This window comes from Nonomuraea endophytica, assembly GCF_014203235.1.
GTDB classification, from domain to species: domain Bacteria; phylum Actinomycetota; class Actinomycetes; order Streptosporangiales; family Streptosporangiaceae; genus Nonomuraea; species Nonomuraea endophytica.
In genome coordinates this window covers 1-56953 of the sequence record NZ_JACHIN010000004.1, presented here as the reverse complement: position 1 = coordinate 56953, position 56953 = coordinate 1, and the positions used below count along the sequence as shown (strand labels likewise).

Here is a 56953-nt window from a genome sequence, read left to right as displayed (position 1 = left end):
TGCTGGCCTCGGCCTGGGCCGGCGCCAGGTCGGTGCCCTTGAGCCGCTGCTCCAGCAGCTGCACCTGCCCGGCCAGCTCGTCGTACTTGCGATGGAAGTAGGCCAGCGCTTCCTCGGGTTCACCGGCCTGCCAGGAGCCGACGGCCCGCTCTCCCTCAGCCGTACGCACGTAGACGGTGCCGTCGTCGTCTACCCGGCCCCACGGGTCGGTGCTCACCGTGTCCTCCCGCACTTTCCATCAGACCCTTCGGGACTACCCGTCCCTAGTTGTATTACGTCAGCTCTTGCCAGAGATTGTCACGTCTTTGAGTTGGAGGGTTTCCTTGGGCGCTCCCGTTCCGTCCGGACCCGGCGTGATAACGCCCGCCTTGTTCACCTTGTCGAGAATGTCGAGCCCCTTGGTGATCGTACCGACTGGCGTGTAATCCGGGGTGAGTCCGATGTCGCCGTATACCAGGAAGAACTGGCTTCCGGTGGACCCGGGCGCGTTCGTCTTGGCCATGGCCATCACACCGCGCTTGTACGTGGCGCCCTTGAGGTTCTCCTCGGCCATCACGTAGCCGGGGCCGCCCATGCCGTCGGTCTGGCTCTTGCCGTCGGCCTTGGCCGTCGGGTCGCCGCACTGCAGCATCGGGAACTTCTCGTTGCCCAGCCGGTGGCACTTGCTGCCGTCGTAGTAGTTCTTCTTCGCCAGGAACTCCAGCGAGTTGACGGTGCACGGCGCGCTCGCGTTGTTCAGCTCCACCTGGATGTCGCCCTGGTTCGTGGCGAACGTCAGCGTCTTGGTCGCCGGCTTCACGCTCGCCTTGGCCGGAGGCATGCCGACATCCTTCACGGTCCCGTTCTTGTCGGCCACATAGCCGCACTTGCCGGTCTTCGGGTCGAACGGCGCTGCCGCCGCGACCTGACTCGGCGACGTGCTCGGCTGGGCCGAGTCCGAAGCCGCCGGCGTGGGCGATGCCGCCGCCTCCGTGCCGGGCTCCCCGTTGAACAGGGCCACGGCGGCGACGATGCCGCCGACCACTACGACGACGCCTATGCTGGAGCCGATGATCGCAGTGCGCTTGTTACGCTGCTCGCGCTCGATGCGGCGCTGCATCTGCCGCTCGTAGTGCTCACGAGCCAGCTGCTTCTGCCGGTCCTTCCCCGTGGCCACCGCTTTGCCTCCCATAGTCAATCAACTGAGGTGGGCGAATCGTATCGGCCAAAGGGCAATGGTTCGCAGCCCGGCGACCCGCACCGGTACCCTTCGGTTACATTCCCATTGGCTTTTTCAACGAGATCAGCTGAGGCAGATGCTCATCGCAGGGTTCCCCGCAGGGGCCTTCCAGACCAACTGTTACGTCGTCGCGCCCGCCGCCGGCGAGGAATGTGTGATCGTCGACCCTGGTCAGGACGCCGTGGACGGCGTAGACGAGTTGCTGCGCGAGCACCGGCTGAAGCCGGTCGCCGTCGTGCTGACCCACGGGCACCTCGACCACGTCTGGTCCGTGGCCCCGGTGTGCGGCGCGCGTGACATCCCCGCGTGGATCCACCCGGACGACCGTGATCTGCTGAGCGATCCCGCCAAAGGCTGGTCCGACACCTCGGCGCAGCTGTTCGGCGGCATCACGCTGAGCGAGCCGGACGACGTGAAGGAGCTGTCCGACGGCGCCGTGCTGAAGCTGGCCGGACTGGAGCTCGTCGTGGACCACACCCCCGGCCATACCAGGGGGTCGGTGAGCTTCCGGCTGCCCGAGGACGAGATCATGTTCTCCGGTGACCTGCTGTTCGCCGGCTCCATCGGCCGCACCGACCTGCCGGGCGGCGACTATCCGACGATCCTGCGCAGCCTGGCAGCCAAGTGCCTGCCGCTGCCTGATGAGACGATCGTCCTGCCGGGCCACGGACCACAGACCACGATCGGCCGCGAGCGCGCCACCAATCCTTACCTGAAGGCTTTCTCTGATGACCTCGCCTCCGGCGAGGGTGCGCCGCACGCCGGTCCCACACGAGGGATCTAATGAGCTTCCAAGCACCAAAGGGCGTCAAGGAATACGTTCCTCCGCAGGCCGCGACGTTCTACGCCATCCGCCAGGCGTTCGCCGAGACCGCCAGGCGCGCCGGCTACTCCTACCTGGAGACCGCGGTCTTCGAGGACACCCAGCTGTTCGCCCGCGGCGTCGGCGAGTCCACCGACGTCGTCAGCAAGGAGATGTACACCTTCACCGACCGCGGCGGCCGCTCGCTCACGCTGCGCCCGGAGTTCACCGCCGGCGTGCTGCGCGCGGTCCTGGAGTACGGCCTGCACCGCGGACAGCTCCCGGTCAAGGTCTGGACCGGTGGCCCGGTCTTCCGCGCCGAGGCGCCCCAGGAGGGCCGCTACCGGCAGTTCTACCAGCTCGACCTGGAGGCCGTCGGCAGCGAGGACCCGGCCGTCGACGCCGAGACCATCGCGCTGGCCTGGCAGTGGTATTCCGCGCTCGGCCTGACCCAGGTGCGCCTGCTGCTCAACTCGCTGGGCTGCTCCGAGTGCCGCCCCCTCTACCGCACCCGCCTGCAGGACTTCCTGCGCGGCCTCGACCTCGACGAGGCCACCCGGGCCCGGATCGAGATCAACCCGCTGCGCGTGCTCGACGACCGGCGGCCCGAGGTGCGCGAGCAGCTCGAGGACGCGCCGCTCATCGGCGACCACCTGTGCGGCGACTGCAAGGCCTACCACGACCGCGTCAAGCAGCACCTGGCCGACCTGGACATCCCGTGGCAGGACGACCCCAGGATGGTGCGCGGCCTCGACTACTACACCCGCACCACCTTCGAGTTCGACCACCCGCTGCTGGGCGCCCAGTCCGGCATCGGCGGCGGCGGCCGCTACGACGGCCTGTCCGAGGCCATCGGCGGGCCGCGGCTGCCCGGCATCGGCTTCGGGCTCGGCCTGGACCGCACCGTCATCGCCCTCGGCCGTGAGGGCATCGAGCTCGCCACCCCGCCGCGCTGCGAGGTGTACGGTGTGGCGCTGGGTGAGGAGGCCGCCCGGACCATGTTCAAGCTCCTCGGCGACCTGCGCGCGGCAGGTGTCGCCGCCGACATGTCGTTCGGCGGCAAGGGACTCAAGGGTGCGATGAAGGGCGCGGACCGCTCCGGCGCCCGTTTCGCGCTGATCCTGGGCGAGCGTGACCTGGCGGCGCAAGCCGTACAACTGAAAGACCTGACCACCGCTGAGCAGACCGAGGTGCCCTTGGCCCAGGTCGTGGACGTTCTGAAGGGGAAAGTGCAGTGATCCGCACGCATAAGGCCGGGGAGCTCCGCAAGGAGCACGCCGGGCAGCAGGTGACGCTCGCAGGATGGGTGGCCCGGCGCCGCGACCACGGCGGCGTGGTCTTCATCGACCTGCGTGACGCCTCCGGCTCGGCCCAGGTGGTCTTCCGCGAGGAGGACCACGCCCACGACCTGCGCGCCGAGTACTGCGTGAAGGTGATCGGCGAGGTACGCGTGCGGCCCGAGGGCAACGCCAACCCCGAGCTGCCCACCGGCGAGATCGAGGTCGTCGCCACCCGGGTCGAGGTGCTCAGCGAGTCGGCGCCGCTGCCGTTCCCCATCGAGGGCAACACGGGTGTGTCGGAGGAGGCGCGGCTGAAGTACCGCTACCTCGACATCCGCCGCCAGCAGGTCGGCAACGCCATGCGGGTGCGCTCCAAGGCCACCTTCCTGGCCAACCAGGTCATGGACGAGCTCGGCTTCGTCTACGTCGAGACGCCCACGCTGACCCGCTCCACCCCCGAGGGCGCCCGCGACTTCCTGGTGCCGGTGCGCCTGCAGCCGGGCAACTGGTACGCGCTGCCGCAGTCGCCCCAGCTGTTCAAGCAGCTCCTGCAGGTGGCCGGGCTCGAGCGCTACTACCAGCTGGCCAAGTGTTACCGCGACGAGGACCTGCGCGCCGACCGGCAGCCGGAGTTCACCCAGATCGACATCGAGATGTCCTTCGTCGACCAGGAGGACGTCATCGCCGTCGGCGAGGCGCTGATCGGCCGCGTGTGGAAGGAGATCCTCGGCTACGAGATCCCCACCCCGCTGCCCAGGATGACCTACGCCGACGCGATGGCCCGCTACGGCTCCGACAAGCCCGACCTGCGCTTCGGCCAGGAGCTCGTGGACGTCACCGAGTACTTCAAGGACACCACGTTCCGCGTCTTCCAGGCCGACTACGTGGGCGCGGTCGTCATGCCCGGCGGCGCCTCCCAGACCCGCAAGGAGCTCGACGGCTGGCAGGACTGGGCCAAGGCGCGCGGCGCCAGGGGCCTGGCGTACGTGCTGGTCCAGGAGGACGGCACGCTCGGCGGCCCGGTGGCCAAGAACCTGTCCCAGCAGGAGCAGGACGGGCTCGCCGCCTTCGTCAAGGCTGCACCCGGCGACGCGATCTTCTTCGCCGCCGGAGCCCGCAACTCCTCGCGCGACCTGCTCGGCGCCGCCCGCCTGGAGATCGGCCGCCGCTGCGACCTCGTCGACCAGTCGCTGTGGGCCTTCCTCTGGGTCGTCGACGCCCCCATGTTCGAGGAGGACGGCGAGGGCGGCTGGACCGCGGTCCACCACCCCTTCACCGGCCCCAAGCCGGAGTACGCGGCCGACTTCCAGGACAAGCCGGGCGAAGCCCTGGCCTACGCCTACGACATGGTCTGCAACGGCATGGAGATCGGCGGCGGCTCGATCCGTATCCACCGCGCCGAGATGCAGCAGCGCGTCTTCGACGTGCTCGGCATCTCCAAGGAGGAGGCCGAGAGCAAGTTCGGCTTCCTGCTCGACGCCTTCCAGTACGGCCCGCCCCCGCACGGCGGCATCGCCTACGGCTGGGACCGCATCTGCATGCTGCTGGCCGGCGGCGAGTCGATCCGCGACGTGATCGCCTTCCCCAAGACGGCCTCCGGCTTCGACCCGCTGACCGCCGCCCCGACCGCCATCACGGCCGAGCAGCGCAAGGAAGCCGGCGTCGACGCCAAGCCCAAGGAGTAGCCACGAGCGTGAGGTCCGCATGAGATATGCCGATCTCGCCGCCCCCAAGCCGCTACGCCGCCACCAGCGACAGGCCCTGGACGAGCTGGAGGCGGCGTTCGCGGCCGGACGGCGCCGGGCCTGGGTCGTGTTACCACCCGGCACCGGCAAGACGCTCACGGGCCTGGAGGCGGCCAGAAGGCTGGGCGCCCCGATCGTGGCCTTCGGCCCCAACACCGCCATCCAGGGCCAGTGGCTGGCCGAATGGCGCGCCTTCGGCGAGAAGGCCGGCGCTGGCACCTCGCGCCTGCTCGGCGAGGACGTCACCGTCCTGACCTATCAGGCGCTGGCCAGCTTCGACCCCGACGCCGAGATCGACGAGGAGGGCGGCAGCCGGACCTCCCACCTCGACCGGCTGCGCCCGGCGGGCCGCGAGCTGGTGGAGCGCCTGGCCGCGCTCGGCCGGGTGACGCTGCTGCTCGACGAGTGCCACCACCTGCTCGACACCTGGGGCGAGCTGCTGGCCGAGGTCCTGCGGCAGCTGCCCGAGGCCACCGTGATCGGGCTGACCGCCACCCCGCCCGACCGGCTCACCCCGGCGCAGGCGGAGCTGGTCGGGGAGTTGTTCGGGCCGGTGGTGCGCGGTCCTTCGATCCCGGCCGTGGTCCGCGAGGGCCATCTGGCCCCGTACGCGGAGCTGGCGTGGCTGACCTGCCCGACCGCGCACGAGCAGGCGTGGCTGGCCGCCGAGGCCGAGCGCTTCGCCGAGCTCACCACCGACCTGCTCGACCCCGGCTTCGCCACCGTGGGCTTCCTGGAGTGGCTCGACACCCGCCTCGTCCACCGCGGCGACGACGTGCTGACCTGGCAGCGGCTCGAACGCCGTGAGCCCGCGCTGGCCGCGGCCGCGCTGCGCCTGCACCACGCCGGGCTGCTGCCGCCGCCGGAGGGCGCCCGCGTTCGCGAGGAGCACCGCCACCGGCCGACGGCCGCCGACTGGGTCTGCCTGCTCGACGACTACGTGCGCCGCTGCCTGCGGCGTAGTGGCGAGCCCGCGGACCTGGCCGCCGTCGAGGCGATCCGGCTGGCGCTGCCGTCGATCGGCTACCAGCTGACCGCGCGTGGCGTGCGGGCCGGCCGTACTCCCGTGGACCGGGTGGTGGCGCGCAGCGAGGCCAAGACGGGCGCGGTGGCCGAGATCCTGGCCGCCGAGCACGCCGCGCTGGGGGAGCGGCTGCGCGCGCTGGTGCTGTGCGACCACGAGCGGGCCACCGCCACGCTGCCCGCGCGCCTGTCGGGCGTGCTGGACGAGCAGGCCGGGTCGGCCAGGCTGGTGCTGGAGACGCTGGCCGCCGACCCGCGTACCGTCCGGCTGGACCCCATGCTCGTCACCGGCCGCACGGTCGCCGCCCCCGCCGCGACGGCCGCGGCCTTCGCCGAGTTCTGCGCGGGTACGGCGCGCCTCGACCCGATCCCACCCGGCGCGCGGGGCGTGGTCGAGGTGACCGGCTCCTGGAACAGCCGCCTCTGGGTCGCCCTCGCCACCCGCTTCCTGGAGTCCGGCGGCTGCTCGGTCCTGGTCGGCACCCGGGCGATGCTCGGCGAGGGCTGGGACGCCAAGGGCGTCAACACGGTCGTCGACCTCACCGAGGCCACGACGGCCGGCGCGGTCGTGCAGATGCGCGGGCGCGGGCTGCGCGCGGACCCGGCGTGGCCGGAGAAGGTGGCCAACACCTGGTCCGTGGTGTGCGTCAGCGCCGAGCACCCCAAGGGGTCGGCCGACTGGGAGCGGTTCGTCCGCAAACACGATGGATACTTCGGGCTGACCGACTCCGGGACGATCGCCGCCGGAGTCGCGCACGTGCATCCCGAGCTGTCGCCTTACGTGCCGCCTCCGGTGTCCGGCTTCGACCGGTTCAACGCGTCGATGCTGGAGCGGGCGGCCGATCGGGCTCGGGTGCGGGAGTTGTGGCGGGTGGGCTCGCCGTACGAGGACCTGCCGGTGCACAGCCTGCGCGTCGAGCCCGCCCGTGCCGCGGCCCGCCCGGCGGTGAGCCGTGCCGAGCCGCCGCGCGCGGTGCCAGCCGAGCACGGCATCAGCCCGCGCCCGCGCCTGGCCCGCCGCCCGCACCTGCTGGCCGGCGCCGCCGGGTGGGTCGCCGGCGTCGCCGCCTGGCTGGCCGCCGTTCCCGCCGCCGTGCCGGTGGACGGCCTTCCGCTGGCCGTCCCCGGCGGTCTGCCCCTCGCCGCCGCCTCCTTCCTTCTGGTACGGCGTGCCCGTCGCGGCACCGCTGGACAGGCGGCGTTGCGTGAGGTGGCGGAGCAGTTCGACCTGTCCGCGATCGCCTGCGCCGTGGCCGACGCCCTGCACGCGGCGGGGCATGTGCCCGAGGGCGCGCGGGCGGTGCACGTGGAGCCGGACGGCGCGGGCGCCTACTGGATCGAGCTGCGCGGTGTGCCGGAGGCGGCCTCGCGGCGCTTCAGCCTCGCGCTGGACGAGGTGCTGACCGCGCCCGTCGGGCCGCGCTACCTGGTGCCCAGGTACTTGGTCGAGCCGGGACGCCGGCAGGGGCGGGCGCTCATGGCCGGCCGCCCCGAGCCGAACGCGGTGGTCCACCACGCGGTGCCCGAGGCCCTCGGCGAGCGCAGGAAGGACGCTCAGGCGTTCGCGAAGGCGTGGAACCGCTGGGTCAGCCTCGGCGAGCCGGTCTACACACGCTCGCCGGAAGGGGCGGGGATCCTGGCCGCGCAGGCGGGCGGCTCGCCACTGGACGTCGCCACCGCCCTCCGCCTCACCTGGCGCTGAGCACCCGACCGGTCAAGCCTCGTCCGATCAGGCCCCCGCCCGCCGCGCCCCGATCGGCGGGCGGTAGCCGTACCGGCGATCAGAAGCGGACGGGAAGCCGCGCCAGGCCGCGCACCACCGAGCCCGGCGGCCGCCACGCCAGCTCCTCCTCCGCGCAGTCCAGCGCGAGGCCGGGCAGGCGGGCGAGCAGCGTGCCGATGGCGATCCGCCCCTCCATCCGGGCCAGCGGCGCGCCCAGGCAGAAGTGGATGCCGTGCCCGAAGGCGAGGTGACGGTTGTCGCGGCGGGTGATGTCGAGCTCCTGCGGCGAGGAGACGGCGGCGGGGTCGTGTCCGGCGGCGCCCAGCGAGATGTGCACCATCGCGCCGCGCGGCACCGCCACCCCGGCGATCTCCACGTCCTCGGCGGCGAAGCGGGGAGTGGAGCGCTCGACCGGCCCGTCGAAGCGCAGGAACTCCTCGATCGCGTCCGGCAGCAGCTCCGGCTCGCCGCGCAGCAGTGCGAGCTGGTCGGGGTTGCGCAGCAGGGCCAGCATGCCGTTGCCGATGAGGTTGACGGTCGTCTCGTGCCCGGCGATCAGCAGCAGCGTGAGCGTGGACAGCAGCTCGCGGTCGTCCAGGTCGCCGCCGTTGGCCAGCGCGCTGACCAGGTCCTCGCGCGGATCGGCGCGCCGCTCGGCGACCAGGCGGGCGAAGTAGGCCTGCGTGTCGCGGGCCGCCTGCTGCCGCACCCTGGTGCCCTCGGGGTCGAAGCTGGGGTTGATCAGCAGCCCCGACCATTCGCGGAACCGCTCGCGGTCCTCCGCGGGCACGCCGAGCAGCTCGCAGATGACGATGATCGGCAGCGGGAAGGCGAACTCGTCGATCAGCTCCGCGCTGCCGTTCATCTCCATGGCGTCGATGAGCTCGTCGGTGATCTCCTGGACGCGCGGGCGCAGCGCCTCGACCCGCCGCGGCGTGAAGTCCTTGGAGACCACGCGGCGCAGCCGGGTGTGCTCGGGCGGGTCGACCTGGAGCATGTTCGACTGGAACAGCAGGTCGTCGGAGTCGGCGAGCTTGCGGAAGTAGTCGCCGAAGACCGTGATGTCCTTCGACAGCCTGGGGTCGTTGAGCGCGGCCCGCCCGACTTCGTGGTCGATGATCAGGAACGCGTCCATCCCGGGCGGGAAGTCGATCGGATACACGGGACCCCCGGCGCGCAGGCCGTCGTAGGCGGTGTAGGGGTCGCGGTTGAAGTCGGGAGTGACAAGGAACTCGAACGGTAGTTTCTCCGGCACGGAGATCACCCTAGAACGCCACGGGCAGGGCGGAAAGCGAGCGCACGATCGAACCGCTCAGCCGCCACGAGAGCTCGTCCTCGCGGCAGTCGAGCCGCAGGTCCGGCAGGCGCTCCAGCAGCATGGCGAAGGCGATCTGAGCCTCCAGCCGGGCCAGCGGCGCGCCCAGGCAGAAGTGGATGCCGTGGCCGAAGGAGACGTGCCGGGTGTCCTGGCGGGCCACGTCCAGCCCGTCGGGGTGCGCGTTGGCCCGGGGGTCGCGGCCGGCGGCGCCGATGGAGACGTGGACGAACGCGCCCTTGCCGACCGGTATCCCGGCGATCTCCATGTCCTCGACCGCGATCCTGAACGTGCCGCGCTCCACGGGCGCGTCGAAGCGCAGGAACTCCTCCACGGCGTTCGGCACCAGCTCGGGACGGCTCTTGAGCAGTGCGAACTGCTCCGGGTCGAGCAGCAGGGCCAGCATGCCGTTGCCGATGAGGTTGACGGTCGTCTCGTGCCCGGCGATCAGCAGCAGCGCCAGCGTGGACACCAGCTCCCTGTCATCCAGCTCGTCGCTGGTGACCAGCACGCTGACCAGGTCCTCGCCAGGGTCGGCGCGGCGCTCGGCGATCAGGTCGGTGAAGTAGACGCGCAGCGACTCGGTGGCCCGCACCTTCCTGGCCTGCTGCTTCTCGTCGATCGGGGGATCGATCAGCGCCCCCGACCACTCACGGAACAGCTCGCGGTCCTCGACCGGCACGCCCATCAGCTCGCAGATGACGACGATCGGCAGCGGGAAGGCGAAGTCGGCGATGAGCTCGGCCCGGCCCCGGCCCGCGATCCCGTCCAGGAGCTCGGCGGTGATCTGCTCGATCCTGGGCCTCAGCAGCTCGATGCGGCGCGGGGTGAAGGCCCGCTGGACGACCTTGCGCAGCCGCGTGTGGTCGGGAGGATCCGCCATGAGCATGTTGTCGGCGAGGATCGGGTCGCCGTCGCGGACCGCCTCGCGGAACCATTCCGGGCCGCTGTTGATGTCCTTGGACAGCCGAGGGTCGGCCAGCGCCGCGCGGCCGTGCTCATAGTCGACCACCACGTACGCCTCGGCGCCCGGCGGGAAGTCCACCCGGTGCACCGGGCCCTTGGCGCGCAGCTCCGCGTACATCGGGTACGGGTTCGCGCTGAACTCGGGAGAGAAGAAGAACTCGAAAGGCAGGTTTTCCGGCATGTCTTTCGGCATATGGCCACTCCTTTGGGTCCAGATCCACTCTGGCCCCGCGGAAGTGGCCGATCAGCCGCTTGTGACGGGAATCACCATCACTTGGTGGACATCTTCACGTCCTTGATGATGAACGGGTTCTTCGGCGCCGTGGAGCCGCCGTCGCCCGTGACGTCGTCAGGGTTGACGATGAAGCCCTCCTTGGCGGCCTTGTCGATGATCTCCAGGCCGCTGGTCACCATGCCGAGGATCGAGTAGGCCGGGTCGAGCTGCGTGTTCTCGTTCGACATCGAGATGGCGAACTGGCTGGAGTTCTGCCCCTGCGCGTCGGTCGGCTGGGTCAGGAAGACCACGCCGCGGGTGTACGGCATGGCCCCGGCGGCCTCGTCGCCGTAGACGTAGCCGGCGGTGCCCTGGCCGTCGGTGGGGTTCTTGCCGTCGGCCTTGGCCAGCGCGTCGCCGCACTGCAGCAGGAACAGGCCCGAGTTCTCCGGCACCACCAGGCGGTGGCACTTGGTGTTGTCGTAGAAGTTCTTCTTGGCCAGGAAGTTCATGGAGTTGACCGTGCACGGGGTGAACTTCGGGTCCACCTGGATCACGATGTCGCCGCGGTTCGTGACCACGGTCATCGTCTTGATCTTCAAGGAGTCGCCCGGCTTCTTGGGCGGGAAGCCGACGAACTTCTTCGGCACGTCCTGGGTGTCCTTGTTGTACGTGCAGCTGATCGGGCCGGTCTTCGGCGTCATCGAAGGCTCGGGCTCCGAGGAGACGCTGGAGGACGGGGACGGCGAGGACGTCGCCGCGACCTTCTTGGCGTCGTCGCCGCCGCCGAGGAGGGTGGTGGCGGCCACGATGCCGCCGGCGACCAGGACGAGGGCCACACCGCCGCCGATGAAGGCGTTACGCCTGCCCTTGGCGTTGTCCCCAGCAGCACGCCGCTCCTGCCGCTCCTTGTGCTCTCGCGCCAGTTCGCTCTGGCGGTCGTCGCCGCTCACGGATATGTCCTCCATCTTTGCCGACACATGACCAAACAACTTCGCGAATGCTACCGGCCTCCCTTATGTGGTGTACGTAAGTGGCGGAAGGGACGGGAACCAGGTCCTTGCCTCATACGTAGTTGAAATGAGAACGGAGTGCTGCCATGTTCAACGAGATCCTCGGGCTGCCCGCCCATCCCCTGATCATCCATTTCGCCGTGGTGCTGACACCGCTGCTCGTGGCCGTTTCCGTGGTCTACGCGGCGGTCTCGCGCTGGCGGCCGCAACTGGCCTGGGCGGTGGTGGCCCTGTCGGTGCTGGCGCCCGTCGCGGTCTTCGCGGCCAGGCAGAGCGGCATGGCGCTGAAGGAGGCCAGGTTCGCCACCGCCGACGGCGACCTGGGTCAGCGCATCGCCACCCACGAGAGCTTCGCCACCCCGCTGCTGCTGTCCACGCTGGCACTCGGCGCCCTGTCGTTGCTGCTGGTCTTCGCCGCCCGCAACAAGACCGTGGGGCTGGTCCTCTCCGTGCTCACGGTCGTGGCGGCGCTCGTGGCCGCGTACTACGTGTTCCGCGCCGGTGACTCGGGAGCGCGAGCGGTGTGGACCCTGTAGTCTCGATTTGTGGATAGCCTGTTCGATTCGGCGGCTGAGGAGGCCACTCCGCAGCCGCTCGCCGTGCGGATGCGCCCCCGCACCCTCGACGAGGTGATCGGCCAGCGGCACCTGCTCGGTCCCGGCACGCCGCTGCGCCGGCTGGTCGAGAGCGAAGCGCCGATGTCGCTGTTCCTCTGGGGGCCGCCCGGCACGGGCAAGACCACGCTCGCGTACGTGGTCTCCAACGTCACCAAGCGCCGCTTCGTCGAGATCTCCGCCGTCTCTGCGGGCGTCAAGGACGTGCGCGCCGCCATCGACAACGCCCGGCGCGAGCTCGGCATGACCGGCCGCCAGACCGTGCTGTTCGTCGACGAGGTCCACCGCTTCAACAAGGCCCAGCAGGACGCGCTGCTGCCCGCCGTCGAGAACCGCTGGGTCACCTTCATCGGCGCCACCACCGAAAACCCGTACTTCTCCGTCATCTCCCCGCTGCTGTCGCGCTCGCTGCTGCTGACGCTGGAGTCGCTGTCCGACGACGACATCCGCGCCGTCCTGGAGCGCGCCGTCGCCGAGGAGCGCGGCCTCGGCGGCCGCGCGAGCCTGGCCCCCGAGGCCCTCGACCATCTCGTACGGCTGGCGGGCGGCGACGCCCGGCGCTCCCTGACCTACCTGGAGGCGGCGGCGCTCCTGGCCGACGACATCACCGTCGAGGTGGTCGAGAAGGCCGTCGACAAGGCGGCCGTCCGCTACGACCGCCAGGGCGACCAGCACTACGACGTCATCAGCGCCTTCATCAAGTCGATGCGCGGCTCCGACGCCGACGCCGCGCTCCACTACCTGGCCCGCATGATCGAGGCGGGCGAGGACCCCCGCTTCATCGCCAGGCGCATCGTCATCTTCGCCTCCGAGGACGTCGGCATGGCCGACCCCACCTGCCTGCAGACCGCGGTGGCCGTGGCCCAGGCCGTCCAGCTCATCGGCCTGCCGGAGGGTCAGATCAACCTGGCGCACGCGGTCATCCACTGCGCGATGGCCCCGAAATCCAACGCCGTGGTGAAGGCCATCGGCGCCGCGGCGACCGACGTGCGCAAGGGCCTCATCGGCCAGGTGCCCGGCCATCTGCGCGACGCCCACTACGCGGGCGCGGCCAAGCTCGGCCACGGCGACGGCTACAAATACCCGCACGACTTCGACCACGGCGTCGTCCGCCAGGACTACGCGCCGGAGCAGGTGCGCGAGCGGCGTTATTACGAGCCGACCAAGCACGGCGCGGAAGCGCCGGTCGCCGAGCGGTGGGCCAAGATCCGCGCCTTCCTCCGGGGCGAGTGAGCGCCGTGCACGGCACGCTCCACCACGTCGAGCTCTGGGTCGACTCCCTGAGTGAGGTCCTGCCCGGCTTCGCCTGGCTGTTCGAGCGGCTGGGCTACACGGAGTTCCAGAGCTGGGAGGGCGGGCGGTCCTGGCTGCTCGGCGCCACGTACGTGGTGCTGGAGGAGTCGCCGGCCCGCGTGCCCGGCCGCCACGACCGGCTGCGCGCCGGGCTCAACCACCTCGCCTTCCACGTGGACGACCCCGACGCGCTGGCCGAGGAGGCGGGCGAGCACGGCTGGACGCTGATGTTCGCCGACCGCCACCCCCACGCGGGCGGTCCCGCCCACCACGCGGCCTACCTGGAGAACGCCGCGGGCTTCGAGATCGAACTGGTGCGCGCCACCGGCTGAGGGCGACCCGGGTCTTCTGCCCGGCCGAGCTTTGTCGTATGGTTTGAGCGTTCGATTAAAGCATTCGGTTAAGGGGTTCGCGATGGAGCGGAAAGCCGCCCGCATGACCTTGGCGGGCGTGGTGAGCGCGCTGTTCGCGGCGATGGTGGTCTACCGGCTGCTGCACGCCGGCGGGCTGGAGCAGACGGCGGTGTTCTACGTGGGCGTGCCCGCGATCATCGCGATCACCGTGGTTCTGGTCGCCAAGCCGCGCTCGGCCCTGGGGGTGGTGATGGCGGTCATCACCGTCGGGCTCGCGCTGGCCGGCCCGCTGCTGGGCGAGGGGATCGTCTGCCTGGTGTTCGCCGCGCCGCTGTTCTACCTGGTGGGGGCGCTGTTCGGGACTTTCGCCGACTACCTGAGCGCCGAGAGGCCCAAGGGCCCGCAGATCCTCGCCGCGCCGCTGCTCATGCTGGTCATGCTCGAAGGGACCGGCGAGGCCACGTCGATGCCGCGTGACGAGATGGTCAGCGCGTCCGTGGCCGCCGCCGGGGACGTGGCCGCCGCGCTGGCCGCGCCGCCCCGCTTCGCGCCCTTCACCTCGACCGTGCTCAAGCTCGGCTTCCCTCGGCCGCTGTCGGCGAGCGGCACCGGGCTCGAACCCGGCGCGACCCGCGAGATCGTCTTCAACCCGCGCCGCTCCCTGGGCATCGGGGCCAAGCCCGAGCCGCGCTCGATGACGCTGCGGGTGAAGGAGAGCGCCCCAGGCCGGGTGGTGTTCGAGGTGGCCCGCGACACCACGCTGGCCCGCTGGCTGGAGCTGCGCGAAGCCGCGTTCACCTGGAACGGCGTCCGCCTCACCGTCGCGCTCAGCTACCGCAGGACCTTCGACCCCTCCTGGTACTTCGGCCCGATCCAGAGTTACGCCGTCACCGAGGCCGCCGGTTACCTGGCCCAGACCTTCGCCGGTGCCCGGTGAGCGCGACCCTGATCAGGGGGCTCGGTCTGATGCTGCCCCTGGCCGCCGTCCTCGTGGCGGCCCTGCTGGCCGCGCGGGCCGACCGGCTCGGGCCGCCGCGTATCGCCGCCGCCATCCTGGCCACCGGCTGGAACGCCATGGTGCTCATGGCCGTCAACCAGAGCGGCTGGTGGACCTTCCACGCCGAGGGCGGCACGCTGGCCGGAGTGCCGCTCGACCTGCTGCTCGGCTGGGCGCTGCTGTGGGGCGCGCTGCCCGCGCTGGCCTTCCCCGAGGCGCCCCTGGCGCTCGGCGCCGCCGGGCTTGCCTGGTTCGACCTGGCGGTGATGCCGATGGCCGAACCGGTGGTGGTGCTCGGGCCTGACTGGCTGATCGGCGAGACGGTGGCGGTCGGGCTCGCGCTCGTGCCCGGACTGCTGCTGATCCGCTGGACCGTGCGGGGGACGCTGCCTCTGGCCCGCGCCGGGTTCCAGGTGGTGCTGGCCGTGGGGCTCGGGGTCGTCGCGCCCGTGCTGCTGCTCGGGGCTTGGCGGCAGCCCGCCTGGGTGCTGGCGCTGATGGCGCAGGTGCTGGCGGTGCCGTTCGTGATGGGGGCGTCGGCGGTGCGGGAGTTCGCGAGGACGGGCGGGGGCACGCCCTTTCCGTACGACCCGCCCCGCCGGCTGGTGACCGGCGGGCCCTACGCCTATGTGCGCAATCCCATGCAGGTGGCGATGACCGCCGGGTACGTGCTGCTGGCCGTACTCGACGTGCGCTTCCTCGCCGCCGCGGCGATCAGCTTCGCCTACGGCGCCGGGCTGGCGGCCTGGCACGAGGGCGAACAGCTCACGCGGCGCTTCGGCGCCGGCTGGGCCGCCTACCGGGCCGCCGTGCGGGCATGGCTGCCGCGCTGGCGGCCCGCCGCGGTGCCCGCGACCGTGTACGTGGCCGCCACGTGCGGGCAGTGCTCCCAGGTCGGCGCCTGGATCGAGCGCCGCGGTCCGGTCGCGCTGCGGGTCGTCGCCGCGGAGACCCACCCGGCCGGGCTGCGCCGCATCACCTACGAGCGCGCCGACGGCCTGCGGGCGCAGGGCGTCGCGGCCATCGCGCACGTGCTCACCCACGTCCACCTCGGCTGGGCGCTGGCCGGCTGGCTGCTCCAGCTGCCCTGCGTGAACGGCTTCGCCCAGCTCTGCGTGGACGCGTTCGGCGGCGGCCCCCGCGAACTCGTCTGAAAGCCCGCTTGGGTGAGCCCCACCGAGGCCGTCGCCCGCTTGGGTGAGCTCACCGAGGTCGGCGCGCGTTTCGGTGGGCGTGCTGCGGACACGGTGCTGTGGCAGGTGGCGGGTGGTGCCTGAGCGGCTGCCGGTGGGCCGCACACGCGCGCTGGGCCCTGCCGCCGACCTTTGATGCCCTCTTCTGTCGGGCGGACGCGATAGGGTCTTGGCGTTCCGGCCCAGCGTAAGAGGGAGATGAGCGGAGTGCTTACCGCTGGAGAGGTCGCCGGGCTGATCGCCGCCACGGGCTGGATAGTCCTGGTCTGCGTGCTGGCCATGGTGCTCGTCAAGCTCGCCCGGCTGCTCACCGAGACCACCAAGATGGTCTCCGACCTGAGCGCGCGGGTGGTGCCGTTGCTCGAAGACGTCACCGTCACGGTCAACGAGGCCAACCGCCAGCTCGTCGCGGTCGAGGCGATCACGAAGGACGTCAAGCAGGTCAGCTCGCACGCGGCCAAGCTCAGCGGGGTGACGCAGACGATCTTCACCGGCCCGCTGATCAAGGTCTCGGCGCTCAGCTACGGTGTGCGCAGGGCGATCCAGGCCCGCCGCCCGCACCGCAAAGTGAGGCGGCACGGATGATCCGCCGCCTGTTCTACCTGTCGCTCGGCGCGTTCACCGCCGTTTGGGTGATGCGCAGGCTGCAGGCCCTGCGTCCCGAGCATGTCGCCCGCCGTACCGTGAACAACGCGGCCGGGCTGCTTGAGCAGGTGAGAGACTTTACCTCGGACGCGCTCGGCGAGGCCGCCGAGCGCGAAACCATGTTGCGCGCCCGCTTCGGGCTCGACAACAGTGACAACCACCACTGATTGCAAAGGATGGCTGATATGGAGTCGGCAGAAATCGCTCGCCGCTTCCTGCGCTTCTTCGAGGAGCGTGGGCACAAAGTAGTGCCCTCGGCCAGCCTGATCGCCGAAGACCCCACGTTGCTGCTGGTGCCCGCGGGCATGGTCCCGTTCAAGCCGTACTTCCTGGGGCAGCGCAAGCCTCCGGCGGCCCGGCTGGCCAGTGTGCAGAAGTGCGTGCGCACGCCCGACATCGAAGAGGTCGGCAAGACCACGCGCCACGCGACGTTCTTCCAGATGCTCGGCAACTTCTCCTTCGGCGACTACTTCAAGGACCAGGCGATCCCCTTCGCCTGGGAGCTGCTGACCAACGCCGAGTCCGACGGCGGCTTCGGCTTCCCGGAGGAGAAGCTCTGGGTGACGGTCTTCCTCGACGACGACGAGGCGATCGACATCTGGCACAACAAGGTCGGCGTGCCCATGGAGCGCATCCAGCGCCGCGGCCTGGAGGACAACTACTGGCACATGGGCGTGCCCGGCCCCGGCGGCCCCTGCTCGGAGATCTACTACGACCGCGGCCAGGAATACGGCAGGGACGGCGGCCCGGTGGCCGACGAGGACCGTTATCTCGAGGTCTGGAACAACGTCTTCATGCAGTACCAGCTCAGCGCGGTGCGCTCGAAGGTCGACTTCGACGTCGCGGGCGAGCTGCCCGCCAAGAACATCGACACCGGCATGGGCCTGGAGCGCATGGCGACGATCCTGCAGGGCGTCGACAACCTCTACGAGATCGACACCACCTACAAGATCCTCGACAAGGCCGCCGAGCTCACCAAGACCCGCTACGGCCGCGACCCGCGCGCCGACATCAGCCTGCGGGTGATCGCCGACCACGTCCGCACCGGCACCATGCTGGTCGCCGACGGCGTCGCGCCCAGCAACGAGGGCCGCGGCTACGTGCTGCGCCGCATCCTGCGCCGCTCGATCCGCAACCTGCGCCTGCTGGGCTCCGGCGAAGAGCGCTACATGCACGAGCTCACCGACGTCACCATCGACGCGATGGGCGAGACCTACCCCGAGCTCAAGGCCGACGCCCCGCAGATCCACGCGGTCGTCGACGCCGAGGAGGCCTCCTTCCTCGGCACGCTGCGCACCGGCACCGCGATCTTCGACGTCGCGGTCGAGGAGACCAAGCGCAAGTCCGGCCGCACGCTCTCCGGCGACCAGGCCTTCCAGCTCCACGACACCTATGGCTTCCCCATCGACCTCACCCTGGAGATGGCGGCCGAGCAGGGCCTGCAGGTCGACGAGGACGGCTTCCGCCGCCTCATGAAGGAGCAGCGCGAGCGCGCCAAGGCCGACGCGAAGGCCAAGAAGACCGGCAATGCCGACATCTCCGTCTTCGGCACGCTGCTGGAGAAGGCGGGCAAGGTCGAGTTCCTCGGCTACGACGCCACCGAAGCCGACTCCACCATCCTGGGCATCCTCGTCGACGGCGCCACCGTGCCCGTCGCCGGCAAGGGCGCCACGGTCGAGATCGTGCTGGGCCGTACCCCCTTCTACGCCGAGGGCGGCGGCCAGCTCGCCGACCAGGGCGTCATCCGCACCAGCGGCGGCGAGGCCGAGATCCTCGACGTGCAGTCGCCCATCGGCGGCCTGGTCGTCCACCGCGGACGCGTGCGCGAGGGCGAGATCAGGGCCGGCGACGAGGCGCACGCCGAGATCGACATCGAGCGCCGCCGCGCGATCTCGCGCAGCCACAGCGCCACCCACCTCGTCCACCGCGGGTTCAAGAACGCGCTCGGCGAGACCGCGGCGCAGGCCGGCTCGGAGAACTCGCCCGGCCGCTTCCGCTTCGACTTCACCGCCGCCGGCGCCGTGCCGCAGAGCGTGCTGCGCGACGTCGAGGACGAGGTCAACGCCATCCTCATCAACGACCTCCAGGTCAACGCCTTCTACACCACGCAGGCCGAGGCGCGCGCCATGGGCGCCCTGGCCATGTTCGGCGAGAAGTACGGCGACGAGGTCCGTGTCGTCGAGATCGGCGACTACTCCCGCGAGCTGTGCGGCGGCACCCACGTCCACAGCTCCGGCCAGCTCGGCCTGGTCAAGGTGCTCGGCGAGCAGTCCGTCGGCGCCGGCGTGCGCCGCGTCGAGGCGCTGGTCGGCATCGACGCCTTCCGCTTCCTGGCCCGTGAGAGCCTGCTCGTCGCCCAGCTCACCGAGCAGCTCAAGGCCCGCCGCGAGGAGCTGCCCGAGCGCATCGAGGGCATCGTGTCCCGGCTGCGCGTCGCCGAGAAGGACCTGGAGAAGCTGCGCTCGGCCCAGGTGCTCCAGATCGCCGGCGAGCTCGCGGCGCAGGCTCGTGACCTGCACGGAGTCTCCTTCGTCGCGCACCGCGCGCCTGATGGAACCGGTGCCGATGACCTGCGTAAGCTCGCGCTTGATGTGCGCGGCAGGTTCCCGGCCGACCGCCCGGCGGTCGTCGTGATCGCTGGGGCCCCCACCGAACGGCCCGTGGTGGTTGCCGCGGTCAACGAGGCGGGACGCGAGCGTGGTCTCAAGGCCGGGCGACTGGTCGGCGTCGCCGCCAAGGCACTTGGGGGTGGCGGTGGCGGCAAGGACGATGTCGCGCAGGGCGGTGGCACCGACGCGGGCGCCGTCGACCAGGCGCTGCAGGCTGTCGAGCGGTCCGTCGGTGAGCAGCTCACCTGACATGAGGTTCGGCACAAGGCTCGGCGTCGACGTCGGGTCCGTACGCATCGGCGTGGCCCGCAGCGACCCCTCGGGACTGCTGGCCACCCCGGTCGAAACGGTCAGGCGCGGCAAGGGCGACCAGACCAGGATCGCGGCGATCGCCGCCGAGCACGAGGCGATCGAGGTGATCGTGGGCCTGCCCACCTCGCTGTCCGGCCGCGAGGGGCAGGCCGCCGAGCTGGCCCGCGCCTTCGCCCGCTCTCTTTCGGTACGGCTGGCGCCCATCCCGGTCCGGCTCTACGACGAGCGGCTGACCACGGTCGCCGCCCAGCAGGGGCTGCGGGCCAGCGGGGTCAAGGCCAAGAAGCAGCGCGGGGTCGTCGACCAGGCGGCCGCCGTGGTGCTGCTGCAGGACGCCCTCGACCGGGAACGCGCCACAGGCGAGCCACCCGGCAGACCCGTCGATCCGCCCGCCGGGGCGGACGACGGGACGGCCCGGTGAGCGGAACCGAGCACCCGGCCGACTCTGCCCCGGACTCCCGTCCCGAAGACCCATCACCCGAAGACGCACCGTCTCCGGAGCCTTCGCCTGCGGAGAAGCCGGCCGGGGGTGCGTCGTCTTCGGCCGCCGCACCTGCGGAGCCGGCCGTGCCCGCGGAGCGGTCGTCGGCGGGAGCCGCGCCTACGGAGCGGTCGTCTGTGGGCGCCGCGCCCGCGGAGCCGTCGGCTGCGGGGGAGCGGGCCGGGCGGGGGGCCTTTGTGCCTGAGCAGGGGTCGCCGGGAGGCGAGGCGGGGTCCAGGGCTGGGCAGGATCGGGCCTGGGATGGGGCGGGGCTCGCCGCCGCCGTTCCGCCCCAGGGCGGGGCCAAGGACGACCCGGGCTCGCTGGCCGAGGAACTGCTGGCCGGTGGGGAGATCGACGTGGCCGAGGAGGTGGGCGCGGAGACCGTGCCCCTGCCCGCCCAGCGTGGTCTCACCCGGCGGACCAAGGGGTTGCTGGTGGCCGGGTTCGCCGCGTCGGTGGTGGCGGTGGGTGTGGGTGGTTATGTGGTGGCGAAGCCGTACCTGCTGCCCGATGACTTCGACGGGCAGGGGAGCGGCGCGGTCACGGTGCGCATCCAGCCCGGCTCCAGCGCGGGAGAGGTCGGCGCGGCGCTGACGGCGGCGGGGGTGGTGGCGAGCGCGCGTTCGTTCATCAACGCCACCGAGCAGAAGGCGGTCGCCGACCGGCTGCGGCCGGGGCACTACCGGCTGCGCAAGGGCATGGCGGCGGGGGCGGCCGTGGACATGCTGCTGCATCCCGGGTCGCGGGTCGTGAAGAAGGTGTCGGTGCCGGAGGGCATGCGGGCCGAGGAGGTGTTCCGGCGGGTGGCGGCCCAGGGCGGGCTGCCGCTGAACGAGCTGCGCTCGGTCGACACCGACCTGCTCGGGCTGCCGGAGTACGCGCGGGGCGTGGAGGGGTTCCTGTTCCCGGCGACGTACGAGATCGACCCGGACTCCTCCGCCACGGACGTGGTCGCGGCGATGGTGGAGCGGTTCACGACGGCGGCCAGGGAGGTGAAGCTGGCGCAGCGTGCTCCCGAGGTGAACCTGACGCCGCTGGAGGTCGTGACGGTGGCCAGCATCGTCCAGGCCGAGGGCGGCAGGGACGCCGACTATCCGAAGATCGCCAGGGTGATCTACAACCGGATGGGGCTGGGCATGCCGCTGCAGCTCGACACCACCGTGCTGTACGCCCAGAGCCGCCGCACGCTCAAGGTCTCGGAGAAGGACACCCGGGTGCGCTCGCCGTACAACACCTACCTCCGCGAGGGGCTGCCGCCGGGACCGATCTCCAACCCTGGAGAGAAGGCGCTGATGGCGGCTTTGAACCCTGCCGAGGGTGATTGGTACTGGTTTGTCACCACCGATCCGGAGCATAGAATCACGAAATTCACCGATAAAGAGAGTGAGTTTGTGAGATACCGGGAAGAGCTGAACGAATACCTCGGGACCAACTGATGCTCGTCGGGACACCCCCCGTCCCGCAGGGACTGTCCCTGCGCCGCCCCGCGGAAGGGGCGCACGCACTCTCAGCGTCCCCTAGCATGGCTACTCAGAGTGATCATCGCTGGTCATCCGCTTGTGACCGGCGGTTCCCCCCGTTCCGCTCGGTAACCCTCGCCGGTCTTGACGCCAGGCCGGTCATACCGGGAGATTGGCCATCGCAGCTATGAACGATCTCGACATGGACCTCCTCCTCGGCCCCGAGGACGACAACGGACGCTCGCGCCGCCAGAAGGGCAACGGCCGGCGCGGGCGACGCCGTCGCCGCCGTCGCAACCGCGGCGGTTTCCTGGCGCCGCTGCTCGCGCTCATCGTCTTGCTCGGCATCGTCGGCGGCGGTGGCTACTACGGCTACCTGTGGGTGAGCGACCGCCTCGTGCCCGGCGACTTCTCCGGCCCCGGCAGCGGCTCGGTCGCCCTGGAGATCAGGCAGGGCCAGAGCGCCACCGACGTCGCGGAGGAACTCGAGCGCCTCGGCGTCATCAAGGACTCCAGAGCCTTCATCAACGCCGTCACCAACTCCGGCAAGAGCGCCTCGCTCGTCCCCGGCCACTACACGCTGCGCAAGCAGATGCGCGCCGCCGACGCCGTCACCGAACTCGACTCGAACAACCGGCAGTACACCGAGGTGACGCTCAAGGAGGGCCTGCGCCTCAGCGACACGTTCACGCAGCTCGCCGAGAAGACGAAGGTCCCGGCCAAGGACTTCACCGCCGCCGCCAAGAAGGCCGGCGACCTCGGCCTGCCCGACTACGCCAAGGGCCGCCTGGAGGGTTACGCGTTCCCCGCGACCTACCAGTTCCCGCCGAAGTCGAGCGCGACCGCGATCCTCACCAAGATGGTCGACCGCTTCAAGGAGACCGCCGACCGGACCGGCCTGGAGGCGGGCGCCAAGGACCTCGGCCGCACACCGCACGAGATCATGATCATCGCGAGCATCATCCAGGCGGAGGCCGGGCGCCAGGAGGACATGGGCAAGATCTCCCGCGTCGTCTACAACCGGCTCGCCCACAAGCCGGAGATGCACCTGAAGATGGACAGCACGGTCATGTACGCGCTCGGCAAGTACAAGACGGCCGCCACCTTCGCCGAGACGAAGACGCCGTCGAAGTACAACACGTACCTGCACCTGGGCCTGCCGCCCGGCCCCATCGCCAACCCGGGCGACCACGCGATCGAGGCCGCGCTCAACCCGACGCCGGGCACATGGCTGTACTTCGTCGCCACCGACCCGAACAGCCAGGTCACCAAGTTCGCCACCACGGACGCGGAGTTCCAGGTTCTCCTGAACGAATACAAGAAGAACGGCGGCTGACCGGAGACGTTTCCCATGGCCCGTCCTCGGCGGGCCCTCTCTTAAGGCCACTTTCCGTTGCGGTGGGCCCTCTCTGAGGGCCACCTTTCCGTTACGGCAAGCCAGCGAGACGCCACCCGCCGTCGCGGGCGGGCGCAGGTCGGGGGGATCGCTTCTCACGTCGGACACACTCCCCGCCGCAACGGCCCGCCTCGGCCCGCCAAGTGGTGTTCCCCGGCCCCCTAAGTGGTGTCCCGGCCCGCCAAGTGGCGTTCTGGCCCACAGGTAGTTGTCCCTGGGGCGTCAAGTGGTGTTCCTGACCCGCCAAGTGGTGTTTTCCTGGGCCGTTGATTTTCGGCTGGATTGGTGGCGGGGGTAGGGTCCTCCCCTGGATAGGGAGGGGTTTCATGCGGGCAGCGGTTCTCGGTTCGCCGATCGCGCATTCGCTCTCGCCGTACCTGCACAGGGCGGCGTACCAGGCGATGGGCCTGGACGACTGGACCTACGACGCCTTCGAGTGTGATGAGGCGGGGCTGCCCGCGCGGATGGCGGGCCTGCGCGGTGAGGTCGGGGAGTGGGCGGGGCTGTCGCTGACGATGCCGCTCAAGCGGGCCGTGCTGCCCTTGCTGGACACCGTCTCCGAGCTGGCCGTTGATGTTGGCGGGGCCAACACGGTCGTGTTCCGGGACGGTTCCGCGCATGGTGAGAACACCGACGTGTACGGGATCGAGCGGGCGCTGGCCGAGGCGGGGGTGCCGCGGCCGGGTTCCGCGCTGGTGCTGGGCGGGGGAGCGACCGCCGGTTCGGCGCTGGCGGCTCTGCGGAACCTGGGGCTGGAGCGGGTGACGCTGGCCGTACGGGATGCCGGGCGGGCGGCCGAGACGGCCGGGGTGGCCGAGCGGCTGGGGGTGGCGCTGCGGGTGGCGCCGCTGGACGAGCTGGACGACCTGCTCGGCGTCGATCTCGTGGTCTCCACGCTGCCGGCCGGCGCGGCCGACGGTTACGCGGGGGCGCTGGCGGGTGTGCCGGCGTTGTTCGACGTGGTCTACGCGCCGTGGCCCACGAAGGCGGTGGCCAGCGTGCGGGAGGCGGGCGGGCGCGTGGTGGGCGGGTTCGCGATGCTGCTGCACCAGGCGGTGCGGCAGGTGGAGCTGATGACCGGCCGCGCGGACGTCCCGGTGGAGGCCATGCGCGCGGCCGGCGAGGCGGAGATCCTCAGACGGGCCAGTCGAATGGATTGACGATCCGCAGGTCGAGCCCGTTGAAGTCCTTGACGTTCCGGGTGACGAGCGTCCAGTTGCGGGTACGCGCGGTGGCGGCCATGAGCCCGTCGACGACGGGAATGGGGCGGATGGCGTTGAACCGGCCCCACTCCTCGGCCACCTCGGTGGTGACGGGCAGGATCCGCGTGGCGAACTCGGCCTGAAGCCTGGTGAGCCAGGCCTCGTGCGCGGCGGCCTGCACCGGGTCGTGGCGCCTGGAGAGCTCGATGCCCTTGCGGATCTCACCCATGACCAGGACGCTCAGGTAGAGCGTCGGCCCGTTGATCGTCTCCAGCCAGGCGGCCACCCCCGGATCCCGGTGGCGCTTGGTCATCTCCGAGACGACGTTGGTGTCCAGCAGGTAGGTCACCAGTCGGTCCCCAGGTCGACCTCGCGGGGCAGATCGCGGGACCGGGTGAGGTCGAGGTCGCTGAGGTCGGGCCCGGACATGAGGAACTCCTTGAAGTCGGGTTCTCCGCCCTTGAGGCGCCGGTACTCGGCCATGTCGATGATCACGGCGACGTCCTCGCCGTGCCGGGTGACGATCTGGGGGCCTTCGTCGTGTGCCCGCCGCACCACCTCGCTGAAGCGCTGCTTGGCCTCCTGGAGCTGCCATGAGGACATGGACCCGCCTCCTGTCTAGTCTGTCTAGATTAGCAAGTCGGCCCGGTAACACACAGTGATAGCAAGTCGACGCTCCCGGCTCGGGATGATTCGAGGAACTCGGTGTGTTGTGGTAACGTAACTCCCTGATCGGTCCGGCATGCCTTGCTGGACGCGCAAGCGGAGGTCTACCTCCCACCTGAGTCGCCGCCCGGCGGCCGGGTCCAGGATCACGCCGGACTACTCCGGGGAGCTTACGGCCACGAAGCCGACGAGCTCAGTGGCCCCGCATGCGCGACGTGCGGGGCTTTTCGCGTGTACAGGCATGTACGTGCGAAGCTCTCGGCACGACGAGCACGTAGGGACGCAAACCTAGGAGGCCCCATCAGCACTGAGCCCCGCATCAACGAGCGTATCCGAGTTCCCGAGGTTCGCCTCGTGGGCCCGAACGGCGAGCAGGTCGGCATCGTCTCCATTCACGACGCCCTCAAGCTCGCCCAGGAGGCCGACCTCGACCTCGTCGAGGTCGCGGCCACGGCTCGACCGCCCGTGTGCAAGCTCATGGACTACGGAAAATTCAAGTACGAGTCCGCGATGAAGGCGCGCGAAGCGCGCAAGAATCAGGCGCACACGATCATCAAGGAGATCAAGCTCCGGCCGAAGATCGACCCGCACGACTACGAGACCAAGAAGGGTCACGTGGTGCGGTTCCTCAAGGCGGGAGACAAGGTCAAAGTCACGATCATGTTCCGCGGACGTGAGCAGTCGCGTCCCGAGCTGGGCTTCCGGCTCCTGCAGAAGCTGGCGGAGGATGTCACGGAGCTCGGCTTCGTGGAGTCCCAGCCCAAGCAGGACGGCCGAAACATGATCATGGTGATCGGTCCGCACAAGAAGAAGGCCGAGGCCAAGGCCGAAAAGGCCGCAGCCAAGGCACAGCGTGGCGGCGAGGAGCCTTCTCCGGGCGAGGAAGCTTCCGCACCGAGTGAGGAAGTTTCCGCACAGGAAGCGTGACCCGCGGTTCGGGTTAGCCTTACACGGCAACCCCCGAACGACGCCACTGCCGTAACGAAGACGCCGCGACCGGGTCGGCCCTGCACCGACCCGGCCACCGGCACGGACGAATTGAGGGAGAGACGGCGAGATGCCGAAGATGAAGACGCACAGCGGTGCGAAGAAGCGGTTCCGGCTTACCGGCACCGGCAAGGTCAAGCGCCGTCGTGCCGCTCGCGCGCACTACAACGAGTGGAAGTCCTCCACGCTGACGCGCCGTCTCAAGGGCGAAGTGGTTGTGTCCGACAACGACGTCAAGAAGATCAAGAAGCTGCTCGCTAAGTAGCGCGAACCCCCGGGGAGATACAACATGGCACGCGTGAAGCGGGCGCTCAACGCCAAGAAGAAGCGCAAGGTCGTCCTCGAGCGGGCGGCGGGCTACCGCGGCCAGCGGTCGCGGCTCTACCGCAAGGCCAAGGAGCAGATGCTCCACTCGATGACGTACGCCTATCGGGACCGCAAGGACCGTAAGGGTGCGTTCCGCCGTCTGTGGATCCAGCGGATCAACGCCGCCGCCCGTCAGAACGGCATGACTTACAACCGCCTGATCCAGGGACTGCGTCTGGCCCACATCGAGGTCGACCGCAAGATCCTCGCCGACCTCGCGGTGAACGACAGCCAGACCTTCGCCACGCTCGTCGAGGCCGCCAAGAAGGCGCTGCCGGCGAACGTGAACGCGCCGGCCGCGAGCTGAGGTTTTACGGTCAAGGGGCCCACCTCCGGTGGGCCCTTTTTGCATGGCACTGGGGGACGACAACGTGGAGCTGACCAACATCAGGGCGCCGCGGGTGAAGGCGGCCAGGCGCCTGGCCAAGCGCTCCTTCCGCGACCAGGACCGCAGGTTCGTGGCCGAGGGCCCGCAGGCAGTGCGCGAGGCGCTCAAGCTCGACGGCGTGACGCTGGAGCTGTTCGCCACCGCCGAGGCCGAGCAGCGCCACCCCGACCTGGTCGACGAGGCGCTCGCGCGCGACCTGCCGGTGCACCGCGCCAGCGGCGAGGTGATGGCCGAGCTCTCGCAGACGGTCACCCCGCAGGGGCTGCTGGCCATCTGCCGCTTCGTGCACGTCCCGCTGGAGGAGGCCCTCGGCGGCGACCCCCGCCTGGTGGCGGTGCTCGCGCACGTGCGCGATCCGGGCAACGCCGGCACCGTGATGCGGGCGGCCGACGCGGCAGGGGCCGATTCCGTGGTTTTCACCGACGCTTCCGTGGACCCCTACAACGGCAAGTGCGTACGCGCCAGCGCCGGCAGCCTGTTCCACCTGCCGGTGGTGATCGGCAGCCCGGTGGCGGGAGCCGTACAGGCAATCAAGGACAAGGGGCTGCGGGTGCTGGCCGCGGACGGCGCGGGCGAGCGCACCCTCGACGACGTGGATCTGTCCGGGCCGACGGCGTGGATCTTCGGCAACGAGGCGTGGGGGCTGCCGGAAGAGGTGCGCGCGCTGGCCGACGACGTGGTGCGGGTGCCCATCTACGGGCAGGCCGAGAGCCTCAACCTGGCCACCGCGGCAGCAGTGTGTCTCTACGCGTCCGCACGCGCTCAGCGGGTGCCCTAGGGGCGCGGAAACCCGCTATTGTCGGCCATGTAGTCGAGGAGGCGGGGTCGTGCACGGCGAAGACAGCGAAGGTCGGGTGGTGGCCTCCGTGTGCACGATCGGCATCGACGACCTTCCTGACGGGGTCATCGTGACCGACAGGTTCGGCAGGGTGCTGGCGCTCAACAAGGCGGCCGCGAGGCTCACGGGAGTGCCCGTGGAGCGGGCGGTCGGCCGGCACATGAACGACGTCTTCCCGCTGCGCGACCACGACGGCCGCGAATGGTGGAAGGCGCTCGACCCGGAGGGCGGGCTGCGCACCCGCACCCGCGTCCCGGAACGCCCCCTGCACCTGCCCGGCGGCCAGGAGCTCCACGTGACCGCCCGGCTGGTGCGCGAGCCCGAGCGCCGCGGCGACGTCGAGCGGGTCACGATCGTCCTGCGCCACGGCGGCGCCCGCGCCCGGCTCGAACGCAGCCGCGCCGACCTGGTCTCGACCGTCGCCCACGAGCTGCGCTCGCCGCTGACCAGCGTCAAGGGCTTCACCGCGACGCTGCTGGCCAAGTGGAGCCGGTTCACCGACGAGCAGAAGCGCGTCATGCTCGACACCATCAACACCGACGCCGACCGCGTCACCCGGCTGATCACCGAGCTGCTCGACGTCTCGCGCATCGAGTCGGGCCGCATGGAGGTGCACCGCCAGGTCGTCGACGTGCCCGCGCGGGTGCGCCGGATCATCGCCGGGCGCGTGGCCGCCGGCGAGCCCGAGGACCGCTTCCGGCTCACCGCCGGCGACCAACTGCCCGAGACGTGGCTCGACCAGGACAAGATCGACCAGATTCTCGGTAACCTGGTGGAAAACGCTTTGCGGCACGGACGCGGAACCGTGAGCATTGACGTCCAAGCCGTCGACTATGGAGTAGCCGTGTCTGTGCGCGACCAGGGTGAGGGCATCCGCCCCGAGCTGGCCACGCGCGTCTTCCGGCAGTTCTGGCGCGGCAACAGCCGCCGGCGCGGCGGCACCGGTCTTGGCCTGTTCATCGTCAAGGGCCTGGTCGAGGCGCACGGCGGGACGATCACCGTGCAGCGTGCTCCCGAGGGCGGGGCCGAGTTCCGATTTATGTTGCCCACCGGCACGCCTGACTTCGCGTAGGTCATCGGCTCCGGTGGGCCAGCACTAGACTCAGTCTCGCTCAAGCCCTGGATACGGAGCTCTCTCTTGTCTGACTACGACCCTGTCGAGGTCACGCCCCTGCATGCCGACGAGCTGTCGCGCATGGAGGCCGACGCCGTAGCGGCGATCAAGGCGGCCGACAGCCTCGACGCACTCAAGCAGGTACGCCTCGCCCACGCCGGCGACCGTTCGCCCATCGCGCTGGCCAACCGCGAGATCGGCGCGCTGCCCCCGGCCGCCCGCGCCGAGGCGGGCAAGCGCATCGGCGCCGCCCGCAAGGCCGTGGGCGAGGCGCTGGCCGCCCGCCAGGCCGAGCTGGAGGCCGAGCGCGACGCCCGCGTCCTCGTCGAGGAGACCGTCGACGTCACCCTCCCGTGGGACCGCCGGCCGCAGGGGGCCCGCCACCCCCTGACCACGATGCAGGAGCGCATCGCCGACACCTTCGTCGCCATGGGCTACGAGGTCGCCGAGGGCCCCGAGCTCGAAGGCGAGTGGTTCAACTTCGACGCGCTCAACATCTCCAAGGACCACCCGGCCCGCTCCGACCACGACACCTTCTTCGTGGAGTCGGCCGACTCGGGCATGGTGCTGCGCACGCAGACCTCACCGGTGCAGATCCGCGCGCTGCTGCAGCGCGGCGTGCCGTGTTACGTGGTCTCGCCGGGCAAGACCTTCCGCACCGACGAGCTCGACGCCACCCACACCCCGGTCTTCCACCAGGTCGAGGGCCTGGCGGTCGACGAGGGCCTGACGATGGCGCACCTGAAGGGCACGCTCGACCGCTTCGCCGAGGTCATGTTCGGCGAGGGCATCACCACACGCTTCCGGCCGCACTACTTCCCCTTCACCGAGCCGTCGGCCGAGATGGACCTCAAGTGCTTCGTCTGCCGCGGCACCAGTGCCGTGCCGGGCAACCCGCCGTGCCGTACCTGCAAGAGCGAGGGCTGGATCGAGTGGGGCGGCTGCGGCATGGTCAACCCGCGGGTGCTCGTCGCGGGCGGCGTCGACCCGGCCCGCTACAGCGGTTTCGCCTTCGGCATGGGCATCGAGCGCACGCTGATGTTCCGCCACAACGCCGAGGACATGCGCGACATGGTCGAGGGTGACGTCCGCTTCTCGCTCCCGTTCGGAATGGAGATCTGATGAAGGCCCCGCTTTCCTGGCTGCGGGAGTACGTCGATCTGCCGCCGGTCACCGCCCACGAGGTCGCCGAGCGGCTGACCGCCGCCGGGCTCAAGCTGGAGCGGATCATCTCCCACGGCCACGACGTCAAGAACGTCGTCGTCGGTGAGGTCCTCGAGTTCGAGGAGCTCACCGGCTTCAAGAAGCCGATCCGCCACTGCAAGGTCGAGGTCGGCGAGGCCACGCCGCGCGAGATCATCTGCGGCGCCGTCAACTTCGAGGCCGGCGACCGCGTCCCGGTCGTGCTGCCCGGCGGGGTGCTGCCCGGCGGTTTCGAGGTCGGCTCGCGCAAGACCTACGGCAGGCTGTCCGAGGGCATGATCTGCTCCGAGCGTGAGCTCGGCCTCGGCGAGGGCCACGACGGCATCATGGTGCTGCCGTCCGAGACGCCCATCGGCGCCGACGTGGTCGAGCTGCTCGGCCTGCGCGACGACGTCATCGAGATGGAGATCACCCCCGACATCAGCTACGCGATGTCGATGCGCGGCGTGGCCCGCGAGGCGGCCATCGCCTTCGGCGTCCCGTTCCGCGACCCCGCCGACCTCCAGCCGCCCGCCGCCACCGAGGAGGCGTGGCCGGCGTGGATCGCCGACGCCACCGCCTGCGACCGGTTCGTGCTGCGCGAGGTGCGCGGCTTCGACCCGGACGCGCAGAGTCCCCTCTGGATGCGGGTACGGCTGACGCGCGCCGGCATGCGGCCGGTCTCGCTGGCCGTCGACATCACCAACTACGTGATGCTGGAGCTGGGCCAGCCGCTGCACGCGTTCGACCGGGCCAAGCTCACCGGCGAGATCGTCGTACGCCGCGCCGAGCCCGGCGAGCGCCTGGAGACCCTCGACCACGTGGTGCGCGAGCTCCACCCCGAGGACATCCTCATCACCGACCAGTCCGGGCCGATCTCGATGGCCGGCACCATGGGCGGCCTGGCCACCGAGATCTCCGAGACGACCACCGACGTGGTCATCGAGGCAGCACACTTCTCCGCGCCCGGCATCTCGCGCGAGTCGCGCGCCCACAACCTGGTCTCGGAGTCGTCCAAGCGCTTCGAACGCGGCGTCGACCGCGAGCTGCCGCTGGTCGCCACCTGGCGGGCGGTCACCATGCTGGCCGAGCTGGGCGGCGCCGCCATCCAGCCGGGGCTCACCCACGCCGAGGTCGAGGTCGAGCCGGCGCGCATCGCCATCCCGGCCGGCTACCCGGGTCAGGTGGGCGGCGTGCCGTACCCGAAGGAGACCGTGGTGCGGCGGCTGGAGCAGGTCGGCTGCACGGTCACCGACGGCGACGACCCGGCGATCCGCCGGGGCGGCGTGGCGCCGACAGCGGTGGTCACCGGCGGCGAGATCGCGGCCAGGCTGGCCGTCACCGGCCCCGACATGATCACCGTGACGCCGCCGTCGTGGCGCACCGACCTGACCGACCCGGCCGATCTGGCCGAGGAGGTCATCCGGCTCGAAGGGTATGAGGGGCTGCCGTCGGTGCTGCCCAAGGCGCCCGCGGGCGCCGGACTCACCGAGACGCAGCGGCTGCGCCGGCGGGTCGGGCGGGTGCTGGCCGCCCACGGTTACGTGGAGGTGCTGTCCTACCCGTTCATCGGGCAGGCCGACCTCGACAACCTGCAGTTGCCCGCCGACGACGACCGCAGGCGGGCCACCCGGCTGACGAACCCGATCTCCGACGACGAGCCGTACATGCGCACCACGCTGCTGCCCGGCCTGCTCAAGACGCTGGTGCGCAACGTGGGCCGGGGCTTCCCCGACGTGGCGCTGTTCGAGTCCGGCCTGGTCTACCGCGCCAAGCCGGACGCCCCCTCGGCCGCGCCGGTCTTCGGCGTGGAGCGCGCCCCCACCGAGGAGGAGCTCGCCGCGCTGGAGGCCGCGCTGCCCGCCCAGCCGGAACGGCTGGCCGTCGTGCTGGCCGGTGAGTTCGACCGCTCCGGCTGGTGGGGCAAGGGCCGTCAGGCCACCTGGGCCGACGCCGTCGAGGCGGCCAGGCTGGCGGCCGCGCAGGCAGGGGTGGAGCTGCGGATCGCCGCCGACCAGCACGAGCCGTGGCACCCGGGCCGCTGCGCCGCCCTCTACTCCGGCGACACGCTGGTGGGCCACGCGGGCGAGCTGCACCCGCGCGTCATCGAGGCCTACGGCCTGCCGCCGCGCACCTGCGCGATGGAGCTGGAGCTGAGCCGCCTGACCTTGCGGGGCCCGGTCGACGCGCCCGCCGTGTCCTCCTACCCGGTGGCCACCCAGGACGTCGCCCTGATCGTCGCCGCCGACACCCCGGAAGCCGAGGTGGCCGCCGCGCTGCGCGAGGGGGCGGGCGAACTGCTGGAGTCGATCCGCTTGTTCGACGTCTACACCGGGGCGCAGGTGGGCGAGGGCAACAAGTCGCTGGCCTACACGCTGCGCTTCCGCGCACCGGATCGGACGCTGACGGTGGAGGAGACGACGGCGGCCCGTGACGCGGCGGTCGCGCTGGCCGCCGACCGCGTGGGCGCTTCACTACGCGGAGCCTGACGGGATCTTTGGGGGCGGGCATGGCCTCGGCCGTGCCCGCCCTTCTCAGAGCTGGTCGATCTCGGTGAGGTCGATGTCGATGTCGAACGGCACGGGCACCTTGAGCCGCTCGTGGAAGATTCCGGCGAGGGTGTAGCTCCTGGTTGACTGATCCAGTGCGTAGACGTGGACCATCATCTGGCCCTCTGCGTTCTCGACGCGCCAGAAGTAGGGGATGCCCGCCCGCGCGTAGAGGGTGGGTTTGCGGTCCCGATCACGGTCCTTGGACTCCGGCGAGACGACCTCGACGACGAGGAGGACGTCTCCTGCCTTGTAGAAGGTCTGATTGGGATCTTGCTCCGCCTCCGCACGGATCACGCTGACGTCAGGCTCGGGGCGCTGGGTGGGGCCCAGGATGACATTCATCTCACGACGCACGCGCAGGTGCTTCGGCGCCAGCCGGCGGAGATTCATCTCGACCAGGGAGACCGCTCGCATGTGGAAGGAAGCCTGTGGACTCACGAAGACCAAGCTTCCGTCAAGCAACTCTGTGTGCGCAGGCAAATCCGGAATGTGATCGAGGTCCTCCGCGACGAAGCCTTCCGGGGGCGGGAAGACCCAGTCGGGAAGCGATGGTGGCTTTTCAGGCATATCTATGCTCACCGCTTCGGCCGTCATGGTTCTACGGTAGCAATCTATGAAGGACGGGGCTGTGCGAAACCTGCTGGTGTTCGGTGAGCGGGATGACGCCGAGGCGGTGGCCGAGGCGCTGGGGGAGTGGCTGGGCGAGGTGCCGCGGGTGGTGCGGGAGACCCTGGCGGGGGAGGACGACGCCGAGGACGCCCAGTGGGTCGTGGTCGTCGAGGACCTGCCCGCGGAGCTGGCCGGCCAGGTCGAGGCGCTGGCCGAGGAATACGACGGGTGGCGGGAGAGCCTCTAACCGGGCTGGGACGCGGCCAGTTCGCGGCGGGCCTTCTCGGCTACGGCGTGTTCGTCGGTGCGCGCGTCGTAGCGGCGGAACTTCGGCAACGCCCCGGCCAGCGCCACCACCGCGCCCACGCACAGCAGGCCGCCCACGCCCAGCGCGAAGCGGGCACCGCCCAAGGCGGCCATCGCCCCGGCGCGGGCGTTGCCCAGCATGGGGCCGCTGGCGTACGACAGCAGCTCTATGCCGGCCAGGCGGCCGCGCAGCTCGTTCGGGATGGTCTGGTTCCACATGGTCGAGCGGAAGATGCCGCTGATCATGTCGGCGGCGCCTGCCAGCGCGAGGCAGAAGAAGACCGCGAACAGGTTCGGCACCACCGCGGCCAGCGCCACGGCCACGCCCCACAGCGCGGCGGCCACGATCACGCCCAGGCCGTGCCGGTGCACGCGGGCCGTCCAGCCGCCGGTGAGTGAGGCGATCAGGGCGCCCACGGCGCTGGCCGAGTAGAGCAACCCGACCGCCTGGGGCGCGCCGAGCTGCTTGGCCAGGAACGGGAACAGCGCCGTCGACATGGCGAAGACCATCGCCGCGATGTCGACCAGGTAGGTGCCCATGAGGTCGCTGCGGCGCCAGGCGTAGCGGACGCCCTCGGCGAGCGTTTTCAGTGACGCGGGTTGTGCCTCCTCGTGCGGCGGCACCGCGCGGATCCGCCACAGCAGCACCAGCGACAGCGCGAACGAGGCCGTGTCCAGCCCGTAGGCGATGGCGCTGCCGTAGGTGGCCACGAGCAGGCCGCCCAGGGCGGGCGCGGCGATGGCGCCGATGTTCCAGCGCAGGCTGGCCAGCACCGCCGCCGCCGGCAGCTGGTCGTGCCGGACGACCTGCGGGATGAGCGCCTCAAGGCTGGGCCGCTGCAGGCAGGTCAGCCCCATCGCGATCGCGCCGACCACGTAAAGCACCCATACTTGCGGGCGCGGCAGCAGCGCGTTGACGGTCAGCAGGCCCGAGGTGACCAGCAGGCCCACCTCGCTGAACAGCACGATCTTGCGCCGGTCGAGCGCGTCGGCGATGGCCCCGCCCCACAGCCCGCACACCACCATCGGCACGAACTCGGCCAGGCTCATCAGTCCCACGGCGACGTAGTCGCCGGTCAGCTCCATCATCTGGAACGGCAGCGCCACCATGGTGACGAACGTGCCGAACATCGTGATCACCCCGGAGACCATCAGCAGCCGGTAGTCACGCGAGTCGCGCAACGGGCCCAGGTCGGGGGCGATGCGTTTGATGAGGGAGAACACGAGGTGACATTGTCCGTCCTGCCCGCGCGCGAGCTCAAACGGTTTTTGTCCCGGACGCGGAGAAGGGCCCTCCCGGCGGCCGGGAGGACCCTTCCCCGCGGGGCTCAGGCGGGGACCTTGTCGAGGAAGCCCAGGACGCGCCGGATCCTGCCGTCCCCGGCCAGCTCCGCCACGTCGAACCCGACCACGATCGGCTCGGCCCCGGGCGCGCCGAGGTGCCAGGTGAAGCGGGCCACGTTGTGGTGGGTCTCGAACACCTCGCCCGGCGTGAAGACCATGCCGGGGAACATGCCCTGCGCCCCGGCGATCACCGCGGCGATCGCCTCGTGGCCGGTGACGGCGGCCAGCGGGTCGGTGTAGACGCCGTCCTCGGACCACAGCTCGGCGACGGCCTTGGCGCGGGCGTCGGCGTCGGTCTCGTTCCAGGCGGCCAGATAGCGCTCAACCAGGTTTTCCATGATGTTTCGTCCTCTCCAGGGTTAGCGGCGGGCCTTGCGCAGGCCCATGATCTGCAGCTCGGCCAGCAGGCCGACCACCAGCGCCTGGGCGATGGCCCACACGGCGCCGATCGTGGTGAACTCCAGCGGCCCGAACGCCACGGCGGCCACGCTGACCAGCGTCCAGATGATGTTGACGGCGACGACGGCCTTGGTGCCGGCCAGGCTGATCTCGCGCCGGGTGCCCAGTACGGCCACGGCCGCGCCGTACGCGAGCAGGAAGACGCCGAGGGCCCGCAGCAGCCCCGAGCCGGGCCCCAGGAAATCGCTCAGCAGCGGCGCGGCGACCAGGTAGGCCAGGCCGTTGGCGCCGGTGACGACGGCGTCGGCGAGGAGCACGGTGCGCAGGAACTTGGTCCGGTCGGCGGTGACGGGTACGGCGGTCATCTCGGCTCTCCTAGCGGTTGTTTCCGACACAGGAACCGTGTCATCGAGGGCATAGCCGGTGCGATTACGCGCCAGGTAATGGACGTGGCTATGCACCCCTTGAGCTGCGGAGACTTCTCTGGAGAAATCGGGAAAGCGGCCCGCGGCGCCGTACTCCTCGTTACTGTCTCTTTGCAATCACGCGAACACGAGGAGTGAGTCGATGGATCTGCTGGCCCGCGCGCGGGAGCTCAAGCCCGAGCTGGTGCACTACGCGACGTCCGGCAGGTTCCAGCGCGAGCTGACCGCCGTGCTCGACCGCTTCTACGCCGGCGGGCAGCCGCAGGACGAGGCCAACGCCTTCCTGCCGGTCGACTACTTCGTGCACCAGCACCGGCTCGGTGGCGGTGGCACGGTCGTGGACCGGTTCGTGGACGAGCACCCCGACCTCGACCCGGCCGACCGGGAGCTGCTGCTCAGCTGGAAGGACGTGGTCGAGGGCGTCTTCGAGGTGACCGGGTTCGACGGCCCGGCGCTCGTCCTGTTCAACCATGTGGACGAGCTGACCTACCGGACGCTGTCCAACCTGGGTGAGGAGGCGTTCGCGCCGCTGGCCGAGGGCATGTTCGTGGTCGGCAGGCTCATCCCGCTCGGCCGCGACTGGCTGATCAGCGCCACCCCGTCGGTCCACACCGCGCAGGCGCGCGAGAGGCTGATCGTGGCGGCCGCGCACGTGACGCTGGAGAATCCGGCCGCCGCCTACCGCAATCCGGAGCTCCTGGCCGCGGCCCGGCGCACCCAGGCCGAGCAGCGGCGCTGCTTCATCTCCTACTTCGGCTCCGACCAGGTCGTGGTGGCGGGGGCGGAGGTGGCGGAGAAGATCCGGGGCTATCTCGGCTACCAGGCCGAACGCCTCGGCGGGCAGGTGGAGGCCGAGATCCCCGAGCACGTCGCGCGGGCCGGGAGCGTCGCCCTGATCTTCGACGAGACCGACGGGCTGAGCTACTACGCGGAGTTCGCCCGGCTGGCCGAGATCTTCGACCGGCCCGGACTGGTCGTCCGGCGTGAGGGCCGCGACCTGGTGACCTCCTATCTCAAGGGCGACGCGGTCTCACCGGTGCCGATCGTCCGCCTGGCCGAGCGCGACCATGCCAAGGCCGGAGAGCTGTTCGCCGGGCTGCTGGGACGACCCGGCTTCCTGTGGGAGCGCAGCGGGCAGGCGCTGCTGCGTACCCACAAACCCGGATACTTCGACGGGCCGCGCCTGCCCACGGTCGTGCCGCCCACCCGCGCGGTCGCCGAGCACGCCGGCGGCTGAGCGTCGTAGGCTGCGGGGCGTGCGGCTGACGATGAGACGGCTGAACCGGGCGACGCTGGCCCGGCAACTGCTCCTGCGGCGCGAACGCCTGCCCGTGGCCGAGGGCGTGCGCCGGATCGCCGCGTTGCAGGCCCAGGAGGCGGCCTCGCCGTACCTGGCCCTGTGGAACAGGCTGGACGGGTTCGACCCGGCCGACCTCGACGCCGCCTTCGCCGCCCACGAGGTGGTCAAGTCCACGCTGATGCGCATCACCCTGCACGCCGTCCACGCCGGCGACTACCCGGCCTTCCACAACGCGATGGTGCCGAGCCTGCGCGGGGCGCGCCTGGGTGACCGGCGCTTCACCGGGGCCGGGCTGAGCGTCGCCGACGCCGACGCGCTGCTGCCCCACCTGCTGGAGTTCGCGGCCGGGCCGCGGACCAAGGCGGAGATCGAGGAGCTGATCCGCGAGCGGCTGGGCGCGCATCAGCCGCGCATGTGGTGGGCGCTGCGCACGTTCGCGCCGCTGCACCACGTCCCGACCGGCGGCCCGTGGTCGTTCGGCGCGCGGGGCGCCTTCACCGTGACCCGCCTGCCGAGGATGGGCCCGGACGAGCGGCAGGAGTCGGTACACCACCTCGTCCACCGCTACCTGGAGGCCTTCGGACCGGCGTCGGTGGCCGACATCGCCCAGTTCAGCCTGCTGACCAGGCCGGTGCTGCGCCAGGCGGTGACCGGCTTCGACCAGCTCGAAGGACCCGACGGCACCGTGCTCTACGACGTGCCGGGCGGGCAGATCCCCGAGGAGGACACCCCGGCGCCGCCGAGGCTGCTGCCCATGTGGGACAGCGTCCTGCTGGCCTACTCCGACCGCAGCCGGGTGATCCCGCCGGACTTCCGCCGCCTGGTCACCCGCCAGAACGGCGACGTCCTGCCCAGCCTGCTGGTCGACGGGCAGGTCGCCGGAGTCTGGCGGCCGGCCGACGGCGGCATCGAGGCGAGCGCCTTCCGGCCGCTGTCCGACCGGGACTGGGCGGGGCTGGCGGCCGAGGCCCGGGCCCTGGTGAAGTTCCTGGCCGCCCGCGACCCCGCCGTCTACCGCCGCTACACCCACTGGTGGGCCAAGCTCCCGCAGGCGGAGGTCCGCCTGCTACCCGCCTAGGACCTCACGCCGCAGGTGGGTCTTGAGGATCTTGCCGCCGGGGTTGCGGGGCAGCTCGTCGTCGCGGAACCAGAAGTGGGCCGGGATCTTGAACTTGGCGATGCGCTCGGCCAGGAACGAGCGGACCTCCTCGGCGGTAGTAGCGGTGCCCGGCTTGAGCCGCAGCACGGCGCCGACCTCCTCGCCCAGCTCGTCGTGGGGCACGCCGATGACCGCCGCGTCGTCCACCGCCGGGTGCTCGAACAATGCGGCCTCGACCTCGGCGCAGTAGACGTTCTCCCCGCCCCTGATGACCATGTCCTTGGCCCGGTCGACGATGTAGACGAAACCCTCCTCGTCGATCCTGGCCAGGTCGCCGGTGTGGAGCCAGCCGCCGACGAAGGTCTCGGCGGTGGCCTGCGGCTTGTTCCAGTAGCCCATGATGACGTTGGGGCCGCGTACGCACAGCTCGCCGACCTCGCCGGCGGCCAGCACCTCGCCCATCGGGTCGACGACCCTGACGTCCACGACCGCGGAGGGCAGGCCGATGCTGTCGGGCTTGGCCTGGTAGTCGGGGCCGCCGTTGCCGACGGCCAGCGCGGTGGTCTCGGTCATGCCGTAGCCGTTGGAGGCCGAGCGCTCGGGCATGTTCTCGTTGATGCGCTCCAGCAGCTTGGGCGGGGCGGGGGCGCCGCCGTAGCCGAGCGTGGTCAGCGAGGACAGGTCGCGCTTGCCGAAGTCGGCATGGGACATGAGCTGCCAAGCGTTGGTCGGCACGCCGATCATCGCGGTGACCTTCTCGCGCTCGATGAGCTCCAGGGCCTGCCCGGCGTCCCACTTGTACATGAGCACCAGGCCGCCGCCGGTGAACATGGTCGTGGTCAGCGCGGAGAAGCACCCCGTCACGTGGAACAGCGGCACCGTCAGCAGCGTCACCCTGCGCACGCCCGCCGCGGCGCCGATGTCCTTCCCGGCCAGCGCGACCGCGCGCAGCAGCCCGTAGGCGACGGTCATCGGGGACTGGCCGAGGTTGCGGTGGCTGCCGAGCGCGCCCTTGGGCTTGCCGGTCGTGCCGGAGGTGTAGAAGATCGTGGCCGGGTCCTCGGGGGCCAGCTCGACGGCGGGCAGCGTGACGTCGGCGGCGACCTCGCCCATGACCTCCTCGAAGGAGCGCGCGCCCGCGGGAGCCTGGCCGCGGGTGACGATCAGCGGGACGCCGGTGCCCGCCAGCCGCGCCGCGCGCTCGCCGTCGGCGATGAGCACCTTCGCGCCGGAGTCCTGCACGCCGTAGGCGAGCTCCTGCTCGGTCCACCACGCGTTCAGCGGTACGGCTATCGCCCCGGCGGCCAGCGCCGCGGAGAAGGAGACCACCCATTCCGGGTAGTTGCGCATGGCGATGGCCACCCGGTCGCCCTTGGCCACGCCGTAGTCCGTGACGAGCCGGTTGGCGAGCGTGGCCGCGCGGCGGAAGTGCTCCTCGAAGGTGATGTGCTCGTCCTCGTAGACGAGGAACACCTTCTCCCCGTGGAAGCGGCTCATCTCCAGCAGCGCCCTGAATTGGCCGGGCGCGTGCTTCCACGTACGGACGCCCGTGTCGCCGATCTCCTCGGTCTCGAAGAGCTGGCCGGGGCCGGTGAGCTGGGCCTGGACCTGGGCGTGGCTGATGGTCATGCGCAGAACTCCCGCGTGGCTCGGCGATCCGGATAAATCACAGTACCGACCAGTAGGTACGTGACGCTAGAGCCTTGTTCTGTGAGTGGTTATGCATCAAATGGGTGATTTGTCCGATCTCACCATGCGGACCGGAGGGGCGGTCTCACTTGCATGTTCATCCTCTGTTGTGCATCATCTTTCTAAGCAAGAACATGAGTTACAGTGCATGAACATGCAGGAGGTTCGATGAGGGCGGCGATCGCCGGTGCCAGCGGCTATGCCGGCGGAGAGCTGCTCCGCCTGCTGCTCGGCCACCCCAAGCTGCGGATCGGCGCGCTCACCGCGGCCGCCAGCGCGGGCACCACGCTCGGCGCCCACCAGCCGCACCTGCCCCAGCTCGCCGACCGGGTCATCGAGGAAACCAGCCCCCAGACCCTCGCCGGCCACGACGTCGTCTTCCTGGCCCTGCCGCATGGCCATTCCGCCGCCGTCGCCGCCGAACTCGGGACCGACACCATTGTCGTCGACTGCGGCGCCGACCACCGGCTCACCGACCCCGCCGCGTGGCGCGAGTTCTACGGCGGCGCCCACGCGGGCAGCTGGCCGTACGGGCTGCCCGAGCTGCCCGGCCAGCGCGAGGCGCTCAAGGGCGCCCGGCGCATCGCGGTGCCCGGCTGCTACCCGACCGCCGTGACCCTCGCCCTGTTCCCCGCCTTCGCCGCGGGCCTCGCCGCACCCGACGTCGTCGTGGTCGCCGCCTCCGGCACCAGCGGCGCCGGCAAGTCGCTCAAGCCGAACCTGCTCGGCAGCGAGGTCATGGGCTCGGTCAGCGCGTACGGCGTCGGCGGCGGCCACCGGCACACCCCCGAGATGGAGCAGACCCTCGGCGCCGTCGCCGGAACCGACGTCCGGGTCTCCTTCACCCCGACGCTGGCCCCGATGAGCCGCGGCATCCTGGCCACCTGTACGGCTCCCGCCGTACCCGGACTGACCAGGCAGGCGCTGCGCGCCGCCTACCACGAGGCCTACGCCACCGAGCCGTTCGTGAGCCTGCTCCCGGAGGGCGCCTGGCCCGCCACCGCGATGACCTACGGCGCCAACACCGCCGCCCTGCAGGTGACGCTCGACGAGCGCGCCGGGCGCGTGATCGCCGTCATCGCCATCGACAACCTCACCAAGGGCACCGCCGGGGGCGCGATCCAGAGCGTCAACCTCGCCCTCGGCCTGCCGGAAGAGCTCGGCCTCCCCCTGACAGGAGTTGCTCCATGAGTGTGACCGCCCCGCTTGGCTTCAAGGCCGCAGGGATCGCCGCGGGCATCAAAGCCGGCGGCAACCGCGACCTGGCCCTCGTCATCAACGAAGGACCCTCGCGCGCCGCCGCGGGCGTCTTCACCGCCAACCGCGTGAAGGCCGCCCCCGTGCTCTGGTCGCAGCAGGTCCTGAGCGGCGGCCGGGTCCGAGCGGTCGTGCTCAACTCCGGCGGCGCCAACGCCTGCACCGGGCCGGAGGGCTTCCAGGACACCCACGCCACCGCGGAGAAGGTGGCCGCCTCGCTCCAGGAATCCGCGGGCGAGATCGCGGTCTGCTCGACCGGCCTGATCGGCGAGCGACTGCCCATGGACGCGCTGCTCGGCGGCGTCGAGACGGCCGCCGAGCAGCTCTCCCGCGACGGCGGCCTGGCCGCCGCCGACGCGATCAGGACGACCGACACCGTCTCGAAGATCTCCTTCAAGCGCGGCGACGGCTACATGGTCGGCGGCATGGCCAAGGGCGCCGGGATGCTCGCCCCCGCCCTGGCCACCATGCTCGTCGTGCTGACCACCGACGCCGACCTGACCAGCGAGGAGCTCGACGCGGTCCTGCGCAAGGCCACCGCGAAGACCTTCGACCGGCTCGACGCCGACGGCTGCATGTCGACCAACGACACCGTGCTGCTGCTCGCCTCCGGCGCCGCCGAGGTCAAGCCGCCGCTGAAGGAGTTCGAGGAGAAGGTCACCGAGGTCTGCGCCGACCTGGCCAGGCAGCTGCTCGTGGACGCCGAGGGCGCCTCCAAGGCGATCGCCATCGAGGTGGTCGGCGCCGCCTCCGAGGACGACGCGGTCAAGGTCGGCCGGACCGTCGCCCGCTCGAACCTCCTCAAGTGCGCCATCCACGGCGAGGACCCCAACTGGGGCCGCGTCCTGGCCGCCGTCGGCACCACCGACGCCGTCTTCGAGCCCGAGCGCCTCAACGTCGCCATCAACGGCGTGTGGATCTGCCGGGGCGGCGCCGTCGGCGACGACCGCGACAAGGTCGACATGCGCCCCCGCGACGTCACCATCACCATCGACCTGTCGGCGGGCACCAACTCGGCCACCATCCACACCACCGACCTGACCGCGGACTACGTCCACGAGAACTCGGCCTACTCCTCATGAGGTCGGCCTCGGCGCTCACGAAAGCGGCCACGCTGATCGAGGCGCTGCCCTGGCTGGCCCGCTTCCAGGGCGCCACCGTCGTCATCAAGTACGGTGGCAACGCCATGACCGAGGAGTCGCTCAAAGCGGGATTCGCGGAGGACATCGTCTTCCTGCGCTACGCCGGTCTCAAGCCCGTCGTCGTCCACGGCGGCGGCCCGCAGATCAGCAAGGCGCTCGACCTGCACGGGATCGAGTCGACCTTCACCGCCGGGCTGCGCGTGACCTCGCCCGAGGCCATGGAGGTCGTCAGGATGGTCCTGGTCGGCCAGGTCAACCGCGAGGTGGTCGGCCTGGTCAACCGGCACGGCCCGTTCGCGGTCGGGCTGTCCGGCGAGGACGCCAACCTGTTCACCGCCGAGCGCAAGCACGCCGTCGTCGACGGCGAGAAGGTCGACATCGGCCAGGTCGGCGAGATCGTCCACGTCGACCCCGGCGCCCTGCTGGCGCTCATGGACGACGGCCGCATCCCGGTCGTCTCCAGCGTCGCCCGCGGCGAGGACGGGCAGATCTACAACGTCAACGCCGACACCGCCGCCGCCGCGCTGGCCGTGGCGCTGAAGGCCGAGAAGCTCATCGTCCTGACCGACGTCGAAGGCCTGTACGCCAACTGGCCCGACGACAGCGACGTCATCGGCAAGCTGAAGGCCGCCGAGCTCGAAGAGCTGATGCCCACCCTGTCCAGCGGCATGGTGCCCAAGATGGGCGCCTGCCTGACCGCCGTCCAGGGCGGCGTCCACCACGCCCACGTCCTCGACGGCCGCGTCCCGCACTCCCTGCTGCTAGAGATCTTCACCGACGAAGGAATCGGAACCATGGTGATGCCCTGATGAGCCTGTTCGAGAGGTTCGAGAAGTCGTTCATGCCGAACTACGGCACCCCGCCCGTCGCCCTGGCCCGCGGCGAGGGCAGCGCGGTGTGGGACGTCGACGGCAAGCGCTACCTCGACTTCATCGGCGGCATCGCGGTCAGCTCGCTCGGCCACGCCCACCCGGCGCTGGTCGAGGCGGTCTCCCGGCAGGTCGCCACCCTGGCCCACACCTCCAACCTGTTCGTGCACGAGCCCGAGATCCTGCTCGCGGAGAAACTGCTCGGGCTGCTCAAGGACCCGGCCAAGATCTTCCTGGCCAACTCCGGCACCGAGGCCAACGAGGCCGCGTACAAGCTCGCCCTCAAGTACGGCCGGCGCGAAGGCCGCCGCTACTTCGTCGCCGCCGAGAACGGCTTCCACGGCCGTACCATCGGCGCCCTGTCGCTGACCGGCAAGAAGGCCATCCGCGACCAGTTCGGCCCGTTCCCGGTCGAGGTCAGGTTCGTCCCTTACGGCGACGCCGAGGCCCTGCGCGAGGAGGTCACCGGCGAGTGCGTCGCGGTCTTCCTGGAGCCCACCCAGGGCGAGGCCGGCGTCGTCCCCCCGCCCGACGGCTACTTCCAGGCCGTCAGGGAGATCTGCGACTCCACCGGCGCGCTCATGGTCGCCGACGAGATCCAGTCGGCCATCGGACGCACCGGCCACTGGTTCGCCCACCAGGCCGACGGCGTCGTCCCCGACATCCTCACGCTGGCCAAGGGCCTGGGCGGCGGGCTGCCGATCGGCGCCTGCGTCGGCTTCGGCGAGGCCGGCACGCTGTTCGCCAAGGGCGACCACGGCTCGACGTTCGGCGGCAACCCGGTCTCGTGCGCGGCGGCGCTGGCCGTACTGGACAACGTGGATCTCGAACACGTGCAGAAGGTCGCCGCGCAACTGCGCACCGGCCTGGAGGCGATCGAGCACCCGCTGCTGAAGGGCGTGCGCGGCCGCGGCCTGTGGCTGGCCGCCGTCCTCACCTCCGACGTCTCGGCCGCCGTGCAGAAGGCGGCCGCCGACGCGGGATTCCTGCTCAACGCCCTGCAGCCCGACGCGGTACGGCTCGCGCCCCCGCTGGTGGTCACCGACTCCGAGGTGCAGTCCTTCGTGGACGCCTTCCCCAAGATCCTCACCGAGGCGACGCCGTGACCACGCGACACTTCCTCAAGGACGACGACCTGAGCCCGGCCGAGCAGGCCGAGGTGCTGGAACTGGCCGCCGCGATGAAGAAGGACCGCTACGGCTACCGCCCCTTCGAGGGGCCGAAGACCGTCGCCGTCCTGTTCGACAAGCCCTCCACCAGGACCCGCGTCTCCTTCGCCGTCGGCGTCGGCGAGCTGGGCGGCCTGCCCCTGATCATCGACGGCGGCGCCTCCCAGATGGGCCGCGGCGAGCCCATCGAGGACAGCGCCCGCGTCCTGGAGCGCCAGTGCGCCGCCATCGTCTGGCGCACCGCGGGCCAGGAGCGCATCGAGGCGATGGCCGCAGGCACCACGGTCCCGGTCGTCAACGCGCTGACCGACGAGTATCACCCCTGCCAGATCCTCGCCGACCTGCAGACCGTCCGCGAGCGCTTCGGCACCACGAAGGGCCTGATTCTCACCTACGTCGGCGACGGCGCCAACAACATGGCCCACTCCTATCTGCTGGGCGGCGCCACCGCCGGCATGCACGTGCGGATCGGCGCCCCGAACGGCTACCAGCCGGACGCCGTCATCCTCGACCGGGCCGCCGCCATCGCCGCCAGGACCGGCGGCTCGGTGATCGCGCTGAGCGACCCGGCCGCCGCCGTCCAGGGCGCGCACGTGATCGCCACCGACACCTGGGTCTCCATGGGCCAGGACGGCAAGGACGAGCGCGTCGCCGCGCTCATGCCCTACCAGGTCAACGCCGAACTGCTGGCCCACGCCGCCGGCGACGCGATCGTGCTGCACTGCCTGCCCGCCTACCGGGGCTACGAGATCACCGCCGACGTCCTGGACGGTCCGAAGAGCGCCGTCTGGGACCAGGCCGAAAACCGGCTGCACGCCCAGAAGGCGCTGCTGCACTGGCTGGTGAACAACTGACATGACCATCCCGATGACCAAGGTCGCCCGCCAGGCGAAGATCACCGAGCTGCTCCAGCGGCAGGCGGTCCGCTCGCAGCCCGAGCTGGCCAAGCTGCTGGCCGAGAGCGGCGTCGAGGTCACCCAGGCGACGCTCTCACGCGACCTCGACGAACTAGGAGCGCTCAAGTTGCGTGCCGAGGACGGCTCGCTGGTCTACGCGCTGCCCGGCGAGGGCGGCGGCCGCATCCCGCTGGCCAGGCTCGGCACCGGCGAGACCCCGGCCGCCAGGCTCCACCGCATCGCCGAGGAGCTCCTGGTCTCCGCCGAGGCCAGCGCCAACCTGGTCATCGTGAAGACGCCGCCCGGCGCTGCCCAGTTCCTCGCCTCGGCCATCGACCACGCCGACTGGGAGTCGATCCTCGGCTGCGTGGCCGGGGACGACACCGTCCTCGTCATCGCCCGCGACCCGCAGGGCGGCAGCGGGGTCGCGCAGTCGCTGCTGAAGGTGGCCGACCGACGAAGCTAGCCCGCTTGACCGCGGGCTCTTCGCGCCACCATCAGTCACCGAATCGGAGAAAACACCATGACCGAGAGAGTAGTTCTCGCCTATTCCGGCGGCCTCGACACCTCCGTCGCCATCCCGTACCTCGCCGAGAAGATGAACGCCGAGGTGATCGCCGTCGCGGTCGACCTCGGCCAGGGCGGCGAGGACATGGACGTCATCCAGAAGCGGGCCATCGACTGCGGCGCGGCCGAGTCCGTCGTGGTCGACGCCAAGGAGGAGTTCGCCGCCGACTTCTGCCTGCCCGCGCTGCGCGCCAACGCGCTCTACATGGACCGCTACCCGCTGGTCTCCGCGCTCTCGCGCCCGCTCATCGTCAAGCACCTGGTGAGCGCCGCCCAGCGCTACAACGGCACGATCGTCTCCCACGGCTGCACCGGCAAGGGCAACGACCAGGTCCGCTTCGAAGCCGGCCTCGCCGCCCTCGCCCCGGACCTGCGCGTCGTCGCGCCCGCCCGCGACTTCGCCTGGACCCGCGACAAGGCCATCGAGTACGCCGAGTCGAAGAACCTGCCGATCGAGACCAGCAAGAAGAACCCGTTCTCCATCGACCAGAACCTGTGGGGCCGCGCCGTCGAGACCGGCTTCCTGGAGGACATCTGGAACGGCCCCACCGAGGACGTCTACGCCTACACCGCCGACCCGGCCCAGCCGCGCGCGGCCGACGAGGTCGTCATCACGTTCGAGGCGGGCGTGCCGGTCAAGCTCGACGGGCGGGCGCTGACGCCGTACCAGATCGTCGCGGAGATGAACGCCCGCGCCGGCGCGCAGGGCGTGGGCCGCATCGACATGGTCGAGGACCGGCTCGTCGGCATCAAGTCGCGCGAGGTCTACGAGGCGCCCGGCGCCCTCGCGCTCATCGCCGCGCACATGGAGCTGGAGAACGTCACCGTCGAGCGGGACCTGGCGCGCTTCAAGCGGGGCGTGGACCAGCGCTGGAGCGAACTCGTCTACGACGGCCTGTGGTTCTCGCCGCTCAAGGACGCCCTGGAGTCGCTCATCGACGACGCCCAGAAGTACGTCTCCGGCGACATCCGGATGACGCTGCACGCCGGCAAGGCCACGGTCACCGGCCGGCGTTCCGAGGAGTCGCTGTACGACTTCTCGCTGGCCACCTACGACACCGGCGACACCTTCGACCAGTCCCTGGCCAAGGGGTTCGTCCAGCTGTTCTCGCTGCCCGCGAAGATCGCGGCCGCCCGGGACGCGAAGCGGGCCTGAGGTGCACTATGGTCGCGGAGGACTTCGCTGTGGAGATTGAGGAGCTGACGGTGAGTGATGGTAAGCCGATGAGGCTGTGGGGCGGACGCTTCGAAGGTGGTCCGGCCGACGCGCTGACCCGGCTGTCGGTGAGCGTGCACTTCGACTGGCGGCTCGTGCCGTACGACCTGGCCGCGTCCAGGGCGCACGCGCGGGTCCTGCACAAGGCGGGGCTGCTCACGAAGGACGAGCTCGAGCGCATGATCGGCGCGATCGACGACCTGGAGCGCGCCTGCAAGTCGGGCGAGTTCCGGCCGACCGTCGCCGACGAGGACGTGCACACGGCCCTGGAGCGCGGCCTCCTGGAACGGCTCGGCGCCCTCGGCGGCAAGCTGCGCGCCGGACGCTCGCGCAACGACCAGATCGCCACCGACCTGCGGCTCTACCTGCGCGACCACGCCCGCACGATCGTCTTCAGGCTGGTCGAGCTGGAGACGGCGCTCATGGCGCAGGCCGAGCAGCACGCCGAGACCGCCGCCCCGGGCATGACGCACCTGCAGCACGCCCAGCCGGTCTCCTTCGGCCACCAGCTGCTCGCCCACGTGCACGCCTTCGCCCGCGACATCGACCGCATCACCGACTGGGACAAGCGCGCCGCCGTCTCCCCGCTCGGCGCCGGAGCCCTGGCCGGCTCCTCGCTGCCGCTCGACCCCGAGGCGGTCGCCGACGAGCTGGGGTTCTCCTCCGCCGCGCCCAACTCGATGGACGCCGTCGCCGAGCGCGACTTCGCCGCCGAGTTCCTCTTCGACGCGGCCATGATCGGCATGCACCTGTCGCGGCTGGGCGAGGAGATCGTCCTGTGGGCCTCGCAGGAGTTCCGCTGGATCGAGATGGACGACGCCTACTCCACCGGCTCCTCGATCATGCCGCAGAAGAAGAACCCCGACGTGGCTGAGCTGGCCCGCGGCAAGTCCGGCCGCCTGATCGGCAACCTCATGTCCCTGCTGACCGTGCTGAAGGGCCTGCCGCTCACCTACAACCGCGACCTGCAGGAGGACAAGGAGCCGGTCTTCGACTCCGTCGACACGCTCCTGCTCGTGCTGCCCGCGATGGCCGGGCTCGTGGCCACCATGCGGGTCAACACCGCCCGGCTGCAGGCCACCGCCTCCGACGGCTTCGCCCTGGCCACCGACCTGGCCGAGCTGCTGGTCCGCAAGGGCGTGGCCTTCCGCGAGGCGCACGAGGCCGTCGGCCACCTGGTCGTCTACTGCCAGGTCAACGACGTCGAGCTCGGTGACGTCAGCGACGAGGACCTGCTCAAGGTCTCGCCGCACCTGACCCCCGACGTGCGCGACGTCCTCAACGTGCCCGGCGCCCTCGCCGCCCGCAAGGCGCCCGGCGGCACCGCGCCCGACCGGGTCCGCGACCAGCTCGTCGCACTGCGCGAGGCGGTCGACGCCCAGGCCGCATGGGCGGCCGGATCCTGAAGCCGCTGCCGCGCTCCTTCTTCGACCGGCCCTCGCACGAGGTCGCGCCCGACCTGCTCGGGCGCGTCCTCGCGCACGGCCCCGTCGCCCTGCGCCTGACCGAGGTCGAGGCGTACGGCGGGCCGGGCGAGGACCCGGCGGCCCACACCTACCGGGGCAAGACGCCACGCAACGCGGTGATGTTCGGCCCGCCCGGCCACCTGTACGTGTACTTCACCTACGGCATGCACTACTGCGCCAACCTGGTCTGCCTGCCGGAGGAGCACGGCTCGGCGGTGCTGCTGCGCGCCGGGGAGATCGTGGACGGGCTGGAGACCGCGCGCTCCCGGCGCGGCGCCACGGGCCCGGCGGGCAGGAAGGTGCCCGACCGCGACCTCGCCCGCGGCCCCGCCCGCCTGGCGGTGGCGCTCGGCCTGCACCGCGAGCACAACGGGCTCGACGCGATCCGCACCGGATCCGGCACCCTCGCCGTGCTACAGGGTGAGCCGCCCGAGCGCGCGCTCATTCGCTCCGGTCCGCGCACCGGGATCTCCACCGCCAAAGAGGTGCCGTGGCGGTTCTGGATCGACGCCGACCCGACCGTCTCGCCCTACAAGGCTCACGTCCCCCGGCGGCGCAGCGCGGCGGCCACCTCGGTGGGGGAGGCGCCCAGCTCGTGAGGGCTGAACAGGTGCAGGCCGTCGCCGGTGTCGATCTCCAGCATCTCGCTGCGCAGGCCGAACCGGGTGCGCACGTCCACCTTGACGTCCTCGATCTGCTCCCACGGCACGTGCCGGTGGCCGGCGTAGCCGTGCACGACCGTGATGCCGCTCTCGTCGGCGCGCAGCCGTACGGGGACCAGGAGATCGCGCAGCGCCATGGCGCCGACCAGCAGCGTCGCGGGGACGGCCAGGATCAGCCCGCGGGTGTCTCCCGCCAGCCACCAGTACACGGCGAGAGCCGCACACACGACAGCCCCTAGGATCTTGAGAGCGGCCAGCTCGCGACGGACCTTCCACATGGAGACCGAGCGTATCCAAGTGGCGCGCATCCGTATGGATCGGGCAGGCTGGTACCCACATCCACTACCTGGAAAGCCGAGATCGTGACCGACATTCTCGATGACCTCGCCTGGCGCGGCCTGATCGCGCAGTCCACCGACCTCGACGCGCTGCGCGCCTCGCTGGCGACCGGTCCGATCACGGCCTATTGCGGGTTCGACCCGACCGCGCCCTCCCTGCACGTCGGCAACCTGGTCCCGCTGTTCACGCTGGCCAGGATCCAGCAGGCGGGCCACCGGGCGATCGGCCTGGTCGGCGGCGCCACCGGCCTGATCGGCGACCCGGGCGGGCGCAGCACCGAGCGGGCGCTCAACCCGGCCGAGGTCGTGGCCGAGTGGGTGGCGAAGATCCGGGTGCAGGTGGAGCGCTTCCTCGACCTGTCCGACGAGGCGCGCGGCGTCATGGTCAGCAACCTCGACTGGACCGCCGAGCTGTCGGCGATCGACTTCCTGCGCGACGTGGGCAAGCACTTCCCGGTCAACCGCATGCTGGCGCGCGAGGTCGTCGCGGCCCGCCTGGCCGGCGAGGGGCTCAGCTACACCGAGTTCAGCTACCAGCTGCTGCAGTCCAACGACTACCTGGAGCTCCACCGCCGCTTCGGCTGCACGCTGCAGCTCGGCGGCAGCGACCAGTGGGGCAACATCACCGCGGGCGTCGACTTCATCAGGCGGGTCGAGGGCGCGCACGTGCACGCCCTGACCGTGCCGCTGATCACCAAGGCCGACGGCACCAAGTTCGGCAAGACCGCCGGTGGCGCGGTGTGGCTCAACCCCGAGATGACCTCGCCGTACGCCTTCTACCAGTTCTGGCTCAACTCCGACGACCGCGACATCGTGAAGTTCCTCAAGATCTTCAGCTTCCGCGGGCGCGAGGAGATCGAGGCGCTGGAGAAGTCCGTCGCCGAGCGGCCCTTCGCCCGCGAGGCGCAGCGGGCGCTGGCCGAGGAGTTCACCACGCTGCTGCACGGGGCCGACGAGCTGGTCAAGGTGCAGGCGGCGTCCAAGGCGCTGTTCGGGCAGGGCTCGCTGGAGGATCTCGACGCGGCCACGCTCGGGTCGGCGCTGGCCGAGGTGCCCAAGGCGGCCGTGCCGGCGCTCGGCGCCCCGTTCGTCGACCTGCTGGCCGAGAGCGGGCTGGTGGAGTCGAAGTCGGCGGCGCGGCGCGCGGTCAAGGAGGGCGGCGCGTATCTCAACAATGTGAAGATCACCGACGAGGCGTACGTGCCCGAGGACAAGGACCTGCTGCGAGGCCGCTTCCTGGTGCTGCGCCGCGGCAAGAAGTCGATCGGCGGCGTCGAGGTCGGCTGAACGCGGACGGGCCCTTCTTGTGAAGGGCCCGCTTTTCACTGCGTCTAGTGCCTGCCCTCCTCGGGCTCGTCGGTGTTGAGCGGGGCGAGCTGATCGGCCGGCGCCAGCCCCTGCGGGCGGGTACGCTCCCCGCGCGCCAGCACCGCCGTGTCCGGGTAGTCGGTGACGAACGCGTCCACGCCCAGCTCCAGATGCGCCCGGTACTCCGCCAGCGCGTCACCGTGCTCGGTCGGCACGCTCCCGCGCCGCAGTTGCAACGGCAGGTACTGGTTCTCGCTCCGGAACGTGTAGACGCCGATCTTCAGCCCGGCCTTGTGCGCGTCGGAGACGAGCGAGGTGGGCGCGCCGGTGCTGCCGTCCGGGTTCAGCGGGATGGCCGAGGACTTGTCCGGGCCGATCCACTGCGCGTAGTCGGCGATCTTCGCCAGCCCTTCCGGCTTCATCATGTCGGCGTAGGTGGTGGGGTCGCCCGCCGCCTTCAGGTCGTACGGCTGGCCCGTCGTCCCCAGCGCCTGCCACAGCGGCACCCGCAGCGCGCCGGCCACCCGCTTCAGGCTCGACGGCTCGAACGACTGCACCACGACGGGCCCGCGGGGCCGGTTCAGCCCGTTGCGCCGGACCGTCTCGATCAGCTTCTCCTCCAGCGGCAGCCCGATCGAGCGGAAATAGGTCGGATGCTTGGTCTCGGGGAAGACACCGACCTCGCGGTCGTACTTCTTGGAGAGCTTCTTCGCCAGGTCGAGCACCTCCTGGAAGGTCATGACCTGGTAGTAGCCGTTGTAGACGGTGTTGCGCTGGCGGATGGCCGGCAGCCGCTCCGCGGCGCGCAGCGTCTTGAGCTCGGCCAGCGTGAAGTCCTCGGTGAACCAGCCGGTGACGTTGCGCCCGTCGACGACCTTGGTGGTCTTGCGCCCGGCGAACTCCGGCCGCGCCGAGACGTCGGTGGTGCCGGAGATCTCGTTCTCGTGCCGCACGACCAGCACGTGGTCCTTGGTCGGCACCAGGTCGGGCTCGATCCAGTCGGCGCCCATGGCCACCGCCAGCTCGTAGCTGCCCTGGGTGTGCTCGGGGCGGTGCCCGGCCGAGCCGCGGTGGCCGATGACGACGACCTGCGAACGCTCGGGACGGTGGTCGGCTGCGGCGGTGGCCGCGCTCGCTCCCGCTCCGGTGAGAGGGGTCAGGACGGCGAGCGTGGTCGCTGCGATCTTTCGCACGTGGAACTCCCTGCGGCGCCATTGCCGGAGACTCTCACCGGTCGATCACCGCGGCGATTATGGTAAGGACCGAAACCTCTATTCGTGCCAATAATCGCGAAACTTCCGGTGACAAGCTGGCTCCGGGCGATACTTCGCTCATGTCGTCGTTCTGGACGTCGAACGCCCCCGCGCTCATCGCCCTCGGCGGCGTGCTCGCCGGACTGGTCGCCGGCTTCTTCCAATGGCGCGGCAACCTCCGCCAGCAGCGCGGCCTCGAAGAGCGCAAGCAGGAGCTGGAACGGCGCAAGCTCGAACTGGACCAGGAGAAGTTCGCCTGGGACCGGGCCAAGGCCGAGCACGAGCGCGGCACAGCGGAGGAGGAGTTCCAGGAACGGCTGCGCGACGCCCGCGAGCACGCCGACGCCGTCGAGCGCGGCGCCCTCGACTACCGCGCGGCCGTCGTCGCCTCCCTGCGCCACCTGAAGATCCTCGACATGCCCCAGCCGCTCGACCTGGAGTCGCTCTACGTCCAGGTGCGCGTGCGCGAGGAGGAGCCGCGCCGCTACCTGCACCCCGAGGAGGCCAGGCGGCTGGCCAGGGGCGGCGAGGAACAACTGCTGGAAGGCACCGGCCAGACCTTCGCGCCCGAGGAGGCCATGGCCAGGCACGCGCGCATGACCGTCGTCGGCGACCCCGGCGCAGGCAAGACCACGATGCTGAAGTACCTGACCTTCCGCATCGCCCGCGGCGAACTGCGCCCCGGCCCCACCCTGCCCGTCTTCGTGGAGCTGCGCAGGTTCGTCGACAGCGGCGAGGAGAGACTGCTCGACTTCGCCGTCAAACAGCTCGACGAGAGGTACGGCTTCCGCGACGCCGGCCCGTACCTTCGCGGCCGCCTGGAGACCGGGCAGGCGGCGCTGCTGCTCGACGGCCTGGACGAGGTGCTCGGCGGCGCCACCCCAGAGGAGGCCGAGCGCGCCTACACCCACGTGGCCGAGGAGATCAGCCGGCTGGCCGGGCGCTACCGGCTGGCGCCGATCGTGGTCACCTGCCGGAAGGCGGGCTGGCGGGGCGGGCTGCAGGAGTTCGGCTCGCTGGAGGTGCTGGACTTCACGTGGGAGCAGGTCGAGGCGTTCGCCGCGAACTGGTTCGCGGAGGATCCGGTCAAGGCGGAGGGCCTGCGCGCGGCTTTATCCGGAAATTCCAGGATGCGTGCCCTGGCGGCGAACCCCCTTCTTCTCTCCCTCATCGCCATCGTCTACGGCAAAGACCTCGAACTACCCGAACGCCGCGCCGAGCTCTACAACCGCTGTGTCGACGTGATGCTCAAGGAATGGGACGCCCACCGCGGCATCCGCCGCCAGTCGGAGTTCACCACCGCCCGCAAACGCGACCTCCTGGAGGAGATCGCCTGGCACTTCCACCAGCACGGCTGGCGCTACCTGCCCGAACACGAACTGCTCGACGTCATCGCCCGCTTCCTGCCCACCGTCGACCTGCCCGCCGAACGCGCCGCCGAGGTGCTGGCCGAGATCTGCGCCCAGTACGGCCTGCTCAAGGAGATGGCCCACGGCTGGTACGGCTTCCTCCACCTGACCCTGCAGGACTACTTCGCCGCGGTCGCCGCCAACGAGCACGGGCAGGCGGCCATCGCCCGGATCGTCGGCCACCGCCACGACCCCTGGTGGGAGGAGGTCATCACGCTGCTGGCCGGGCGCATGACCGACGCCTCCCCACTGCTGCTGGCCATCCTCGGCCGGCAGACCTCCGACGAACCGCCCCGCGGCCATCCCGTCGCCGCCGACGACGACCTGTTCCACGGCGACCTCATGCTGGCCGGCTCCTGCCTGGTCGGCACGCCCCGCATCAAGGTGCCCTGGCTGCGGCGGCGGATCGTCGACGACATGTTCGGCGTGCTCATGGACGAGACGCTGCCCAAGAGCATGCAGCGCACCTGCGCCCGGCGGCTGGTCGAGATCAGCGGCGACGAGATCACCGAACGGCTGCTCGGCTACGTCACCGACCCCGGCCACAGCAGGGGCGGGCGGGAACGGGCCATCGAGGCGCTCGGCAACTCGCGGGCCAAGAACCTCGGCGCGCGGCTGCTGGCTCTCGCGCCCGGCTTCGACCTGGAGGAGAACCTCGCGCTGGCGCTCGGGCATCTGCGGTGCCGGGAGGCGGAGCCGTACCTGCTGGGTGAGTTGCGGCAACGGCTCGCGCACGGACTGGCGCCCGGCGGCGCGTTCGTGGTCGCGCTGAGCGGGCTCGGCGGGCACGGGGTGGTCAGGCTGCTGGTGGAGTCGCTGGTCAACGACACGGGCAGTCCGGTCGATCCCTACCTCTTCCCGCCCTACCGTCGCCTGCCGATCGGGGCGGACGTGGCGACGCTGGCGCTGGAGGCGCTGGAGGGCGGGCGGGTCGAAGCCACCAAGCGTGACATCGCCGGGTACATCGCGGCCGCGGGGCTCGGGCCCAAGGTGGCGGCGCGGATCTTCGCCCTCGGTTTTGGCCGGACCGGGTACGTGACCGTGGAGGCGTACAAGGCGGTCATGGACGGCGCGGCCGCCGAGCTCGCCCTGGACCTCGTGCGCGGCGGGACCCGCGCGGGGTCCGACGCGGTCGAGCTCATCGCGGCGCTGGAGGTCGTGGCCGCGCGCTCGCTGCCCGTCCTGTCCGCGCTGCTGCGGGAGGGCGGGCTGGACCGGTTCGGGCGGCTTGAGCTGATCCACGGCCTGGCCTGGTGGACCGACGCCGCGACCGTGCCCGAGCTGTGCGGGCTGTTCGCCGACCTCCTCGCCGGCGAGGAGGCGGATGAGGTGAAACTGCCGCTGGCCAGGAGCCTGGCCCGCTGGAAGAGCACCGAAGGCGTGCCCGTGCTGCGCAAGGCCTTCGCCGACGCCAAGGACAACCTCGACGCCCTCGCCGAGATCGCCGAGGCGCTGCACGGCGTCGGCGACACCTCCGTCGTCGCGCCGCTGCACGCCCGGCTGACCGAGGCCATCGGCCACGGCGACCGGCATGAGGTCGAGCGGGTGCTACGCCTGCTGAAGCCGTACGCGCCTTCCGAGGTCACCGGGCTCGTGCTCGACAACCTCTCGCTGTGGGACGGGGAGTTCTCGCTGGTGCTCGCCGACTACCTCGACCGTGGGATCCCCGATGAGCTCATCGGCAAGGCCGTCCAGGTCACCGCCGGAAGCTGGAACCCCTGGCTGATGCTGGAGGTGCTGAGCGAGAGCCGCGCGCGGCCCGGCCATGTGGAACGGTTTCTGCGGGTTGAGATCCCGGAGCGGATCAGGTACCGGACGTCCCGCATGGACGCGCTGTTCGCCATGAGCCGGACGGCCAAGGTGCGGGTGTTCGCCGACGGGCGCGTGGTGCCGGTCAGACGCGAGTTCAGCGACGCGTGAACGGTGCAGTTCTAGCGACGCTTGAGTGGCGCTGTTTTGGCGACGCGTGAGCGGCGCTGTTTTAGCGACGCTGTTTCCCGACGCGTGAGCGGCGCGGTTTCAGCGACGCGTGAACAGGGCCACCGTGATGCCGGGGATTTCCGCCGAATGCCACGCGGAGGACTGCTCGAAGCCTGCCGCCCGTACCGCCTCGATGCGCGGTAGCTTCGCCGTCTTCGCTCCGCGCCACAACATCCAGACGCGGTCGCGCCCCTCCAGCGCGGCGGCGACGTCGTCGCGCTCGGGCCAGGCGAAGCCGTGCGGCTCCGGTTCCCGCGATGCCAGGAGGACGTCGTCGGGCAGGGGCTTGGCGGCGTAGTAGAGAACGCCCTTGCGTTCGGAGCTCTGGCCGTAGACGAGGGCGTCGCCGGGCCGCGTCTTGATTCTGGCGAGGGCTCCGGGGAAGTCCGCATAGCGCCCGTTGTAGTCGCGCACGTCCAGATGAGCCGGTACGGCCAGCGCGATCGTCACCCCGGCCAGCACGGCGCCCGCGACGACGGGCAGGCGCGGCATGCCGGCCGCGGCCAGCCCCGCCAGGAGGGCCAGCGCCGGAGTGGTGACAAAGAGGTAGCGGTCGACGTACACAGGTGTCACCAGATGGGAGACCGCCAGCAGCAGGACCGGCGGCAGCACCAGCCAGGCCAGCAGCGCCGGGGTCTCCTTCAAGCGCCACGTCAGCGCCGCCCCGAGCAGGGCGACCGCGAACAGCAGCAGGCCGACCTCCATCGAGTCCGCCGCCATCTTGGGGAACTTCAGCAGCACGTCGGGGCCGCGTTGCGGGATCCAGCTGATCGCGTGGCGCTCGCCGTACCCGATCAGGCCGAGTGCGACGGCGGGCAGGCCGCCTATGGCGAGCGCCGCCAGCATGCGCGACCAGGTCGCGCGGCGCGCGAGCAGCAGATGTGCGGGCAGCGTGAGCACGGCGAACAGATGGGTGCAGCAGACCAGCGCGACCGCCCCGCCGTAAAGAACCCAGCGGCCGGTACGGCGCGGCTCCTCGATCGCCCGGTGCAGCGCCCAGAAGGCGAAGACCACCGCTGCGGCGGCGAACGCGTATGAGCGGGCGAATGCGCCGTAATAGGACACGGACGGTAGCGCCGTGAAGATCACCGCGGCCGTCACGCCAGCGGTCATGCCGTGCAGGCGGCGGCCCAGATCGGTCAGGAACCAGGCGGCGACGCCGATCGCCAGCGCCGAGGGGAGGCGCAGCCACAGCTCCGCCGTGCCGAGCTTCACCCACAGGTGCATGAAGACGTAGTACGGCAGGAAATGGCCGTCGATGTGCTGCGACAGCTCCCACAATCCGGAAATGGAGCGTCTCGCCGCGCTGATCGTGGCGAGCTCGTCGCCGTTGAGCGAGGCTGCTCCGGAGCCGGAGAGCGCCACCGCGGCTGCCAGTGCGGCCATCGGCCAGGGGAGCCAGGCGTACGAGCGGGTCGTCGGCGGGGCTGGGCGGATGATCGTGGCAGTCACCGGGGAAGAATACGCTCGAAACATGGGCGGCGTGATTCTGTTCGACCTTTACGGGGTTTATCGCCCGTACACCGACTGAACAGGCACGCGAACAGCTCGCTGACCGCGGCCGGCCTGGACAGTTGGTCGCAGTCCGGGTGGCGCTGGTGAACGAGCTGACCGATGGGGGACGCACGCTCAGCCTGCTGTCGAACCTACTGCCGGTGTGGGAGCGCAGCGACTGGCCTAAGCGCTTCGCCGCGCGGGCCTTCTCGTGCCGGATCGGCGTGGCCAAGCCGGATCCGCGTGCCTATCAAGCCGGATCCGTGTGCCTATGAGGTGGCGGCCATATTAGGTGGCGGCCGGGCAGTTCGGGGTGCCCGTGGAGCGGATCGTGTTCCTCGACGACGGCGAGGTGAACGTGCGGGCGGCGCGGGCGGTGGGGATGGCGGCCGAGGTGTGCGCGTCGGCCACGCAGGTCAGGAAGCTGGGCGGCGCCGCGCCGACGTGGTGATTTGACGTCACGCCGATCGCGACCTAGTCTTTGTTTTCGCCCCGGGAGCGATCCGGACGCCGTGTCAGGCGGACGGGCCCCAGGGCACAAGCCCCTTGAGACTCCGTCTCGGGTACGCGTAGAGCCACCGGAAAACTCCGTTGATTCGACATGCCCATGATGGCACGGTACGTTTTTGAGGGTTTCTTGCTGCTCGGAATTTGTGAAACGTCAAATTCTAGGATTTGACAGGAAGCAAACCGGGTGAAAGTATAGAAATACGAAATGAGCCGCTGGAAAACGCGTCCGTTTCTTGAGAACTCAACAGTGTGTTAAAAGCCAGTGCATGAAGTATTTCATGCAACACCTCGTCTG

The 56953-nt window shown here is 70.8% G+C and carries 54 protein-coding genes (1 of these 54 cut by a window edge); 39 read left to right on the top strand and 15 right to left on the bottom strand.

Annotated features, from left to right (window positions below; translation table 11 throughout):
• On the bottom strand, positions 1-217 hold the start of the coding sequence (locus HNR40_RS15755; RefSeq protein ID WP_184961839.1) for a DUF349 domain-containing protein. Its footprint begins 1013 nt before the window's first position; the window shows 217 of its 1230 coding nt (coding positions 1-217); its start codon is at positions 215-217; its stop codon lies off the left edge, out of view.
• A 60-nt stretch (positions 218-277) separates the two neighbouring features.
• Complete coding sequence (locus tag HNR40_RS15750; RefSeq protein ID WP_312896371.1) at positions 278-1156, bottom strand: peptidylprolyl isomerase; 879 nt, start codon at positions 1154-1156, stop codon at positions 278-280.
• 139 nt (positions 1157-1295) lie between these two features.
• Between HNR40_RS15750 and HNR40_RS15745 the strand changes: the two genes are divergently transcribed.
• The 4 genes from HNR40_RS15745 to HNR40_RS15730 are packed head-to-tail and all read left to right on the top strand — an operon-like array spanning position 1296 to position 7771.
• On the top strand, positions 1296-2003 hold the full coding sequence (locus tag HNR40_RS15745; RefSeq protein ID WP_184961835.1) for an MBL fold metallo-hydrolase: 708 nt from the start codon (positions 1296-1298) through the stop codon (positions 2001-2003).
• A complete protein-coding gene (gene hisS, locus HNR40_RS15740; protein WP_184961833.1) occupies positions 2003-3259 on the top strand; it encodes a histidine--tRNA ligase in 1257 nt (418 codons plus the stop codon). Before HNR40_RS15745 ends, hisS begins: the two co-directional genes overlap by 1 nt.
• Complete coding sequence (gene aspS, locus HNR40_RS15735) at positions 3256-4986, top strand: aspartate--tRNA ligase (RefSeq protein ID WP_184961831.1); 1731 nt, start codon at positions 3256-3258, stop codon at positions 4984-4986. The genes hisS and aspS overlap by 4 nt, the downstream gene beginning before the upstream one ends.
• Before the next feature lie 19 nt (positions 4987-5005).
• The gene (locus HNR40_RS15730; protein WP_184961829.1) at positions 5006-7771 is read left to right on the top strand and encodes a DEAD/DEAH box helicase family protein; all 2766 of its coding nucleotides are present in this window, start codon (positions 5006-5008) and stop codon (positions 7769-7771) included.
• Between the two features lie 79 nt (positions 7772-7850).
• Here the strand turns inward: HNR40_RS15730 and HNR40_RS15725 are convergent, their stop codons facing one another.
• The 3 genes from HNR40_RS15725 to HNR40_RS15715 all read right to left on the bottom strand — a co-directional run bounded on the left by HNR40_RS15725 (position 7851) and on the right by HNR40_RS15715 (position 11240).
• Positions 7851-9047 carry a cytochrome P450 family protein gene (locus tag HNR40_RS15725; protein ID WP_312896370.1) on the bottom strand — a complete coding sequence of 399 codons (1197 nt, stop codon included), beginning with the start codon at positions 9045-9047 and terminating at the stop codon, positions 7851-7853.
• 10 nt (positions 9048-9057) lie between these two features.
• Positions 9058-10266: a cytochrome P450 family protein gene (locus HNR40_RS15720; protein WP_221340452.1), complete on the bottom strand. Its 1209-nt coding sequence runs from the start codon at positions 10264-10266 to the stop codon at positions 9058-9060.
• A gap of 77 nt (positions 10267-10343) precedes the next feature.
• The gene (locus tag HNR40_RS15715; RefSeq protein ID WP_184961827.1) at positions 10344-11240 is read right to left on the bottom strand and encodes a peptidylprolyl isomerase; all 897 of its coding nucleotides are present in this window, start codon (positions 11238-11240) and stop codon (positions 10344-10346) included.
• 146 nt (positions 11241-11386) lie between these two features.
• On the opposite strand from HNR40_RS15715, the gene HNR40_RS15710 reads away from it, so the two are divergent.
• From HNR40_RS15710 to HNR40_RS15655, 12 genes are all read left to right on the top strand, one after another.
• Positions 11387-11836 (top strand): DUF2231 domain-containing protein, encoded by a 450-nt coding sequence (locus tag HNR40_RS15710; RefSeq protein ID WP_184961825.1) that lies wholly within the window; start codon positions 11387-11389, stop codon positions 11834-11836.
• Positions 11837-11905: 69 nt separating this feature from the next.
• Positions 11906-13147: a replication-associated recombination protein A gene (locus HNR40_RS15705; protein ID WP_246509185.1), complete on the top strand. Its 1242-nt coding sequence runs from the start codon at positions 11906-11908 to the stop codon at positions 13145-13147.
• A 5-nt stretch (positions 13148-13152) separates the two neighbouring features.
• Positions 13153-13539, top strand: a complete 387-nt coding sequence (locus tag HNR40_RS15700; RefSeq protein ID WP_312896369.1) for a VOC family protein — start codon at positions 13153-13155, stop codon at positions 13537-13539.
• 82 nt (positions 13540-13621) lie between these two features.
• Positions 13622-14497, top strand: coding sequence for a hypothetical protein (locus tag HNR40_RS15695; protein ID WP_184961819.1), 876 nt, complete (start codon positions 13622-13624; stop codon positions 14495-14497).
• A complete protein-coding gene (locus tag HNR40_RS15690) occupies positions 14494-15711 on the top strand; it encodes a methyltransferase family protein (RefSeq protein WP_312896368.1) in 1218 nt (405 codons plus the stop codon). Before HNR40_RS15695 ends, HNR40_RS15690 begins: the two co-directional genes overlap by 4 nt.
• A gap of 237 nt (positions 15712-15948) precedes the next feature.
• Positions 15949-16335, top strand: coding sequence for a DUF948 domain-containing protein (locus tag HNR40_RS15685; RefSeq protein ID WP_221340450.1), 387 nt, complete (start codon positions 15949-15951; stop codon positions 16333-16335).
• Positions 16332-16562 (top strand): hypothetical protein, encoded by a 231-nt coding sequence (locus HNR40_RS15680; RefSeq protein ID WP_184961818.1) that lies wholly within the window; start codon positions 16332-16334, stop codon positions 16560-16562. Before HNR40_RS15685 ends, HNR40_RS15680 begins: the two co-directional genes overlap by 4 nt.
• A gap of 18 nt (positions 16563-16580) precedes the next feature.
• Entirely contained in the window at positions 16581-19253 is a 2673-nt protein-coding gene (gene alaS, locus HNR40_RS15675; RefSeq protein ID WP_184961816.1) for an alanine--tRNA ligase, read from the top strand.
• 1 nt (position 19254) lies between these two features.
• On the top strand, positions 19255-19737 hold the full coding sequence (gene ruvX / locus HNR40_RS15670) for a Holliday junction resolvase RuvX (protein ID WP_184961814.1): 483 nt from the start codon (positions 19255-19257) through the stop codon (positions 19735-19737).
• Positions 19738-19994: 257 nt separating this feature from the next.
• The gene (mltG, locus tag HNR40_RS15665; protein ID WP_312896367.1) at positions 19995-21236 is read left to right on the top strand and encodes an endolytic transglycosylase MltG; all 1242 of its coding nucleotides are present in this window, start codon (positions 19995-19997) and stop codon (positions 21234-21236) included.
• A gap of 211 nt (positions 21237-21447) precedes the next feature.
• On the top strand, positions 21448-22596 hold the full coding sequence (mltG, locus tag HNR40_RS15660; RefSeq protein ID WP_184961812.1) for an endolytic transglycosylase MltG: 1149 nt from the start codon (positions 21448-21450) through the stop codon (positions 22594-22596).
• 386 nt (positions 22597-22982) lie between these two features.
• Entirely contained in the window at positions 22983-23816 is an 834-nt protein-coding gene (locus tag HNR40_RS15655) for a shikimate dehydrogenase (protein ID WP_184961810.1), read from the top strand.
• Here HNR40_RS15655 and HNR40_RS15650 read toward each other — a convergent pair.
• Both HNR40_RS15650 and HNR40_RS15645 read right to left on the bottom strand, forming a co-directional pair.
• A complete protein-coding gene (locus HNR40_RS15650) occupies positions 23791-24207 on the bottom strand; it encodes a type II toxin-antitoxin system VapC family toxin (RefSeq protein WP_184961808.1) in 417 nt (138 codons plus the stop codon). The two genes, HNR40_RS15655 and HNR40_RS15650, sit on opposite strands and share 26 nt — an antisense overlap.
• Entirely contained in the window at positions 24204-24461 is a 258-nt protein-coding gene (locus tag HNR40_RS15645) for a type II toxin-antitoxin system Phd/YefM family antitoxin (RefSeq protein ID WP_184961806.1), read from the bottom strand. The genes HNR40_RS15650 and HNR40_RS15645 overlap by 4 nt, the downstream gene beginning before the upstream one ends.
• A gap of 294 nt (positions 24462-24755) precedes the next feature.
• Between HNR40_RS15645 and infC the strand changes: the two genes are divergently transcribed.
• From infC to HNR40_RS15610, 7 genes are all read left to right on the top strand, one after another.
• On the top strand, positions 24756-25451 hold the full coding sequence (infC, locus tag HNR40_RS15640) for a translation initiation factor IF-3 (protein ID WP_312896366.1): 696 nt from the start codon (positions 24756-24758) through the stop codon (positions 25449-25451).
• Positions 25452-25581: 130 nt separating this feature from the next.
• The gene (rpmI, locus tag HNR40_RS15635) at positions 25582-25776 is read left to right on the top strand and encodes a 50S ribosomal protein L35 (RefSeq protein WP_184961804.1); all 195 of its coding nucleotides are present in this window, start codon (positions 25582-25584) and stop codon (positions 25774-25776) included.
• A gap of 24 nt (positions 25777-25800) precedes the next feature.
• Entirely contained in the window at positions 25801-26184 is a 384-nt protein-coding gene (gene rplT, locus HNR40_RS15630; RefSeq protein WP_184961802.1) for a 50S ribosomal protein L20, read from the top strand.
• Positions 26185-26227: 43 nt separating this feature from the next.
• Positions 26228-27043 (top strand): TrmH family RNA methyltransferase, encoded by an 816-nt coding sequence (locus HNR40_RS15625; protein ID WP_184961800.1) that lies wholly within the window; start codon positions 26228-26230, stop codon positions 27041-27043.
• Between the two features lie 49 nt (positions 27044-27092).
• Positions 27093-28175: a sensor histidine kinase gene (locus tag HNR40_RS15620; RefSeq protein ID WP_312896365.1), complete on the top strand. Its 1083-nt coding sequence runs from the start codon at positions 27093-27095 to the stop codon at positions 28173-28175.
• 123 nt (positions 28176-28298) lie between these two features.
• Positions 28299-29339, top strand: a complete 1041-nt coding sequence (pheS, locus tag HNR40_RS15615) for a phenylalanine--tRNA ligase subunit alpha (RefSeq protein WP_246509182.1) — start codon at positions 28299-28301, stop codon at positions 29337-29339.
• The gene (locus HNR40_RS15610; RefSeq protein ID WP_184961796.1) at positions 29339-31888 is read left to right on the top strand and encodes a phenylalanine--tRNA ligase subunit beta; all 2550 of its coding nucleotides are present in this window, start codon (positions 29339-29341) and stop codon (positions 31886-31888) included. Before pheS ends, HNR40_RS15610 begins: the two co-directional genes overlap by 1 nt.
• Positions 31889-31933: 45 nt before the next feature.
• Here the strand turns inward: HNR40_RS15610 and HNR40_RS15605 are convergent, their stop codons facing one another.
• Complete coding sequence (locus HNR40_RS15605; protein WP_246509153.1) at positions 31934-32545, bottom strand: Uma2 family endonuclease; 612 nt, start codon at positions 32543-32545, stop codon at positions 31934-31936.
• Positions 32546-32579: 34 nt separating this feature from the next.
• On the opposite strand from HNR40_RS15605, the gene HNR40_RS15600 reads away from it, so the two are divergent.
• The gene (locus HNR40_RS15600; RefSeq protein ID WP_312896364.1) at positions 32580-32807 is read left to right on the top strand and encodes a hypothetical protein; all 228 of its coding nucleotides are present in this window, start codon (positions 32580-32582) and stop codon (positions 32805-32807) included.
• Here the strand turns inward: HNR40_RS15600 and HNR40_RS15595 are convergent.
• The 3 genes from HNR40_RS15595 to HNR40_RS15585 all read right to left on the bottom strand — a co-directional run bounded on the left by HNR40_RS15595 (position 32804) and on the right by HNR40_RS15585 (position 34974).
• Positions 32804-34090 (bottom strand): MFS transporter, encoded by a 1287-nt coding sequence (locus tag HNR40_RS15595; RefSeq protein WP_312896363.1) that lies wholly within the window; start codon positions 34088-34090, stop codon positions 32804-32806. The genes HNR40_RS15600 and HNR40_RS15595 overlap by 4 nt on opposite strands.
• A gap of 104 nt (positions 34091-34194) precedes the next feature.
• Positions 34195-34548, bottom strand: coding sequence for a nuclear transport factor 2 family protein (locus HNR40_RS15590; protein ID WP_184961792.1), 354 nt, complete (start codon positions 34546-34548; stop codon positions 34195-34197).
• Positions 34549-34569: 21 nt separating this feature from the next.
• Positions 34570-34974, bottom strand: a complete 405-nt coding sequence (locus HNR40_RS15585; protein ID WP_184961790.1) for a hypothetical protein — start codon at positions 34972-34974, stop codon at positions 34570-34572.
• A 202-nt stretch (positions 34975-35176) separates the two neighbouring features.
• On the opposite strand from HNR40_RS15585, the gene HNR40_RS15580 reads away from it, so the two are divergent.
• Positions 35177-36271, top strand: coding sequence for a hypothetical protein (locus tag HNR40_RS15580; RefSeq protein WP_184961788.1), 1095 nt, complete (start codon positions 35177-35179; stop codon positions 36269-36271).
• Between the two features lie 19 nt (positions 36272-36290).
• A complete protein-coding gene (locus HNR40_RS15575; RefSeq protein ID WP_221340449.1) occupies positions 36291-37412 on the top strand; it encodes a winged helix DNA-binding domain-containing protein in 1122 nt (373 codons plus the stop codon).
• Here the strand turns inward: HNR40_RS15575 and HNR40_RS15570 are convergent.
• A complete protein-coding gene (locus HNR40_RS15570; RefSeq protein ID WP_184961786.1) occupies positions 37401-39062 on the bottom strand; it encodes a class I adenylate-forming enzyme family protein in 1662 nt (553 codons plus the stop codon). The genes HNR40_RS15575 and HNR40_RS15570 overlap by 12 nt on opposite strands.
• A gap of 228 nt (positions 39063-39290) precedes the next feature.
• On the opposite strand from HNR40_RS15570, the gene argC reads away from it, so the two are divergent.
• The 9 genes from argC to HNR40_RS15525 are packed head-to-tail and all read left to right on the top strand — an operon-like array spanning position 39291 to position 48303.
• Positions 39291-40313 carry an N-acetyl-gamma-glutamyl-phosphate reductase gene (gene argC, locus HNR40_RS15565; RefSeq protein ID WP_184961784.1) on the top strand — a complete coding sequence of 341 codons (1023 nt, stop codon included), beginning with the start codon at positions 39291-39293 and terminating at the stop codon, positions 40311-40313.
• The gene (gene argJ / locus HNR40_RS15560) at positions 40310-41461 is read left to right on the top strand and encodes a bifunctional glutamate N-acetyltransferase/amino-acid acetyltransferase ArgJ (protein WP_184961782.1); all 1152 of its coding nucleotides are present in this window, start codon (positions 40310-40312) and stop codon (positions 41459-41461) included. The genes argC and argJ overlap by 4 nt, the downstream gene beginning before the upstream one ends.
• Entirely contained in the window at positions 41458-42330 is an 873-nt protein-coding gene (gene argB, locus HNR40_RS15555; RefSeq protein ID WP_184961780.1) for an acetylglutamate kinase, read from the top strand. The genes argJ and argB overlap by 4 nt, the downstream gene beginning before the upstream one ends.
• Entirely contained in the window at positions 42330-43496 is a 1167-nt protein-coding gene (locus HNR40_RS15550; RefSeq protein WP_184961778.1) for an acetylornithine transaminase, read from the top strand. Before argB ends, HNR40_RS15550 begins: the two co-directional genes overlap by 1 nt.
• A complete protein-coding gene (gene argF, locus HNR40_RS15545) occupies positions 43493-44413 on the top strand; it encodes an ornithine carbamoyltransferase (RefSeq protein WP_184961776.1) in 921 nt (306 codons plus the stop codon). The genes HNR40_RS15550 and argF overlap by 4 nt, the downstream gene beginning before the upstream one ends.
• A gap of 1 nt (position 44414) precedes the next feature.
• Positions 44415-44921 (top strand): arginine repressor, encoded by a 507-nt coding sequence (locus HNR40_RS15540; RefSeq protein WP_184961774.1) that lies wholly within the window; start codon positions 44415-44417, stop codon positions 44919-44921.
• Positions 44922-44978: 57 nt separating this feature from the next.
• Entirely contained in the window at positions 44979-46178 is a 1200-nt protein-coding gene (locus tag HNR40_RS15535; RefSeq protein ID WP_184961772.1) for an argininosuccinate synthase, read from the top strand.
• Positions 46179-46186: 8 nt separating this feature from the next.
• Complete coding sequence (gene argH, locus HNR40_RS15530) at positions 46187-47644, top strand: argininosuccinate lyase (protein WP_184961770.1); 1458 nt, start codon at positions 46187-46189, stop codon at positions 47642-47644.
• Positions 47626-48303, top strand: a complete 678-nt coding sequence (locus HNR40_RS15525) for a DNA-3-methyladenine glycosylase (RefSeq protein WP_184961768.1) — start codon at positions 47626-47628, stop codon at positions 48301-48303. The genes argH and HNR40_RS15525 overlap by 19 nt, the downstream gene beginning before the upstream one ends.
• Here HNR40_RS15525 and HNR40_RS15520 read toward each other — a convergent pair.
• Positions 48243-48644, bottom strand: coding sequence for a PH domain-containing protein (locus HNR40_RS15520; protein ID WP_184961766.1), 402 nt, complete (start codon positions 48642-48644; stop codon positions 48243-48245). The two genes, HNR40_RS15525 and HNR40_RS15520, sit on opposite strands and share 61 nt — an antisense overlap.
• 84 nt (positions 48645-48728) lie before the next feature.
• Between HNR40_RS15520 and tyrS the strand changes: the two genes are divergently transcribed.
• Positions 48729-49991, top strand: a complete 1263-nt coding sequence (gene tyrS, locus HNR40_RS15515; protein WP_184961764.1) for a tyrosine--tRNA ligase — start codon at positions 48729-48731, stop codon at positions 49989-49991.
• 44 nt (positions 49992-50035) lie between these two features.
• On the opposite strand, the gene HNR40_RS15510 is transcribed toward tyrS, so the two are convergent.
• Positions 50036-51205, bottom strand: coding sequence for a glycerophosphodiester phosphodiesterase (locus HNR40_RS15510; RefSeq protein WP_312896362.1), 1170 nt, complete (start codon positions 51203-51205; stop codon positions 50036-50038).
• Between the two features lie 140 nt (positions 51206-51345).
• On the opposite strand from HNR40_RS15510, the gene HNR40_RS15505 reads away from it, so the two are divergent.
• Entirely contained in the window at positions 51346-54594 is a 3249-nt protein-coding gene (locus HNR40_RS15505) for an NACHT domain-containing protein (RefSeq protein WP_184961762.1), read from the top strand.
• A 99-nt stretch (positions 54595-54693) separates the two neighbouring features.
• Here the strand turns inward: HNR40_RS15505 and HNR40_RS15500 are convergent, their stop codons facing one another.
• A complete protein-coding gene (locus HNR40_RS15500; RefSeq protein WP_312896361.1) occupies positions 54694-56106 on the bottom strand; it encodes a glycosyltransferase family 39 protein in 1413 nt (470 codons plus the stop codon).
• 146 nt (positions 56107-56252) lie between these two features.
• Here HNR40_RS15500 and HNR40_RS15495 point away from each other — a divergent pair, with 146 nt between their 5' ends.
• Complete coding sequence (locus tag HNR40_RS15495) at positions 56253-56423, top strand: HAD family hydrolase (RefSeq protein WP_184961760.1); 171 nt, start codon at positions 56253-56255, stop codon at positions 56421-56423.
• Positions 56424-56440: 17 nt separating this feature from the next.
• Positions 56441-56599, top strand: coding sequence for an HAD family hydrolase (locus tag HNR40_RS15490; RefSeq protein ID WP_184961758.1), 159 nt, complete (start codon positions 56441-56443; stop codon positions 56597-56599).
• The last annotated feature ends 354 nt before the right edge of the window (positions 56600-56953 follow it).

Coding starts and splice junctions, on each gene's coding strand:
- HNR40_RS15745 (WP_184961835.1), top strand. CDS start 1,296: ATGCTCATCGCAGGGTTCCCCGCAGGGGCCTTCCAGACCAACTGTTAC.
- hisS (WP_184961833.1), top strand. CDS start 2,003: ATGAGCTTCCAAGCACCAAAGGGCGTCAAGGAATACGTTCCTCCGCAG.
- HNR40_RS15730 (WP_184961829.1), top strand. CDS start 5,006: ATGAGATATGCCGATCTCGCCGCCCCCAAGCCGCTACGCCGCCACCAG.
- HNR40_RS15720 (WP_221340452.1), bottom strand. CDS start 10,266: ATGCCGAAAGACATGCCGGAAAACCTGCCTTTCGAGTTCTTCTTCTCT.
- HNR40_RS15710 (WP_184961825.1), top strand. CDS start 11,387: ATGTTCAACGAGATCCTCGGGCTGCCCGCCCATCCCCTGATCATCCAT.
- HNR40_RS15705 (WP_246509185.1), top strand. CDS start 11,906: ATGCGCCCCCGCACCCTCGACGAGGTGATCGGCCAGCGGCACCTGCTC.
- HNR40_RS15695 (WP_184961819.1), top strand. CDS start 13,622: ATGGAGCGGAAAGCCGCCCGCATGACCTTGGCGGGCGTGGTGAGCGCG.
- HNR40_RS15685 (WP_221340450.1), top strand. CDS start 15,949: ATGAGCGGAGTGCTTACCGCTGGAGAGGTCGCCGGGCTGATCGCCGCC.
- HNR40_RS15680 (WP_184961818.1), top strand. CDS start 16,332: ATGATCCGCCGCCTGTTCTACCTGTCGCTCGGCGCGTTCACCGCCGTT.
- alaS (WP_184961816.1), top strand. CDS start 16,581: ATGGAGTCGGCAGAAATCGCTCGCCGCTTCCTGCGCTTCTTCGAGGAG.
- ruvX (WP_184961814.1), top strand. CDS start 19,255: ATGAGGTTCGGCACAAGGCTCGGCGTCGACGTCGGGTCCGTACGCATC.
- mltG (WP_184961812.1), top strand. CDS start 21,448: ATGAACGATCTCGACATGGACCTCCTCCTCGGCCCCGAGGACGACAAC.
- HNR40_RS15655 (WP_184961810.1), top strand. CDS start 22,983: ATGCGGGCAGCGGTTCTCGGTTCGCCGATCGCGCATTCGCTCTCGCCG.
- HNR40_RS15645 (WP_184961806.1), bottom strand. CDS start 24,461: ATGTCCTCATGGCAGCTCCAGGAGGCCAAGCAGCGCTTCAGCGAGGTG.
- rpmI (WP_184961804.1), top strand. CDS start 25,582: ATGCCGAAGATGAAGACGCACAGCGGTGCGAAGAAGCGGTTCCGGCTT.
- rplT (WP_184961802.1), top strand. CDS start 25,801: ATGGCACGCGTGAAGCGGGCGCTCAACGCCAAGAAGAAGCGCAAGGTC.
- HNR40_RS15625 (WP_184961800.1), top strand. CDS start 26,228: ATGGCACTGGGGGACGACAACGTGGAGCTGACCAACATCAGGGCGCCG.
- pheS (WP_246509182.1), top strand. CDS start 28,299: ATGGAGGCCGACGCCGTAGCGGCGATCAAGGCGGCCGACAGCCTCGAC.
- HNR40_RS15610 (WP_184961796.1), top strand. CDS start 29,339: ATGAAGGCCCCGCTTTCCTGGCTGCGGGAGTACGTCGATCTGCCGCCG.
- HNR40_RS15605 (WP_246509153.1), bottom strand. CDS start 32,545: ATGACGGCCGAAGCGGTGAGCATAGATATGCCTGAAAAGCCACCATCG.
- HNR40_RS15590 (WP_184961792.1), bottom strand. CDS start 34,548: ATGGAAAACCTGGTTGAGCGCTATCTGGCCGCCTGGAACGAGACCGAC.
- HNR40_RS15585 (WP_184961790.1), bottom strand. CDS start 34,974: ATGACCGCCGTACCCGTCACCGCCGACCGGACCAAGTTCCTGCGCACC.
- HNR40_RS15580 (WP_184961788.1), top strand. CDS start 35,177: ATGGATCTGCTGGCCCGCGCGCGGGAGCTCAAGCCCGAGCTGGTGCAC.
- HNR40_RS15570 (WP_184961786.1), bottom strand. CDS start 39,062: ATGACCATCAGCCACGCCCAGGTCCAGGCCCAGCTCACCGGCCCCGGC.
- argC (WP_184961784.1), top strand. CDS start 39,291: ATGAGGGCGGCGATCGCCGGTGCCAGCGGCTATGCCGGCGGAGAGCTG.
- argJ (WP_184961782.1), top strand. CDS start 40,310: ATGAGTGTGACCGCCCCGCTTGGCTTCAAGGCCGCAGGGATCGCCGCG.
- argB (WP_184961780.1), top strand. CDS start 41,458: ATGAGGTCGGCCTCGGCGCTCACGAAAGCGGCCACGCTGATCGAGGCG.
- HNR40_RS15550 (WP_184961778.1), top strand. CDS start 42,330: ATGAGCCTGTTCGAGAGGTTCGAGAAGTCGTTCATGCCGAACTACGGC.
- HNR40_RS15540 (WP_184961774.1), top strand. CDS start 44,415: ATGACCATCCCGATGACCAAGGTCGCCCGCCAGGCGAAGATCACCGAG.
- HNR40_RS15535 (WP_184961772.1), top strand. CDS start 44,979: ATGACCGAGAGAGTAGTTCTCGCCTATTCCGGCGGCCTCGACACCTCC.
- argH (WP_184961770.1), top strand. CDS start 46,187: ATGGTCGCGGAGGACTTCGCTGTGGAGATTGAGGAGCTGACGGTGAGT.
- HNR40_RS15525 (WP_184961768.1), top strand. CDS start 47,626: ATGGGCGGCCGGATCCTGAAGCCGCTGCCGCGCTCCTTCTTCGACCGG.
- HNR40_RS15520 (WP_184961766.1), bottom strand. CDS start 48,644: ATGTGGAAGGTCCGTCGCGAGCTGGCCGCTCTCAAGATCCTAGGGGCT.
- HNR40_RS15505 (WP_184961762.1), top strand. CDS start 51,346: ATGTCGTCGTTCTGGACGTCGAACGCCCCCGCGCTCATCGCCCTCGGC.